Annotated in this window: 52 protein-coding genes and 1 pseudogene (1 of these 53 only partly in view); 40 read left to right on the top strand and 13 right to left on the bottom strand. The window is 65.9% G+C overall.

Translation table 11 applies throughout. The annotated features are described in order from the left end of the window. Positions 1–159 precede the first annotated feature (159 nt). The 3 genes from ABFP37_RS19830 to purU are packed head-to-tail and all read left to right on the top strand — an operon-like array spanning position 160 to position 3,405. A complete protein-coding gene (locus tag ABFP37_RS19830; protein ID WP_347034664.1) occupies positions 160–993 on the top strand; it encodes a methylenetetrahydrofolate reductase in 834 nt (277 codons plus the stop codon). Continuing rightward, positions 983–2,455: a D-serine/D-alanine/glycine transporter gene (cycA, locus tag ABFP37_RS19835; protein WP_347034665.1), complete on the top strand. Its 1,473-nt coding sequence runs from the start codon at positions 983–985 to the stop codon at positions 2,453–2,455. The genes ABFP37_RS19830 and cycA overlap by 11 nt, the downstream gene beginning before the upstream one ends. Continuing rightward, on the top strand, positions 2,452–3,405 hold the full coding sequence (gene purU, locus ABFP37_RS19840; RefSeq protein ID WP_347034666.1) for a formyltetrahydrofolate deformylase: 954 nt from the start codon (positions 2,452–2,454) through the stop codon (positions 3,403–3,405). The genes cycA and purU overlap by 4 nt, the downstream gene beginning before the upstream one ends. Positions 3,406–3,495: 90 nt before the next feature. Here purU and ABFP37_RS19845 read toward each other — a convergent pair whose 3' ends face one another. Next, entirely contained in the window at positions 3,496–3,891 is a 396-nt protein-coding gene (locus ABFP37_RS19845) for a type II toxin-antitoxin system VapC family toxin (RefSeq protein ID WP_347034667.1), read from the bottom strand. 94 nt (positions 3,892–3,985) lie between these two features. After that, a complete protein-coding gene (locus ABFP37_RS19850; RefSeq protein WP_347034668.1) occupies positions 3,986–4,558 on the bottom strand; it encodes an MOSC domain-containing protein in 573 nt (190 codons plus the stop codon). A gap of 268 nt (positions 4,559–4,826) precedes the next feature. Between ABFP37_RS19850 and ABFP37_RS19855 the strand changes: the two genes are divergently transcribed. Further along, positions 4,827–5,744: a DUF817 domain-containing protein gene (locus tag ABFP37_RS19855; RefSeq protein WP_347034669.1), complete on the top strand. Its 918-nt coding sequence runs from the start codon at positions 4,827–4,829 to the stop codon at positions 5,742–5,744. Here ABFP37_RS19855 and ABFP37_RS19860 read toward each other — a convergent pair. After that, entirely contained in the window at positions 5,741–6,634 is an 894-nt protein-coding gene (locus tag ABFP37_RS19860) for a sugar phosphate isomerase/epimerase family protein (RefSeq protein ID WP_347034670.1), read from the bottom strand. The two genes, ABFP37_RS19855 and ABFP37_RS19860, sit on opposite strands and share 4 nt — an antisense overlap. Positions 6,635–6,884: 250 nt before the next feature. On the opposite strand from ABFP37_RS19860, the gene ABFP37_RS19865 reads away from it, so the two are divergent. The 14 genes from ABFP37_RS19865 (at position 6,885) to ABFP37_RS19930 (ending at position 22,726) form a co-directional block, all read left to right on the top strand. Continuing rightward, on the top strand, positions 6,885–7,880 hold the full coding sequence (locus tag ABFP37_RS19865; RefSeq protein ID WP_347034671.1) for a substrate-binding domain-containing protein: 996 nt from the start codon (positions 6,885–6,887) through the stop codon (positions 7,878–7,880). 78 nt (positions 7,881–7,958) lie between these two features. Next, positions 7,959–8,999 carry an ABC transporter permease gene (locus ABFP37_RS19870; RefSeq protein ID WP_347034672.1) on the top strand — a complete coding sequence of 347 codons (1,041 nt, stop codon included), beginning with the start codon at positions 7,959–7,961 and terminating at the stop codon, positions 8,997–8,999. Positions 9,000–9,011: 12 nt separating this feature from the next. Continuing rightward, positions 9,012–9,938, top strand: a complete 927-nt coding sequence (locus ABFP37_RS19875) for an ATP-binding cassette domain-containing protein (RefSeq protein WP_347034673.1) — start codon at positions 9,012–9,014, stop codon at positions 9,936–9,938. A gap of 31 nt (positions 9,939–9,969) precedes the next feature. Then, on the top strand, positions 9,970–11,400 hold the full coding sequence (locus ABFP37_RS19880) for an aldehyde dehydrogenase family protein (RefSeq protein WP_347034674.1): 1,431 nt from the start codon (positions 9,970–9,972) through the stop codon (positions 11,398–11,400). 32 nt (positions 11,401–11,432) lie between these two features. Continuing rightward, a complete protein-coding gene (iolD, locus tag ABFP37_RS19885) occupies positions 11,433–13,382 on the top strand; it encodes a 3D-(3,5/4)-trihydroxycyclohexane-1,2-dione acylhydrolase (decyclizing) (RefSeq protein WP_347034675.1) in 1,950 nt (649 codons plus the stop codon). Further along, positions 13,379–14,152, top strand: coding sequence for an aldolase/citrate lyase family protein (locus tag ABFP37_RS19890; protein WP_347034676.1), 774 nt, complete (start codon positions 13,379–13,381; stop codon positions 14,150–14,152). Before iolD ends, ABFP37_RS19890 begins: the two co-directional genes overlap by 4 nt. Before the next feature lie 25 nt (positions 14,153–14,177). After that, positions 14,178–15,389 (top strand): Gfo/Idh/MocA family oxidoreductase, encoded by a 1,212-nt coding sequence (locus ABFP37_RS19895; RefSeq protein ID WP_347034677.1) that lies wholly within the window; start codon positions 14,178–14,180, stop codon positions 15,387–15,389. Between the two features lie 2 nt (positions 15,390–15,391). Further along, positions 15,392–16,417, top strand: coding sequence for a LacI family DNA-binding transcriptional regulator (locus ABFP37_RS19900; RefSeq protein ID WP_347034678.1), 1,026 nt, complete (start codon positions 15,392–15,394; stop codon positions 16,415–16,417). Positions 16,418–16,496: 79 nt separating this feature from the next. Next, positions 16,497–17,429, top strand: coding sequence for a hydroxyacid dehydrogenase (locus tag ABFP37_RS19905; protein ID WP_347034679.1), 933 nt, complete (start codon positions 16,497–16,499; stop codon positions 17,427–17,429). A gap of 93 nt (positions 17,430–17,522) precedes the next feature. Next, complete coding sequence (gene iolG, locus ABFP37_RS19910; protein WP_347034680.1) at positions 17,523–18,536, top strand: inositol 2-dehydrogenase; 1,014 nt, start codon at positions 17,523–17,525, stop codon at positions 18,534–18,536. Between the two features lie 2 nt (positions 18,537–18,538). Then, positions 18,539–19,324 carry an SDR family oxidoreductase gene (locus tag ABFP37_RS19915; protein ID WP_347034681.1) on the top strand — a complete coding sequence of 262 codons (786 nt, stop codon included), beginning with the start codon at positions 18,539–18,541 and terminating at the stop codon, positions 19,322–19,324. Beyond that, on the top strand, positions 19,321–20,208 hold the full coding sequence (locus ABFP37_RS19920) for a sugar phosphate isomerase/epimerase (RefSeq protein ID WP_347034682.1): 888 nt from the start codon (positions 19,321–19,323) through the stop codon (positions 20,206–20,208). The genes ABFP37_RS19915 and ABFP37_RS19920 overlap by 4 nt, the downstream gene beginning before the upstream one ends. Further along, the gene (locus ABFP37_RS19925; RefSeq protein WP_347034683.1) at positions 20,205–21,230 is read left to right on the top strand and encodes a Gfo/Idh/MocA family oxidoreductase; all 1,026 of its coding nucleotides are present in this window, start codon (positions 20,205–20,207) and stop codon (positions 21,228–21,230) included. The genes ABFP37_RS19920 and ABFP37_RS19925 overlap by 4 nt, the downstream gene beginning before the upstream one ends. Positions 21,231–21,232: 2 nt before the next feature. Next, on the top strand, positions 21,233–22,726 hold the full coding sequence (locus tag ABFP37_RS19930) for a CoA-acylating methylmalonate-semialdehyde dehydrogenase (RefSeq protein ID WP_347034684.1): 1,494 nt from the start codon (positions 21,233–21,235) through the stop codon (positions 22,724–22,726). Between the two features lie 92 nt (positions 22,727–22,818). Here ABFP37_RS19930 and ABFP37_RS19935 read toward each other — a convergent pair whose 3' ends face one another. From ABFP37_RS19935 to ABFP37_RS19945, 3 genes are all read right to left on the bottom strand, one after another. Continuing rightward, positions 22,819–23,043: a hypothetical protein gene (locus tag ABFP37_RS19935; RefSeq protein WP_078026862.1), complete on the bottom strand. Its 225-nt coding sequence runs from the start codon at positions 23,041–23,043 to the stop codon at positions 22,819–22,821. A gap of 287 nt (positions 23,044–23,330) precedes the next feature. Continuing rightward, positions 23,331–24,581, bottom strand: coding sequence for an Nramp family divalent metal transporter (locus ABFP37_RS19940; protein ID WP_347034685.1), 1,251 nt, complete (start codon positions 24,579–24,581; stop codon positions 23,331–23,333). Positions 24,582–24,725: 144 nt separating this feature from the next. Further along, entirely contained in the window at positions 24,726–25,649 is a 924-nt protein-coding gene (locus tag ABFP37_RS19945; RefSeq protein WP_347034686.1) for an AraC family transcriptional regulator, read from the bottom strand. Positions 25,650–25,922: 273 nt separating this feature from the next. Between ABFP37_RS19945 and ABFP37_RS19950 the strand changes: the two genes are divergently transcribed. The 11 genes from ABFP37_RS19950 to ABFP37_RS20000 all read left to right on the top strand — a co-directional run bounded on the left by ABFP37_RS19950 (position 25,923) and on the right by ABFP37_RS20000 (position 38,555). Beyond that, complete coding sequence (locus ABFP37_RS19950) at positions 25,923–27,272, top strand: sugar ABC transporter substrate-binding protein (RefSeq protein WP_078026864.1); 1,350 nt, start codon at positions 25,923–25,925, stop codon at positions 27,270–27,272. Positions 27,273–27,336: 64 nt separating this feature from the next. Further along, positions 27,337–28,305 (top strand): sugar ABC transporter permease, encoded by a 969-nt coding sequence (locus ABFP37_RS19955; RefSeq protein ID WP_347034687.1) that lies wholly within the window; start codon positions 27,337–27,339, stop codon positions 28,303–28,305. Then, positions 28,302–29,237, top strand: coding sequence for a carbohydrate ABC transporter permease (locus tag ABFP37_RS19960; protein ID WP_078026866.1), 936 nt, complete (start codon positions 28,302–28,304; stop codon positions 29,235–29,237). The genes ABFP37_RS19955 and ABFP37_RS19960 overlap by 4 nt, the downstream gene beginning before the upstream one ends. Positions 29,238–29,275: 38 nt before the next feature. Then, positions 29,276–30,337, top strand: a complete 1,062-nt coding sequence (locus ABFP37_RS19965; protein WP_078026867.1) for an NAD(P)-dependent alcohol dehydrogenase — start codon at positions 29,276–29,278, stop codon at positions 30,335–30,337. Between the two features lie 43 nt (positions 30,338–30,380). After that, entirely contained in the window at positions 30,381–31,385 is a 1,005-nt protein-coding gene (locus ABFP37_RS19970; RefSeq protein WP_078026868.1) for a carbohydrate kinase, read from the top strand. A 4-nt stretch (positions 31,386–31,389) separates the two neighbouring features. Next, complete coding sequence (locus ABFP37_RS19975; RefSeq protein WP_347034688.1) at positions 31,390–32,766, top strand: mannitol dehydrogenase family protein; 1,377 nt, start codon at positions 31,390–31,392, stop codon at positions 32,764–32,766. Positions 32,767–33,045: 279 nt separating this feature from the next. Then, positions 33,046–34,494, top strand: a complete 1,449-nt coding sequence (locus tag ABFP37_RS19980) for an SLC13 family permease (RefSeq protein ID WP_347034689.1) — start codon at positions 33,046–33,048, stop codon at positions 34,492–34,494. 53 nt (positions 34,495–34,547) lie between these two features. Continuing rightward, entirely contained in the window at positions 34,548–35,798 is a 1,251-nt protein-coding gene (locus ABFP37_RS19985; protein WP_078026871.1) for a CaiB/BaiF CoA-transferase family protein, read from the top strand. Next, positions 35,795–36,784: a hydroxymethylglutaryl-CoA lyase gene (locus ABFP37_RS19990; protein ID WP_078026872.1), complete on the top strand. Its 990-nt coding sequence runs from the start codon at positions 35,795–35,797 to the stop codon at positions 36,782–36,784. Before ABFP37_RS19985 ends, ABFP37_RS19990 begins: the two co-directional genes overlap by 4 nt. Before the next feature lie 2 nt (positions 36,785–36,786). After that, entirely contained in the window at positions 36,787–37,776 is a 990-nt protein-coding gene (locus ABFP37_RS19995) for a D-glycerate dehydrogenase (RefSeq protein WP_347034690.1), read from the top strand. Beyond that, positions 37,773–38,555 carry a glycerate kinase gene (locus ABFP37_RS20000; protein ID WP_347034691.1) on the top strand — a complete coding sequence of 261 codons (783 nt, stop codon included), beginning with the start codon at positions 37,773–37,775 and terminating at the stop codon, positions 38,553–38,555. Before ABFP37_RS19995 ends, ABFP37_RS20000 begins: the two co-directional genes overlap by 4 nt. Before the next feature lie 24 nt (positions 38,556–38,579). On the opposite strand, the gene ABFP37_RS20005 is transcribed toward ABFP37_RS20000, so the two are convergent. Next, complete coding sequence (locus ABFP37_RS20005; protein ID WP_078026875.1) at positions 38,580–39,371, bottom strand: IclR family transcriptional regulator; 792 nt, start codon at positions 39,369–39,371, stop codon at positions 38,580–38,582. A gap of 190 nt (positions 39,372–39,561) precedes the next feature. On the opposite strand from ABFP37_RS20005, the gene ggt reads away from it, so the two are divergent. Further along, positions 39,562–41,388, top strand: a complete 1,827-nt coding sequence (gene ggt, locus ABFP37_RS20010; protein ID WP_078026876.1) for a gamma-glutamyltransferase — start codon at positions 39,562–39,564, stop codon at positions 41,386–41,388. Positions 41,389–41,399: 11 nt separating this feature from the next. Here ggt and ABFP37_RS20015 read toward each other — a convergent pair whose 3' ends face one another. Then, positions 41,400–41,711, bottom strand: coding sequence for a CapA family protein (locus ABFP37_RS20015; protein WP_260681103.1), 312 nt, complete (start codon positions 41,709–41,711; stop codon positions 41,400–41,402). 325 nt (positions 41,712–42,036) lie between these two features. Here ABFP37_RS20015 and ABFP37_RS20020 point away from each other — a divergent pair. After that, positions 42,037–42,507 (top strand): annotated as a pseudogene (locus ABFP37_RS20020) (phosphoribosyltransferase family protein); the annotation flags it as partial. A 219-nt stretch (positions 42,508–42,726) separates the two neighbouring features. After that, positions 42,727–43,380 carry an alpha/beta hydrolase gene (locus tag ABFP37_RS20025; protein ID WP_347034707.1) on the top strand — a complete coding sequence of 218 codons (654 nt, stop codon included), beginning with the start codon at positions 42,727–42,729 and terminating at the stop codon, positions 43,378–43,380. Between the two features lie 26 nt (positions 43,381–43,406). On the opposite strand, the gene ABFP37_RS20030 is transcribed toward ABFP37_RS20025, so the two are convergent. Both ABFP37_RS20030 and ABFP37_RS20035 read right to left on the bottom strand, forming a co-directional pair. Next, complete coding sequence (locus ABFP37_RS20030) at positions 43,407–43,718, bottom strand: putative quinol monooxygenase (protein ID WP_347034692.1); 312 nt, start codon at positions 43,716–43,718, stop codon at positions 43,407–43,409. 8 nt (positions 43,719–43,726) lie between these two features. Next, on the bottom strand, positions 43,727–44,761 hold the full coding sequence (locus ABFP37_RS20035; protein WP_078026879.1) for a LacI family DNA-binding transcriptional regulator: 1,035 nt from the start codon (positions 44,759–44,761) through the stop codon (positions 43,727–43,729). A gap of 212 nt (positions 44,762–44,973) precedes the next feature. Here ABFP37_RS20035 and ABFP37_RS20040 point away from each other — a divergent pair, with 212 nt between their 5' ends. The 4 genes from ABFP37_RS20040 (at position 44,974) to ABFP37_RS20055 (ending at position 50,389) form a co-directional block, all read left to right on the top strand. Continuing rightward, entirely contained in the window at positions 44,974–46,332 is a 1,359-nt protein-coding gene (locus tag ABFP37_RS20040) for a Gfo/Idh/MocA family oxidoreductase (protein WP_347034693.1), read from the top strand. A 197-nt stretch (positions 46,333–46,529) separates the two neighbouring features. Further along, positions 46,530–47,450 carry a DctP family TRAP transporter solute-binding subunit gene (locus ABFP37_RS20045; RefSeq protein WP_347034694.1) on the top strand — a complete coding sequence of 307 codons (921 nt, stop codon included), beginning with the start codon at positions 46,530–46,532 and terminating at the stop codon, positions 47,448–47,450. 85 nt (positions 47,451–47,535) lie between these two features. After that, a complete protein-coding gene (locus tag ABFP37_RS20050) occupies positions 47,536–49,455 on the top strand; it encodes a TRAP transporter large permease subunit (protein ID WP_347034695.1) in 1,920 nt (639 codons plus the stop codon). Between the two features lie 4 nt (positions 49,456–49,459). Beyond that, positions 49,460–50,389 (top strand): NAD(P)-dependent oxidoreductase, encoded by a 930-nt coding sequence (locus tag ABFP37_RS20055; protein ID WP_347034696.1) that lies wholly within the window; start codon positions 49,460–49,462, stop codon positions 50,387–50,389. 150 nt (positions 50,390–50,539) lie between these two features. On the opposite strand, the gene ABFP37_RS20060 is transcribed toward ABFP37_RS20055, so the two are convergent. Continuing rightward, a complete protein-coding gene (locus tag ABFP37_RS20060) occupies positions 50,540–52,639 on the bottom strand; it encodes a transglycosylase domain-containing protein (protein WP_347034697.1) in 2,100 nt (699 codons plus the stop codon). Between the two features lie 132 nt (positions 52,640–52,771). Then, the gene (locus tag ABFP37_RS20065; RefSeq protein WP_347034698.1) at positions 52,772–53,545 is read right to left on the bottom strand and encodes an EamA family transporter; all 774 of its coding nucleotides are present in this window, start codon (positions 53,543–53,545) and stop codon (positions 52,772–52,774) included. A gap of 243 nt (positions 53,546–53,788) precedes the next feature. On the opposite strand from ABFP37_RS20065, the gene ABFP37_RS20070 reads away from it, so the two are divergent. Next, positions 53,789–54,511 carry a LysR substrate-binding domain-containing protein gene (locus ABFP37_RS20070; protein ID WP_347034699.1) on the top strand — a complete coding sequence of 241 codons (723 nt, stop codon included), beginning with the start codon at positions 53,789–53,791 and terminating at the stop codon, positions 54,509–54,511. Here ABFP37_RS20070 and ABFP37_RS20075 read toward each other — a convergent pair whose 3' ends face one another. After that, complete coding sequence (locus ABFP37_RS20075) at positions 54,512–54,781, bottom strand: hypothetical protein (RefSeq protein ID WP_078026887.1); 270 nt, start codon at positions 54,779–54,781, stop codon at positions 54,512–54,514. Between the two features lie 240 nt (positions 54,782–55,021). Here ABFP37_RS20075 and ABFP37_RS20080 point away from each other — a divergent pair, with 240 nt between their 5' ends. The 3 genes from ABFP37_RS20080 to ABFP37_RS20090 form a co-directional block, all read left to right on the top strand. Continuing rightward, entirely contained in the window at positions 55,022–55,519 is a 498-nt protein-coding gene (locus ABFP37_RS20080; RefSeq protein ID WP_347034700.1) for a hypothetical protein, read from the top strand. Positions 55,520–55,647: 128 nt separating this feature from the next. Continuing rightward, complete coding sequence (locus ABFP37_RS20085; protein ID WP_347034701.1) at positions 55,648–56,079, top strand: hypothetical protein; 432 nt, start codon at positions 55,648–55,650, stop codon at positions 56,077–56,079. Positions 56,080–56,157: 78 nt separating this feature from the next. Next, a protein-coding gene (locus ABFP37_RS20090) for a 5'-3' exonuclease (protein WP_347034702.1) crosses the window boundary here: on the top strand, positions 56,158–57,042 show its 5' portion. 69 nt of this gene lie beyond the right edge of the window; only the first 885 of its 954 coding nucleotides appear in the window; its start codon is at positions 56,158–56,160; its stop codon lies beyond the right edge, outside the window.

Consider the following 57,042-nt stretch of genomic DNA (forward strand, 5'->3'; position numbering starts at 1 on the left):
CCGGCTCTGGGCCACCGCGATGCGCAAGAAGGGCTGGGACATCCCGGCCGAACTCGCCCACATCGAGTCCTCCGGAACCACCCGCCAGGAAGCCAGCTCACTGCTCGCGGCCTCGGCCTGACTTTCCAGACCCACCCTGATGTTCAGAGAGGACCAAAGATGTTCCCCGTCAGAATAGAAATCATCCCCTCGGAAGGAATCGTTGAGCGGGTCACGGCCCTGGTGCCCGTGACCACCACGCTCACCGTGACGTGCCTGCCCCATCACGGCATCGAGCGGACCATGCGCACGGCCGTCCAGCTGAGCGTGCTCGGCTACCAAGTGATCCCGCATCTCGCGGCGCGGAGCCTGCACAGCCGTGCCGACCTCACCGGAATCCTGCGCGACTGCGACGTTGCCGGCATCGGCGAAGTGTTCGTGATCGGCGGAGACCGGAAGCAGCCGGCAGGCCCGTACGTGTCCGCCCTTCCGGTGCTGGAAGACATCGCGCAGTACTCCGGCGGAATGATGCGGGCAGGTGTCGCGGGCTACCCGGAGGGTCACCCTTCCGTTGGCCCCGTGGACGTGCTGGACTCCCTGCTGGCCAAGCAGCACCTGGCGTCGCACGTTGTCACGCAGATGTGTTTCTCCGTGCCGAAAATCCTTGACTACACGGCGCTCCTGCGCCGCGAAGGCGTGCGGCTGCCCGTCTGGGCGGGCGTGGCCGGGTCCGTTCCGCGGACCAAGCTGGTCTCCCTGGCGACGCAGATCGGCGTCGGAAGTTCCCTCAGGTTCCTTAGCCGCAAAGGCCCGCTGGCCCGCAAACTCCTGAGCGGCGACCGCTACTCGCCAGAGGGCCTCGTGTCCGGACTGGAAAGCCAGCCGGGCAGCGTCGCGGGCATCCATCTCTACAGCTTCAACAGCCTTGATTCGGTTCCCGGCGGCCCGGGTCAGGCGGCAACATCATCAGCACTCCAGCAAGCATTGATTCGAGGAGCAGCACGTGACAACTGAAACCGTAACTTCCCAGCAAACGCCGCATCTTGAGCGGCAGCTCAGCAACCGGCACATCCAGCTGATCGCCATTGGCGGCGCCATCGGCACCGGCCTCTTCATGGGCTCGGGCAAAACCATCTCCGCGGCAGGGCCCTCGGTCATCTTCGTCTACATGATCATCGGCTTCATGCTGTTCTTCGTCATGCGGGCCATGGGCGAACTGCTGCTGAGCAACCTGCACTACAAGTCCTTCAGCGATTTCGCGGCGGACCTCCTGGGCCCCTGGGCCGGCTTCTTCACGGGCTGGACCTACTGGTTCTGCTGGGTGATCACGGGCATCGCGGACGTCATCGCCATCGCCGGCTATTCGAAGGAACTCTGGCCGGGGCTTCCGCTCTGGATCCCGGGCCTGGCCACCGTGGCCATCCTGCTGCTCCTGAATCTCACCACGGTGAAGGCGTTCGGCGAGACGGAGTTCTGGTTCGCGCTGATCAAGATCATCGCCATCGCGGCACTGATCGTGGTGGGCCTGTTCATGATTTTCAGCGGGTTCCAGTCCGACGCCGGCCCTGCCACCTTCACGAACTTGTGGAGCCACGGCGGTTTCTTCCCGAACGAGTTCATGGGATTCGTGGCCGGCTTCCAGATTGCAGTCTTCGCCTTTGTGGGCATTGAACTGGTGGGCACCACGGCCGCAGAGGCCAAGGACCCGGAGAAGAACCTGCCCAAGGCCATCAACTCCATCCCCATCCGTGTGCTGCTCTTTTACGTGGGCGCCCTCATCATTCTGATGTCCGTCACGCCCTGGACCCAGTTCCGGGCCGGCCACAGCCCGTTCATCGCCATGTTCTCCTTGGCAGGCCTGGGTGCCGCCGCCACGGTGGTGAACCTGGTGGTGCTCAGCTCGGCCATGTCCTCGGCCAACTCCGGCATCTACTCCACGTCCCGCATGGTGTACGGGCTGGCCCAGGAGGGTGACGCTCCGTCCGTTTTCAGCGCGCTGTCGCGCCGCAAGGTCCCGCAGAATGCCCTGTTCCTGTCCTGCGTCCTCCTGCTCTCCGGCGTGGTGCTGATGTACGCGGGGCAGGACATCGGCAAGGCCTTCGACATGGTGACCACCGTGTCCGCCGTCTGCTTCGTGTTCGTGTGGTCCATCATTCTGGCCAGCTACATTTCCTTCCGCCGGCGCCGCCCGCACCTGCACGAGGCGTCGAAGTACCAGATGCCGGGCGGCGTCCCCATGGTCTGGGTGGTCTTCGCGTTCTTCGCCTTCGTGCTGTGGACGCTGACCACACAGCCGGACACCCTGACGGCGCTGCTGGTCACGCCGGTGTGGTTCATCCTGCTCGGCGCCGCCTGGCTGGTGCTGCGCCGGCGCCCGGCGCACCTGGCCCGCTACGCGACGTTCCAGGCCGAACTCACCGAGGATCTGGCGCATGAGTCAGCCGCCGCGCGGGAATTCGGAAACGTGAAGAAATGAGCACCGCACCGACCCTGCACCATCCGGTCCGGAAAGCGGAGGAACCTCAGGCCGCGGTGGAGCATGTTCTGACCGTCGACTGTGCCGAGTCTCGGGGCATCGTCCACGCGGTCTCGGGATTCCTGCTCAGCCACGGCTGCGACATCATCGACATCAAGCAGTACGGGGACAAAGCGCAGGGGCACTTCTTCATGCGCGTCCATTTCTCCGCGGCGCGGGAGCCCGCGGCGCCGGAGGCGTCAGCACAGGAGTCTTCGGCGCAGGAGTCCTTCGGTACGGAGGAGCTGCGCCGGGACTTCACGCCGGTGGCGGAGAAGTGGCAGATGAACTGGAAGCTGGAGCCGCACGGCCGCAAACGCCGCGTCCTGGTGATGGTGTCCAAAATGGGCCACTGCCTCAATGACCTGCTCTTCCGGGCGCGCACCGGCGACATTCCGGTGGAGATCGTCGCCGTGGTTTCCAACCACCGCGAGCAGGAGGCGTTGGTCCAGTGGCACGGCATCCCGTTCTTCCACCTGCCGGTCACGAAGGACACCAAGCCCGACGCCGAAGCCCGGTTCCTGGAACTCGTCGACGAACTCGACGTGGAACTCGTGGTGCTGGCCCGCTACATGCAGGTCCTCAGTGACGGGCTTTCGGCCAAGCTGGCAGGACGGACCATCAACATCCACCACTCGTTCCTGCCCAGCTTCAAGGGTGCTAAGCCGTACCACCAGGCCTATGAACGCGGCGTAAAGACCGTGGGCGCCACGGCGCACTACGTCAACGCCGAACTAGATGAGGGGCCGATCATTGCGCAGCAGGTCATCGACGTGGACCATACGTACACGGCCGACGACCTGGTCGCCGTCGGCCGCGACGCCGAATGCGCGGCCCTCCGCAACGCCGTCCGCTGGCACTGCGAAGGCAGGATCCTGCTGCTCGGCAACCGCACCGTCATTTTGCGATAGCGCGGTTCCGTCCGGGCCGGCGAGCGCGCGGACCCGGACGGAACCCCATCTCCGAGGCCGACAAGGAGCCGAGGAGTCACAGGAGGCGGATCAGTACAGCGCTTCGATCGGTTCGACCGTGACCAGCCCCCGGGCCGCCAGGGCAAGCTGTCCGTCCAGCGTGACCAGGGCATCGGCCTGCAGCTGGGTCAGGGCGATGTATTCGGCGTCGAGGGTGTCGGGCCAGCCGAGCTGGTCGGCCACCTTCCAGGCGGCGGCCTGCAGAACCCGGTCGCCGAGCAGCCGGATGCGCAGGGCCCGCACATAGTCGAGCTGCCGGGCGGCGTCCGCCTTCGATAACTCGCCACGCTGCACTGCATGGTAGAGGAGCGAAAGGACCTGCGAGCGGAGAAGCGTCGGGGCCACCAGCTGGCATTCGTCGCCGGTGGCAGTCTGGTCCTGGGCGAGCCGCAACGCCGTATCCGGGGTGATCACATACCGAGTCATGGACCCCATTTTCGCCCACGTCGCATTCCCGCGTCTGTCAGTCCGGCGGGATGTGCCGCCGTCGTCCGTTCTCCGTGGCGGCAGTGCCGCCTGACTACGGCAGCCGGGACGGCCGCAGCATGGTGGCCTCGCCTGCGCGCCCGGGGTCAAGCGGCACGGGGCTGATCAGCACGGCCGGCCCGCGGTGCAGAACGCCGTCCGAGAGCGGCTGGCAGCGCACGCCGCCCCGCCCGCGCATGGCCTTGTGCGCGCCCGGAGCCAGCCTCTGGTCCATCCAGGCGCAGGGGTGGGCAGGCCGCCCGGCCTTCAGCCGCACCAGGTCCCCGCCCGATTCCAGCGCGAAGTCCTGGCCAATCAGCGGAGCCAGATGGGCTCCCCTGAGGACCACATTGCGCCGCGTAAGGAGGGGGTCGAAGGGGGCTACGCCCAGCTCCGCGGCCATGGCTTCGAGCGCCTCGATGGCGAACACGGTGACGGCGGCATCCATGTGCGCGGCCTTGCCGAAGAACCGGTCACCGACGATGCCGTTGCCCGCCACCACCTCGACCCGGTCGGCATCGGTCGTGGGGACGTCCGCCGCACCCTCGCGGGCGCGGCCAAAGTAGGCGTGCGCCGGAGAGACCAGAAGATGCAGCATCTCGACGTCGTACCTGTAGGCAGCGGTCATGCTCCAAAACTATCCCCATTGCGGGACCCCGGCACACCGCCGGCGGCACGCCCGGCTGGTCGGGAGGATCGTCACCGATGCCGATGCCGATGCCGATGCCGATGCCGATGCCGAAGTCCGGTCCCTGGCCACCTGTCCGCTGCAGCTAACCATGGCAGGGCTGTGGGATACCGTGGATTGCGCGCCATCGCGCCGGCCGCACCAAACGGCCGCCGGCGGTGGTGCGAGGAAAACACATTGCCACTCGTGGCGGGGGAACGGGGTACCAATGCGCAGCTTCACGTCCGTAGAGCACCGGATCGACGAGCGTGCCCACCGGCTGCTCGACAACGCCCCGGCGAGCGGCATCCGTTCGAGGCTCGTGGAGTTCGCGGTCTTCGGCCTCAAACAGGCCTGGGCGTGCATCTTCGGCACCGCGCTCCTCGCCGTGATCTTCGCGGCGCGGCTCTGGTATCCGGATGACGCCGCACTGGCCAGGAACGATTTCCTGACCCTCGCCGCGATCGTGATCCAGATCCTGATGGTCGCCACGCGGCTGGAAACCGTGCGGGAGCTCAGGGTGATTGTCCTCTTCCACCTGGTGGGGACGGTGATGGAACTGTTCAAGACCGACGTCGGGTCGTGGACGTACGAGGCGGACGGTTTCCTCCGGATCGGGGCGGTGCCGCTCTTCAGTGGCTTCATGTACGCGGCCGTTGGTTCCTACATGGTGCGCGTCTACCGCCTCTTCGACCTGCGTTTCGCGGCGTATCCGCGGCGGTGGGTCACGGCGATCGTGGCCGCGGGCATCTACGCGAACTTCTTCACACACCACTACATCGCCGACGCCCGCTGGGTGCTGCTGGCCGCCGTCGTGGTCCTCTTCGGCCGGTGCGTGATGCATTTCCGCGTGTTCCGCCGGCGGTTCCGGATGCCGCTGGTCCTGGCGTTCCTCCTGGTGGCGCTGTTCATCTGGATTGCCGAGAACATCGCCACCTGGTCCGGGGCGTGGCTCTACCCGAGCCAGGTGAACGGCTGGCACATGGTCTCGCCCGACAAACTGGTCTCGTGGTTCCTGCTGATGATCATCTCGGTGGTGCTGGTGGCGTGGGTCTACAAGCCGGAGCCGCCGGAAGGGCCTGAGCGGGCTGAGGTTTCAGACACCGGCGAGGCGCCGGCCGTCCCGGCGGGCACCGCGGAAAGCTAGAGGACGACGGCGGGACCTCCCGCCGTCGTCCGTTCCGGAAAGCAGGCCAACGCCGTGGTGTAGGCGTGCCGCAGGGCCTCCGGAACGGGAAGTGCACGATGTTCCGCAGACAGGATTTCCACGCCCCAGGGGCCATCGAAGCCAACGGACTGCATTGTGCGGATAAACCCGGTGACATCCTGGTCGCCTTGTCCGCACAGCCGGCGGTTGTCTCGTGTGTCCTCGAAGAGTGAGCCCCGAACTTCGGCATCTGCGTCATTGAGTTCCACCCCGAAAATCTGATCAGCGTCGAGGCTGCCGGACAGCTCTTCCAGGGTGGTTCCTGCGCGGAAAACGTGCCAGTAGTCAATGACCAACCCGCATTCGGGCATGCCGACCTTTCGCATGAGGTCGGCCGCCGCCGGAATCCGTCCGACCATCGAGAACGGCATCGGTTCAAGGGCAATCCGGGTACCCCGCAGCGCGGCCTCAGCCGTCAGGCGCCGGAGGGAATCCACCAGGAAGTCGAGGTCATCCAGGGGCTGGCCAAGGGCAGTTCCGACCTTAATGAACCGGGCGCCGAGCGTCTCGGCGGCATCAAGGAGGAGGTCGAACTGGGGACGCCAACGGTAGGAGAGGTTCTCGTCCCACCAGTCACTGAGGAGTTCAACTTCAACATGGCGGAAGCCGGCGTCGTCCATGAGCCTCCGCAAGGCCGGAAAGCCCAATGTTGAGCGTGCCGCGGCCAGGTCGTCATGGGCGAGTCCAAAGCCTGACCATCCTGTCGAGGCCATCGCGTCCAACCGATCCGTGATTGGCACGGGACTTGTCTCGGGGTTTTGCAGCGGAAGGGCATCGCCGGCACTGGTCCAGCAGGATGCGACGAGTTCCGGGGTGGGGGTCCTGGCCATAGTTCTCCTTTGAAGCAAATTGAGGGCCGCCGCCCGATGCAAATGAATGCGTCTAAGTATGAAACCACAATCCATTGGAACGGTCTATTGACTTCCTTATTCCCAGTGTTTTAGGGTTGGACCGTTCCACTCAGAGAGATGGATCGCATCCGTTCACACATCAGCGGCCTCCGCATTTCGCTCCATGCCTTGGCATGTGACCGAAGCGTTCACGACGGTCGAAAATGGCGCGAATCAAAGGAGATTTCACGTGGCAAAATTCAGTTGGCGCAGGGGCGCTATGGCTCTGGCCGTCGTACCGCTTCTGGCATTGGGGGCATGCTCAAGTGGCGGCGGCAGGACGGAACCGGCAAGCACCGGCGGGGGAGGCGGCCAGGTCGCGGACACCGCGCGCCTCAAGGTCGCGATGATCACGCACGCCGCTGCCGGCGATACGTTCTGGGACATCGTTAGGAAGGGAGCCGAAACCGCTGCCAAGAAGGACAACGTCGAGCTTCTCTACAGCGGTGACGCCGAAGGCGGCCGCCAGGCGCAGCTGGTGCAGCAGGCCATCGACCAGAAGGTGGACGGCATAGTGGTCACGCTCGCCAAGCCCCAGGCGCTCAAGGACGTGGTAAAGAAGGCGGTGGACGCCGGCATTCCTGTCGTCAGCATCAATGCCGGTGAAGACCAGTCCAAAGCCATCGGCGCCTTCACCCACTTCGGGCAGAGCGATAAGCTCGCCGGCGTCACTGTCGGACAGCGACTCGCCTCCGAAGGCATCAAGCACCCGATCTGCGTGATCCAGGAACAGGGCCACGTGGGGCTTGAGAACCGCTGCGCCGGAGTCAAGGAGAACGTCCCCGGAACGGAGATCCTCAACGTCAACGGTGCCGACATGACCTCCGTTTCCTCGACGGTCAGCGCGAAGCTCCAGTCCACCCCGGACGCCGACGCCATCGTCGGCCTCGGCGCCCCCTTCACGCTGACCATCGTCAAGGCCGTCAAGGAAACCGGAAGCAAGGTCAAGGTCGCATCCTTCGACCTGAACGGTGAACTTGCGAAGGCCATCGAAGACGGAAGCGTGGAATTCACGGTCGACCAGCAGCCCTACCTGCAGGGCTACGGCGGCGTTGACGCCATCTGGCTGAGCAAAGTTGGCGGTTTCAAAGTCGGCGGCGGCCAGCAGGTCTACACCGGCCCTGCCGTCATCGACAAGAGCAACGCAGCCGATGTCTCCAAGTTCGCGCAGGCAGGCATCCGCTAACCAGCAAGAAATATCTGTGGGATGCCGGGCGCCCTGGCAGCTGTGCCCGGCACCCCACGACAAAGGAGTCAAACAATCATGGCCAATGCCGTCCTCACCATTGCAACTGACGAGCGCGTCAGCGCCCGAAACCCCCTCCAGAAACTACTTGTCCGGCCCGAAATCGGCGCCCTCGTCGGAGCCCTTGTGCTCTTCGTATTTTTCTCCGCCATCGCCCCCGTTTTTCTGCAGCCCAGTTCACTGGCAACCGTCCTGTACGGCAGCTCGACGATCGGCATCATGGCCGTGGGGGTCGCCCTGCTGATGATCGGTGGCGAGTTTGACCTCTCCACCGGCGTGGCAGTCATCACCTCCGCCCTTTCCGCATCCATGTTTTCCTGGTACTTCAGCACCAACGTCTGGGTCGGAGTCGCCTTTGCTCTCGTGGTATCCCTGGGCATCGGGTTCATCAACGGATGGATCCTCGTCAAAACAAAGCTCCCCAGCTTTATCGTCACCCTGGCCTCCTTCCTCATGCTGGCCGGACTCAATCTCGGCCTGACCCGCATGATCGGCGGAGCCGTGGCGACACCTTCTGTTTCCGATCTCGACGGTTTCGACGCCGCACGCGTGCTCTTCGCCTCGACGGTGAAAATCGCCGGCGTGGATGTCACGATCACGGTGTTCATCTGGATCGCCCTGGTTGCGGTGGCGTCCTGGGTGCTGCTGCGCACCAAGGTGGGCAACTGGATCTTCGCCTCCGGCGGGGACGCCAATGCGGCCCGCGCCGTGGGCGTGCCGGTCACCAAGACCAAGATCGGCCTGTTCATGGCGGTCGGCTTCTGCGGCTGGATCCTGGGCATGCACAACCTGTTCGCCTTCAATACCGTCCAGTCCGGCGAAGGCGTGGGCAACGAATTCCTCTACATCATCGCCGCGGTCATCGGCGGCTGCCTCCTCACCGGCGGCTACGGCTCGGCCGTGGGCGGCGCGATCGGCGCGTTCATCTTCGGCATGGCCAACAAGGGCATCGTCTACGCCCAGTGGAACCCGGACTGGTTCAAGTTCTTCCTGGGCCTGATGCTGCTCCTGGCCACCATCGTGAACCTGATCGTCAAGCGCCGCGCAGAGCTCAAGTAAGGGGCCGGAGAAATGAACGCCAAACAGTTCGACCAGCAGCAGCTCCTCAAGGACGAGAAGGACCCGCTGACCCACACCCCCGTGCACCTCCTCTCGCTGGAGAACGTCGGCAAGCACTACGGCAACATCGTGGCGCTGACCGACGTCACCATGGCCGTGGACAACGGCCGCGTCACCTGCGTGTTGGGTGACAACGGCGCCGGCAAATCCACCCTGATCAAGATCATCGCCGGGCTGCACCAGCACGACGAAGGCGTGCTCCACATCATGGGGGAGGAGCGGAAATTCGGCTCACCCCGCGACGCGTTGGACGCCGGCATCGCCACCGTCTACCAGGACCTCGCCGTCGTCCCGCTGATGCCCATCTGGCGGAACTTCTTCCTCGGCTCGGAACTGACCAGCGGATTTGGTCCGTTCAAGAGCATGGACGTCCAGAAGATGAAGGACATCACCAAGAAGGAACTTGCCGACATGGGCATCGACCTCCGCGACGTCGAACAGCCCATCGGCCAGCTCTCCGGCGGTGAACGCCAGTGCGTCGCGATCGCCCGCGCCGTCTACTTCGGGGCCAAGGTCCTGATCCTGGACGAACCCACCGCGGCCCTCGGCGTCAAGCAGTCCGGCGTGGTGCTGCGCTACATCCTGCAGGCCCGCGACCGCGGCCTCGGAGTCATCTTCATCACCCACAACCCGCACCACGCCTTCCCGGTCGGTGACCGGTTCCTGCTGCTCAAGCGCGGCAAATCGATCGGCTACTACGACAAGAAGGACATCACCCTCGACGAACTCACCGCCCAGATGGCCGGCGGCGCCGAACTCGCGGAACTCGCCCACGAACTCGAACAGCTCGGCGGCCACAGCGAGATCGTCAAGGAAGTCCAGGCCGAAGTGGCCGACGTCGCTGACGCAGCGTACGAAAGCACCACCAGGCGCCACTGAGCGCAAACGTTCACAACCAGATGGAGCAACCATGCACATGCTAATCGCCGGAACTTGGCGCGGTGCCGCCGACGGCAGGACTGAGGAAGTCCGGTCCCCCTTTGACGGCCGGATCATTGACACGGTCCCCATTGCAACGGTCCAGGACGCCCAGGCTGCCCTCGACTGCGCCGAGATCGGCGCCCGCCTGCAGAGGTCCACTCCGGCCCACGTGCGGGTGGATATCCTCCTCCGCGCCGCGGCGTTGGCCGATGAGCGCGCTGAAGACATCGCACAGACCATCAGCGCGGAAACCGGCAAGCCGATCACGGAGGCCCGGGGAGAAGCCAGCAGGTCGGGGAACATCATTCGCCTCGCAGCCCACGAAGGAAGCCAGCTGTACGGCTCGACCCTTCCCCTGGATGCCAACGCCGGCACGGGCCTGGACAAGATCGGCTTTACCCTCCGGCAGCCAGTGGGCATCGTCGTCGCCATCACGCCGTTCAACTACCCCGCGCTGCTGGTGCTGCACAAGATCGCACCGGCGTTGGCTGCCGGCAATGCCGTGGTGCTGAAGCCGGCCCGCGCGACCCCGCTGACCGCGTTGAAGCTGGCTCAGTGCTTCGTCGACGCCGGTCTTCCGCCGGAGGCGCTGTCCGTCCTGACCGGTCCCGGCAGCACCCTGGGCGATGTGCTGGTCACCGATCCGCGGGTGCGGAAAGTCTCCTTCACCGGGTCCACTGCCACCGGCACCCGGATCAGCTCGATCGCCGGCGTCAAGAAGCTGTCCCTGGAGCTTGGAGCCTCATGCCCGGTGATCATCCTCCCGGACGCGGACATTGAGCTTGCCTCCAGCGCCGTGGCGGCAGGCGGTTTCATCAACGCCGGCCAGGTATGCATCTCGGTGCAGCGCGTCATCGTCGACCGCCGCGTCGAAGCGGATTTCCTCGATGCGCTCGTACCCAAGGTCGAGGCAATCGCCGTCGGCAACCCCAAGGAAGATGACACACGGCTTGGGTCGCTGATCTCCGAGGAGGAAGCCTCCCGCGTCCACGCATCGATTGCGGAGGCCCGCCATTCCGGTGCCCGGGTCCTAACCGGCGGTCAACGTGACGGCGCGGTGGTGACTCCCGCCGTCGTCGCTGGAGTCGACCCGAGGTCGAATCTGAGCCGGAACGAACTGTTCGGTCCCGCCGTCGCCGTTACCTCGGCCCACGACATCGAAACCGCCATCGCCCTGGCCAATGACAACGACTACGGGCTCGGCGCGGGAATCTTCACCAGCGACGTAGCGGGAACGGTCCGGGCCATGCGGCAGATCGACGCCGGAAATATCCATATCAACTGGACACCCCTGTGGCGTGCCGACCTCATGCCCTACGGGGGACTCAAGGGAAGCGGCATCGGCAAGGAAGGCGTCCGCTCCGCTGTGCAGGAAATGACCGAAGAAAAAACGGTCGTACTGCACGGACGCCCCTGGTAAACCCCGCCGACTACTGGAATAAGGCAATGACCATGACCACTAACTCGCAGACCATCCGACTGACCACCGCACAGGCGGTCGTTAAATACCTGTCCGTCCAACACTCCGTCACCGACGGCGTCCGCCGCCGCCTCGTCCCCGCGGCACTCGGGATTTTCGGGCACGGCAACGTCGCCGGCCTCGGCCAGGCCTTCGACGAACTGGCCGATGACATGCCCTTCATCCAGGGCCGCCACGAACAGTACATGGCACACATCTCGACCGCGTACGCCAAGGCAAGCCGCCGCCAGTCCGTCCTGGCCGTCACCGCGTCGATCGGTCCCGGCGCCTTGAACCTGGTGACCGCGGCGGGACTGGCCACCGTCAACCGGGTCCCGCTCCTGCTCCTGCCCGGCGACACGTACGCCACCCGCCACCAGGGCCCGGTCCTCCAGCAGCTTGAGCACCCGACCGAAGCTGACGCAACCGTCAACGACGCCTTCCGCCCGGTCTCCCGGTTCTTCGACAGGATCACCCGTCCCGAGCAGCTCCTCACCGCCCTTCCGCAGGCGATGCGCGTCCTCACCAGCCCCACTGACACCGGTGCCGTGGTCATTTCACTTCCCCAGGACGTGCAATCCCACGCGTACGATTTCCCCGCAGACTTCTTTGCCCCCAGGGACTGGAAGATCCGGCGTCCGCTGCCAGACCCGGAAGAGGTCGACGACGTCGCCCGGCTCATCCGCTCGGCTGAGCGTCCGGTGATCATCGCCGGCGGCGGCATCCACTACTCGGATGCCCACGCTGCGCTGGCACGCCTGGCGGGCCAGGTCGGAATCCCGGTAGTGGAAACGTTCGGCGGCAAGGGCGCCGTCGCCAAGGACGAATGGTGGCAGGTGGGCGGTGTTGGACTTGAAGGCAATTTCGCATCCAACACCCTGGTCAAGCAGGCGGACCTCGTACTCAGTGTGGGAACACGCCTTACCGACTTTGCCACCGGCTCGCAGTCCATCTTCGAACACGACAACGTCAAGTTCGCAGCACTGAACGTCGTGGACGCCGATACCCGCAAGCAAGGTGCCACCGGAATCCTCGCGGATGCCCGCCTCGGACTCGAAGCCCTCGCCCTGGCGCTCGAGGGGCACAGCACCAGCGAAGCCTGGCAGGACACGGTCCAGACGGAAAAAGCCCTCTGGGCCCCCATCCGCACCCAGTGGCTGGACGCAAACACCGCCTACAACCCTAAGGATCACCCGCACGCACCCGTCACCGAAGCGGTCCTCACCCAGCCGCAGCTGATCGGACTCATGCAGGAGCACGCACGCTCCGGCGACACGGTCATCGCTGCTGCAGGCGGGCCTCCGGGCGACCTGCAGAAGGTGTGGGACGCGACAGGGAACCGCAACTGCCACCTGGAATTCGGATTCTCCTGCATGGGCTACGAAATCGCCGCAGGCATGGGCGTCCGGCTCGCCGAAGGCAACAACGACAACCGCGTCGTCACCTTCATCGGCGACGGCACCTTCCTCATGGCACCCACGGAGATCCTCACAGCAGCCCAGGAAGGCCTGAACGTCACGGTCATCGTCTCTGAAAACCACGGCTACCAGGTCATCCACCGGCTGCAGATGAACCGCAGCGGGCGTGAGTTCGGCAACGAATTCCGGTACCGCACCACCGGCGGCAGCGTCGCCGCGGAGGACGCCCCGAAGGCACGGCTCGACGGCGATTACCTCAAGGTCGACCTCCGCCAGGTCGCCGAAGGCCTGGGCGCCCTCGCCATCCGAGCCACCACGGCGGCCGAGGTCCGCGAGGCGCTGACCTCGACCAGGGACACCCAGGGCCCGGTAGTCATTGTGGTGCCCACGGTCCCTCACGTCGACCTGCCCGGCGGTGACGTCTGGTGGGACGTTGCCCCCGCGGAGGTGTCCGGCCAGGAATGGGTCAACACCCTCCGCGCCGAATATGAGCAGGCACGCGGCCGCCAGCGGTGGTTCGGATGAGCCACGGACCACTGAATTCAGGGCTCCTGCGCCGGCGCCTCGCCGAAGGCGAAGTCACCGTCGGCACCTTCGTGGGCATGTCGTCGGCCACGGCCGCCGAAGTCTGCGCAGCGGCAGGCGCCGACTGGGTGCTGATCGACCTTGAACACGGCTCCGGAGGCGAAGACGCGGTCAGGGACGGGGTCGTTGCGGCCGGAAGCTACGGCGTCCCGACCATCGTGCGGGTCGAGTCCGGCGACCGGATCCGCATCGGCCGCGTCCTGGACCAGGGAGCCGCCGGGATCATGGTTCCACGGCTGACCACAGTGGACCAGGCCGCCGAATCCGTCCGGCACATGATGTACCCGCCCTACGGCGACCGCGGCGTGGCCACCTACAACCGCGCCTGCCGCTGGGGCATGGACCGCCGCACGCTCACCGAACCGGACCAGGAAACCCTCGGGGTCATCCAGATCGAAACCCTGGAAGCGCTGGAGGCCGTCGAGGAGATCGCCGCGCAGGACGGCGTCGACGTCCTCTTCGTCGGACCCCTGGACCTCTCCTACGCGCTGGGGGTCCCTCTTCAGCTGGACAGCAACGTCTTCCAGGAGGCCCTGCAGCGCGTCGTATCCGCGGCGCAGCTTCACAACAAGGCGGCAGGAATCCTTGCCGTGGACGGCGTGGGAGCTGCCAAGTATGTCCGCCAGGGCTTCCGGTTCGTCGCCATCGGCTCCGACTCCACCATTATGGCGGCGGCGTTCCGTGACGCCTTCGAAACCGCCCGCAACTGACTAACAACGAACGAAAGGCAAGAACGTGAGCCTAGAATCTCGCACCATCGGCGTCGGCCTCATCAGCGTCGGATGGATGGGAAAGCTCCATTCGCGGGCCTACCAGGCAGTACCGTACGTCTACCCCGAACTTGGCCTGAAGACAAAGCTCGTCATCGCCGCTGACACTGAACCCAGCAGGGTCCAGTTCGCCCGTGACGTCCTCGGATATGCCGAGGGAACCGCCGACTACCACGATGTCCTCAACCACCCCGACGTCGACGTCGTGTCCATCTGCGCACCCAACTTCCTCCACGCAGAGATCGGCATCGCGGCCGCCAAAGCAGGAAAGCACTTTTGGATCGAAAAGCCGGTCGGACGCGGCCACGAAGAAACAGCCGCCGTGCAGGAAGCGGCAGTGGAGGCAGGAGTGCTGACCTCCATCGGATACAACTACCGGCACGCCCCCGCCGTGGAGCACGCACGGGAACTCATCGCCGCCGGGCGCTTGGGGCGGGTGACCAACGTCCGTGCGGTGTTCTTCTCGGGTTACGCCTCCGAACCCAACGGTGCACTTTCCTGGCGTTTCGATCGTAAACTCGCCGGCACCGGCGTGCTGGCCGACCTGTTCAGCCACGCCACCGACCTGTGCCAGTATGTAGTCGGACCCATCGCCGAGGTCACTGCGCTCACCAGCACGGTCTACACGCAGCGGCCAAAGCTCGCCATGGGGTCGGCAACACACTTCGCAGTGATCGAAAACGGTGAAATGGGAGAGGTTGAAAATGAGGACTACGCAGCAGCGCTGGTCCGCTTCGGCCCGTCCGCCCGCGGCGCAGGCGCCGTCGGCACCATCGAGTCTTCCCGCGTCGCCGTGGGCCCCGAGTGCGGCTACCAGATCGAGGTCTACGGAACCGAAGGTTCCCTCAAATGGGACTTTGAGCGCATGAACGAGCTCAAGGTCTGCCTGGGACGCAGCAACGAGGAGCAAGGCTACACCACCGTCAACGCCAGCCCCCGTTACGGCGACTACGCCAACTTCCAGCCCGGACCCGGCAACAGCATGGGCTTCGATGACCTCAAGATCATCGAGGCGAAGAAGTTCCTCGTCGCCGTCGCAGGAGGGGCCCAGGAAAACTCCAACATCCATGATGCTGCCTCCGCGGCTGCCATCGTCAGCGCGGCGGAAGCATCCTCGCTCTCGGGACAGTGGCAGAAGATCGAGGAAATCCACGGCACCACGGCAGCGCGGGTGTAGCAATGGCGACTGCATCCGCCCGGCGGCCAACGATCAAGGATGTGGCCGAACGTGCCGGCGTCTCCAAATCCTTGGTCTCGCTCGTCCTGCGCGACTCACCGCGCGTCAGTGACGAGCGCCGCCAGCGGGTGCTCAAGGTTGTTGAGGAGATGGGTTTCGAGCTGAACCTCGCAGCCCGGTCCCTGGCAACACGGGACAGCGGAACCATCGGCGTGCTGGTCAGCGACATGCACAACCCTTGGGCCTTTGACGTAGCCGACGCCGCCCGGACCGTTCTGGAAGAGGCCGGATACACAGTCCTCTTCAGCGCGGTGACGGCTGCCGGCAGGGGAGTGGACCAATCCATCCTCCAGGCGTTCCGGGACCTGCGCGTGGCAGGCCTGCTCGTGGTCGGAACGGTGCCCGACAAGGCACCGTTCAACCGGGCAGTCGCCGGCGGAGCCGTGGTCTTTGCCGGGGGCGGACCGGACTACATCGACACCGCCGATGTGGTCCGCAGTGACGATACCCTTGGCATGAGCATGGTTGTTGAGCACCTGATCGCCCAAGGGCACGAGAACATCGCGCATCTTGGCGGGCTGGGGGGCTCGGTGGGCCGGGCGCGCGTGGACGGATATTCCGCCGCCATGGAAGAACACGGGCTGGCCCGCCACATCCACGTCGTCGACGCCGATTTCTTCCAGGAATCCGGTTACGTCGCTGCCCAAAGGGCCCTGAGCTCGTCCCGTTCCAAGCACCAGCGCCCCACGGCGCTGGCGTGCATCAACGACCTCGCCGCCTTCGGTGCCATGGCCGCAGCCGACGAACGCGGACTTCAGGTCGCGATCACGGGCTACGACAACATCGCGCTCGGTGCCATGCCCCGGCTGGGACTGACCACCGTTGACCCGGACAGTTCGGGCATCGGCGTTGCCGGGGCGAAAACGCTCCTGAAACGCATCCAGGACCGCGACGCCGGCGGAGGCTTCATCCACCAGCCCATCGTCCCCCACCTGGTGATACGCAAGTCCAGCCTGCTCGGCATCTAACCCCCTTCACACCCATATCGTCACCCCGCGGGCTCCCATGCCCTCGCGGGAGTGCACCCTCACATCTTCAAGGATGACGATGGCTTCCCTAACCACACCCCAAATAGTCGTAGCTCTTGGCAGCGTCGAGGCCGGTCTGGTCGAACCGTTACTGGCTCCTCACCAACAAATGATCCATGACCCCACCGATGAGGAACTCGCCCGGGCCGACGCCGCAATAGTCCGCGCCGCCTACAGGGTGGACCGTGAGCTGCTTGACCGCATGCCCGCCCTGAAGGTGATCGCCAGGACCGGGGTCGGGACCGACCTCGTCGACGTCGCAGAGGCGAACCGCCGCGGCATCCCCGTGGTGATCACGCCCGGCAGCAACACAGCGTCCGTCGCTGAAGGCGTCTTCTCCCACCTCCTGGCGCTCGTGAAGAAGCTGTCGACGCTGACGTCGCTGGTCAGGGACGGCCGATGGGAGGAAAGGTCTGCGGTGGCCGTCGGCGACCTGGAGGGATTCGCCCTGGGCATCATCGGATACGGCCGCATCGGACGCCGCGTCGCCCGGATCGCCGAGGCTTTTGACCTCAAAGTCCTGGCCTTTGATCCGTTCGCAGACGTCCCCGCCGGCATCCGCTGCGAAACTGTTGAAGAACTGCTGAGCCGGAGCGATTTCGTCACCCTGCACGTGCCTTTGACGCCGGAAAACCACAACATCATCAACGCCGAACGCATAGCACTGATGCCTCCCGGGGCTATCCTCGTCAACTGCAGCAGGGGCGGGCTCGTGGACCTGGACGCAGCCCACGCGGCTCTTCTCTCAGGGCACATGGCCGGTCTCGGATTGGACGTCTATGATCCCGAACCGCCGGCTCACCACGACGTCTTTGATCACGAGAACGTCGTCCTGACGCCCCACCTGATGGGTTTCACGCGCCAGGGAATGGTACACACGGTCCGTGACGCCGCCAAGGGCGTCGTGGATGTCCTGGCCGGCCGTTCCCCGGCCGCGGTAGCCGCACCGTGACGAACAGCGGGGACGCCGCCGTCATGATCAACCACCCTCAACCAACCGCAGGCGAATCATCCGCCGGCGGGAAACACGAAAGGACCCCCACCCATGTCCGCTAACCGACCACTCAAGGTTGCGCTCTTCGGCTCCGGCCGCATCGGCCAGGTCCACGCCCGGAACATTGCCGCCCACCCTGACCTGGAACTGGCCTGGATCGCCGACCCGTTTATCAAGGGCGCGCAGGCCCTCGCGGCCACGACCGGAGCGCAGGCCGTGGAAACCGCTGATGAGGTTTTCGCCAACGACGACCTGGACGCCATCATCATCGGTTCGCCCACGAACACCCACGTGGAGCTGATCTCCCGGGCAATGGCCGCCGGCGTCGCCGCCCTGTGCGAAAAACCCATCGATCTGGACATTGACCGGGTCCGCGTGTGCCGGGATGAGATCCGCGGCACCAGGACCCCGCTCATGCTCGGGTTCAACCGCCGCTTCGACCCGAATTTCGCCTCGCTCCGCTCACGGGTTGAGTCCGGAGAAATCGGCCGCCTGGAGCAGCTGACCATCATCAGCCGGGACCCCGCGCCCGCGCCCAAGGAGTACATTGCGACATCCGGCGGGATCTTCCGGGACCAGAGCATCCATGACTTGGACATGGCCCGGTTCTTCGTCCCGGACATCATCGAAGTTTCCGCCACCGGCTCGAATCTGTTCTGCGGCTACATCGAAGAGGCCGGAGACTTCGATTCGGTTGTCATCAACCTGCGCGGCCGCGGCGGTGAGCAAATCACGATCATCAATTCCCGCCACAGTGCCTACGGCCACGACCAGCGGCTGGAAGCATTCGGCAGCGACGGGCTGCTGACTGCCGGCAACATGGCTCCCACCACCGTGCGGAAGTACAGCGCCGCGGGCACCGAAGAGTCCGATGCCTACCTGCCGTTTTTCCTGGAGCGCTACGGCCAGGCCTACCGCAATGAGCTGGACTGCTTCGCGCGGTCCATCCGCGAAGGAACCAGCTGCAGCCCCGGCTTCGATGACGGGGTCATGGCCCTCGTCCTCGCCAACGCGGCCGAGGAATCCGCCAGGTCCGGCCGCGTCGTCAAAATCGGGGACGAGTAAGAATGAACGGCCCACTCCTCGAAGGCAAGGTTGTCCTTGTCAGCGGCGGCACCCAGGGCCTGGGTGCGGGCATTGCCCGCCGGGCAGCGGCCGAAGGCGCCGCCGGAGTCGCAGTGACCGGGCGCAACGCCGACACGGGCGAAAAACTGGCCGCCGAACTGACGAAGTCCGGCGTCGCGGCCCGCTTCATCAAAACCGACCTGGCCGACGTCGAACAGGCCAGGAACTCGGTGCTGGAAACCATCTCCGTGTTCGGGCGGCTTGACTGCGCCGTTAATGCCGCCGGCCTGACCACCCGCGGAACCATGCTGGATACAACACCGGAACTGTTCGATGCGCACATCGCCGTCAACCTGAAATCGCCGTTCTTCATCATGGCCGAAACGGTCAAGCACCTCCGTGAGCGCAAAGCTCCCGGCAGCATCCTGAACGTCATCTCCATCGCCGAACTCGGGGGCCAGCCGTATCTGGCACCGTACGTCGCGGCGAAGGCCGGGTTGGCCGGTGTCACCCGGAACGCCGCACACGCCCATCGCTGGGACAGGATCCGGATCAACGGCCTGGACATCGGCTGGACGGCCACGGACGGTGAAGAACAGACCCAACGGAAATTTCACGGCGCAGGCGACGACTGGCTTGAAAAGGCCAACGCCTCCGTGCCGATGGGCAAGCTCGGACAAGTGGACGAGATCGCCGAATTTGTAGTCTTTCTCCTCTCCAGCAGGAGCGGAGTGGTCACCGGCTCGGTCATTGACTGGGACCAGAACGTACTTGGAGGATCAGATTGAGCACCATCACCAGCCGCCTCGCCGCCGCGCCTATTTCCTGGGGCGTGTGCGAAGTCCCCGGGTGGGGGCACCAACTGGAGGCAGACCGCGTCCTGTCAGAGATGACCGCACTGGGCATCACCGCGACCGAATTCGGCCCGGCGGGCTTCCTGCCGGAGGAAGCCACCGCGCGCGCTGAGGTACTCCAGCGGCACAACCTGCAGGCCATCGGAGGATTCTTCCCGATCATCCTGCATGATGCCGCCAAGGACCCGCTCAAAGCGGTCTCGGCAGAACTGGACGCCTACCAGGCAGCAGGGGCCAGCATCATGGTGCTGGCTGCGGAAACCGGCGTGGCCGGCTATGACCAGCGCCACGAGCTCGACGCCGACGGCTGGAACCTGTTCGGCCGCAACCTGGACACCATCGTCAAGGCCGCCGCCGATCAGGGCATCCAGGCAGTGGTGCATCCCCACGTGGGCACCATGATCGAGACGACGTCGGACGTCAACCGCGTCCTGAACGACACCGCCGCCAACCTTTGCCTGGACACCGGCCACCTCCTCATCGGCGGCACGGACCCCGGGCAACTGGCCCGCGACTACGCCTCACGGATCGGCCACACGCACCTCAAGGACGTGCGCAGGGCCGTCGCGGAACGGGTCCAGAACGGTGAAATCTCCTACACCGACGGAGTCAAGACCGGAATGTATGTCCCGCTGGGACAGGGCGACGTCGGAATCGCCGGCATCGTCCGGAACCTCCTTGAAGCGGGGTACGGCGGCTGGTTCACGATGGAACAGGACACCATCCTGGAAACCGAACCTCCCGGCGAAGGCCCGGTGCGGGATGTCCGGCAGTCCGTGGCGTTTCTCCGGCATTTGGAAGCCGGGCTGGTCACATGAGCGCCGTGCGTTGGGGCGTTCTCACCACCGCCCGCATCGCCCAGGACCGGTTCCTGCCCGCGATGCATAAGGCCCGTAACGCCGCCGTTTCGGCCGTCAGCAGCCCCAACGGGCGCGCCGCCGACGTGGCCGCCCGCTTTGGCATCCCGGCCGCCTACGCATCCCACGAAGAACTGCTTGCCGATCCGGCCATCGAGGCCGTCTACCTGCCCTTCCCCAACGGACTCCACGCCGAATGGATTGTCGCGGCAGCCGAGGCAGGCAAGGACATCCTCTGCGAGAAGCCGCTGGTCGGGAGCCTTGAAGACTACGCACGCGTCGTCGAGGCCTGTGAGCGGAACGAGGTGAACCTGATGGAAGCATTCATGTACCGGTTCCATCCGCAGCACCAGAAAGTCCGGGAGTTCCTCGACGCAGGCCGGATCGGCGACATTGTCTCAATGCACGCCCGCTTCCACTTCGTCATGGACCGCAGCCCGGGAGAGGTCCGGCTGCAAACAGGTCTTGAAGGCGGTGCCATCAACGACGTCGGGTGCTACGCCATCGACATCATGAACATGGTCATGGGCAGGGCGCCGGTCAGCGTCTACGCCAAGGGGACAAGTCCGGCGGACCCTGTCGAGACCACCGTCGCCGGGATCCTGGATTACGACGGAGTCATCGGCACCTTTGACTGCGGCTTCGAAGGGCCCCGTACCAATACGTTCCAGATCATCGGCACCAAGGGCCACATCACGCTCGACAAGGCCTTTGACCCGGACCCCGGGGATCCGGCCCGAGTAACCGTTTCGCTCAGGGACGGCAGCACCGAGGTCTTCGATATCACCGAAGACCCGTTCAAAGTGGAAATCGAAAGGTTCAGCGTCTGGGCCCGCAGCTCAGGCCATGAGGTCATCCACCGGGAACTCACCGAGCAAAACCTGGCCGTCCGGCTTGCCATCCACGAATCCCTCGCCACAGGACTCCCGCGGAGCGTCGAACCGGTGCACGCCGTGGAACACCACCTACTACAGGAGCGATAAGCATGACCATCATCAACCACTTCATCAGCGGCGCCGAGGCCGCAGGCACAGGATCCGGCACCAAGCCGGTCTACAACCCCGCGACAGGCGTGGTTAGCGCGGAGCTGCGGCTGGCCAACCGCGAAGACCTTGACACCACTGTTGCCATCGCAAAGACGGCCGCGGAGTCCTGGGGCGACATCTCCCTGGCCAAGCGGACGGCCGTGCTGTTCAAGTTCCGGGAACTCGTCGCTTCCCATGTGGACGAGCTGGCCGAGCTGATCACCGCCGAGCACGGCAAGGTCCTCTCCGACGCGAAGGGCGAGATCGGTCGCGGCCTGGAGGTCATCGAGTTCGCGTGCGGCATTCCGCAGCTGCTCAAAGGGGAATATTCGGACCAGGTGTCCACCGGCATCGACGTGTTCTCCTTCCGTGAGCCGATCGGCGTCGTCGCCGGGATCACGCCGTTCAACTTCCCGGTGATGGTGCCGCTGTGGATGGCTCCGATGGCCATTGCCACCGGCAACGCCTTCATCCTCAAGCCCTCCCACAAGGTGCCCTCGGCAGCAATGCTGCTGGCGAGGCTCTGGAAGCAGTCGGGTCTTCCCGACGGTGTCTTCCAGGTGCTGCACGGCGACCGCGAGGTCGTCTCCGGCCTCCTAAGCCACCCGGACGTGGACGGCATCTCGTTCGTCGGCTCCACGCCGGTCGCCAAACACATCATGGAAACCGCCACGGCGCACGGCAAGCGCGTCCAGGCCCTGGGCGGTGCGAAGAACCACGCCATTGTGATGCCCGACGCCGACCTCGACAACGCGGCCGACCACCTCGCCGCCGCCGCCTTCGGTTCGGCCGGCCAGCGCTGCATGGCCATCTCCGTGGCCGTCGCCGTCGGTGACGCCGCCGACCTGCTGGTCAAGAAAGTCAAGGAGCGCGCCTTGGACGTCAAGGTGGATATCGGCACCGCTCCGGGCGCCGACATGGGCCCCGTCATCAGCCCCGACTCCAGGAACTTCATCGTCAGGACCATCACCGAGGCCGAAGCCGCCGGAGCCGCCATGGTGGTGGACGGCCGCGACCTCGTGGTTCCCGGCCACGAAGAGGGCTTCTGGGTGGGCCCCACGGTCATTGACCACGTCAAGACCGAAATGACCGCCTACCAGGAGGAGATCTTCGGCCCGGTCCTGGTGGTGGTCCGGGTCGAGGACCTGGAGGAGGGCATTAGGCTCATCAACGCCAACCCGTACGGCAACGGCACCGCCATCTTCACCTCGTCCGGTGCCGCGGCCCGCAAGTTCCAGCGCTCCGTCGACGTCGGCATGATCGGCATCAACGTGCCGCTGCCCGTCCCGGTGGCCTACTACTCCTTCGGCGGCTGGAAGGCGTCGCTGTTCGGCGACAAGCACATCTACGGCCCGGAAGGCGTGTCCTTCTACACCCGCGGCAAGGTCATCACGTCACGCTGGCCCGAAGCGGACCACGCCTCCGGCGCCTCGTATAACTTCCCGTCCAGCTGACCGGGGAACGTACAAAACGCAAGCGGACGACGGCGGGAGGTCCCGCCGTCGTCCGTTCCCGCCTGCCGTTCTTACCTGAGTTGCGGTTGTCTTTAGGCCGGCTGCTCGCGCCGTTCGTGTGTCTGTCCGTAGGGGACATCGCGGCTTACAGCGACGGTGTAGCTGGTGTATCCGTGCTGCGTAACGAGGATGCCGTGGCGGGATTCCTTCATGGCTTGTTGGCGGACGATCTCTACGGCGGCGTTCAGGTCGTTTTCGACGGTGTCGGGGTCGTGGGCGGTGATTTCCAGGACGACGTCCGAGTGGCGCTTGATCATCGTGGTCTCTTTCTCGTCGGGATGTGCCGGGCTCTCAGCGGCAGAGGCTTCCGGGGCCGGGCGTACCCGGAGAGGCGGAAAGCGGTGGTTCGAGAGGGGTTGCCCGGCATTCTCTGATGGGGCGGGGGTGGCCGGCCGTGGTGTCTGGCGGGCTGGATCGGCGGAGGGAATCTCCTGCGGATCTGTAGCCAGTGTGGATGATCAGCGGGCCCCGGCGCAATACAAAGTCGGAAAAAGTCGGCCGTGGCAGTGCCGTGCGCCAGCCGGCGCGGTTGCACCGAAAGGGGTCAGGCCTGGCCGGTGAGGGTCAGGGTGATCAGCACGCAGTTCAGTCCGACGATGAGCGTGGCGCTGGTCCAGCCGGCGATCTTCAGCGGCTTGGAGTCGGTGTGGATGCCCATGACTTCGCGCTTTCCGGTGAGCCGGATCAGCGGGATCAGGGCGAAGGGGATGCCGAAGCTGAGCAGGACCTGGCTCAGGACCAGGGCGAGCGTCGGTTCGATGCCGGCGCCCAGGATGATGAGCGCAGGGATCAAGGTGACGACGCGCCGGGTGAGCAGCGGCACGCGGATCTTCAGCAGACCGCCCATGATGGTGGCGCCCGCGTAGCAGCCCACCGATGTGGAGGCCAGCCCCGAGGCCAGCAGCCCGATCGCGAACACGATGCCGATGGCCGGGCCGAGCGCCGACGTGACGGCGGCGTGGGCGCCGGCGATGGTGTCCGTTCCCTCGATGCCGCGCAGGCTGGACGCGGCCAGCAGCAGCATCGAAATGTTGACGACGCCAGCCAGCAGCAGGGCTCCGACGACATCGAAGCGGGTGGCCCGGATCAGCCGCGTCCGCACGGCCGGGTCTTCGGAGAAGCCGTGTCGGTCCCGCGCCAGGGCAGAGTGCAGGTAGATCGCATGTGGCATCACCGTCGCGCCGAGCATGCTGGCGGCCAGCAGGACCGTGTCGGTCCCCTCGAACCGGGGCAGCAGCCCGCCAAGAGCGCTTCCGGCATCGGGCGGGTTGACGAACAAGCCGGACACGAACCCGACGGCGATGACGCCGAGCAGGATCAGGATGGCGTACTCAAACGACCTCTGGCCCCGGGCTGTCTGCAGGATCAGCAGCAGCATGGAGGCCAGCCCGATGATGAACCCGCCCGCCAGCAGGGGGAGCCCGAAGAGCAGGTTCAGGGCCACGGCGCCGCCGATGACTTCGGCCATGTCCGTGGCACCGGCAACGATCTCGGCCTGGGCCCAGTACAGCCGCCGGCGCCGGGTCCCCAGGCGCTTTCCCATGATCTCCGGAAGGCTCAAGCCGGTGGCGAGGCCCAGCTTCGCCGACTGGTACTGCACCAGCACGGCCATGGCGTTCGCCACCGCCAGCACCCAGACCAGCAGGTAGCCGTAGCTGGCTCCGGCGGTGAGGTTGGCGGCGACGTTCCCGGGGTCCACGTAGGCGATGGCGGCGACAAACGCCGGGCCGAGCAGCAGCAGCCGGGACCAGACCCGGGTGGCTGCCGGGCGTACCTGAAGTGTCGTTGTGGCCATCATCGGTCCTCGTCATCGGGGCATGCTGATAGGACGAGGATAACGCGAATTTAGGGATACCGAAAAGTAGCGTTTCGGACGGGCAACATCTCCTAGACGCCGCTCGGCACTGTGCTGAGCGGAACGTCGAGCTGGCCGAGCAGGTCAGCCCTGCAGGCGTTGGCGGTAGTGCCGCGGGGTTTCGCCGGTGTCGTTAAGGAAGTGCCTGTTGAAGTTGGACAGGTTGGAGAAGCCCACTTCGTAGCAAATGTCCGAGATGGCCTTGTCCGTCCGTTCCAGCAGGCGCCGCGCGTGGGCCAGGCGGAGTTTGCGCACCAGGTCGCTGAAGTTTTGCCCGGTGGCGCGTTTGAAGTACTTCGAAAACGTCGGCTCGGGCATGCCCACCAGGGCCGCCGCCTCGGACATTTTGACCGTCCCGGCGTGATTGGTGAACACGTACTCAAGGACGATGTCCACGACGGCGGCCGCCTGCCCGTCCAACTGCGGCCTGAACCATTCGTCGGCCAGATAGCGCCGCTCCTCCTGCGGTGCGCGGGTGAGGATCGCGAACAACTTAAAGAGATGGTGAAGCCGCTCCAGTCCCGTCGATGTGCCCATGGCTTCGATGGAAGCGGCAGCGTTCTCGGCGGAGCGGCCAAGGAACTCGATCCCGCGTGCGGACTGCTCCAGGAGTGGATTGACCTGAGCCAATTCGGGAACAATCGAGGCAGCCTGCAGGACCCACTTGCCGTCGAACTGGATAACGGCATCGCGGCCCTCAAGGACCTCGCCGGGCTCGAGGTCGCTGACCCAGTCGTGGGGAAGCCCCGACCCCACGATGGACACATGCCCGGCCTCGAACGTTCCTATGTGGTCTCCGACGATGAATTTGCCGGTGCCTTTCCGGATCAGGTGGATCTCGTATTCGGGATGGTAGTTCCAGCGCGCCAGCGGACTGGGGTAGTCATGCTCATGCCACCGGACTGACTGGTTCGGATCCGCCGGGATTACCTCCCTGTTGGCGCGCATGCCCAGCAGCCGCTCGGCAAGCCTCGCCGACGCGCCATCGTGCGGATCTGATGTAACCACAGCCGTACTCCTGCATCCCGGGTCATGAAATCTGGACATCACCGATGGTGATTTCTCCCAGAGTACCGCCTGGGCGGACGGCGGGCCGGGAAAATTAGTATCAGAAATTGGCAAGCAGGGCGCTAGTTGTGGGGCAGCGCACAAGCCTAATCTTGAGGAACATCAGCGCGGCACTCGGAAATTCCGATCAAAAGCCCCGCTCCAGTCCGGTACTTCGACACAGCAGTCGACGTGCAGTGGCTGCGCACCCCATGAAGAACGAAGGAGTCCTTAATGCGCCCGAAAATACGTGCAGCCTCACTGGCGGCCGGCGCCCTGTGTATCGCACTTTCTGCCTCTGCCTGCTCCGGTGCCGGCGGCGGCACGGCGGCAGGTGACCAGAACAGCATCAATGTCCTGATGGTGAACAACCCGCAGATGGAAGACCTGCAGAGGCTCACGGCGGACAATTTCACCAAGGACACCGGGATCAAGGTGAACTACACGGTCCTGCCGGAGAACGATGTCCGTGCCAAGATCAGCCAGGAGTTCTCCAGCCAGGCCGGCCAGTACGACGTCGCGTCCCTGTCCAACTACGAGATTCCCTTTTACTCCGCGAACAACTGGCTGGCGCCGCTGGACAATGTGGCCAAGGACCCGGAGTTCAACCAGGCGGACATTCTTCCGGCCTACACGGCGTCGCTGACCGGAAAGGACGGCAAACTCTACGGCGAACCGTTCTACGGAGAGTCCTCCTTCCTCATGTACCGCAAGGACATCTTCGATGCCAAGGGCCTGACCATGCCGGAGAAGCCCACCTGGGACCAGGTGGCCGATCTTGCTGCCAAGGCCGATGGCGCGGCTCCGGGCATGAAGGGCATCTGCCTGCGCGGCCAGCCCGGCTGGGGCCAGGTCTTTGCGCCGCTCACCACCGTGGTCAACACCTTCGGCGGCACCTGGTTCGACAAGGACTGGAACGCGAAGGTCAATGCCCCAGAATTCACCGAGGCGACCGAGTTCTACACCAAGCTGGTGCGGGAGCACGGTGAAGCCGGCGCGGCCCAGGCGGGGTTCACCGAATGCCTGAACAACATGAGCCAGAGCAAGGTCGCCATGTGGTACGACGCCACCTCGGCCGCCGGCGCCCTGGAGGCCGCAAGCTCCCCAGTCAAGGGAAAGATCGGCTACGCCCAGGCTCCGGTGAAGAAGACCGATTCTTCCGGCTGGCTGTGGACCTGGTCCTGGGGCGTGCAGGCAGCATCGAAGAAGCAGGACGCTGCCGGGAAGTTCATTGCCTGGGCCAGCTCGAAGAAGTACGAGGAACTGGTCGCCTCCAAGCTCGGCTGGGCCAAGGTTCCGTCCGGCAAGCGCATCTCCACCTACGAGAACGCCGAGTTCCAGAAGGCCGCGCCGTTCTTCAAGGCCGAACGCTCCGCCATTGAAAACGCCGATCCCAAGAACCCCGGCGTCCAGGAACGCCCGGTGGTGGGCATCCAGTTCGTCGGCATCCCCGAGTTCGCCGACCTTGGCACCACGGTCTCCCAAGGTGTCAGCTCCGCCATCGCAGGGCAGGGCTCTGTAGCCGACGCCTTGGCCAAGGGCCAAGACGCCGCACAAAAAATCGGCGACAAGTACAAGAAGTAACAACCCACACCAACCGGTTCCGTGGCCCGCCCGGGGCGGGCCACGGAACCGCAGGAGACCAAACATGACTACCGCAACAGCGCGCATCTCCCGCCCCGGGACCAGCGCAACCAAACCTTCCAAGAACGCCAGGGCCCGTGAACGTGCTCTGGCCTGGGCCCGGCGTGCGCCGTTGCTGCCGGCCCTGATCTTCCTCATCATCGTCACCCAGCTTCCGTTCGTGGTGACGCTGATCATTTCGTTCCTGAACTGGAACAGCCTCCGCCCCGACCAGACCGGCTTCGCCGGCTTGGAGAACTACATCCAGGTCCTCACCAACGCCGACCTGCGCCAGGCCATCTTCACTACGATCATCCTCACCGTCTCCGTCGTCCTGGCCAGCCTGGTCATCGGCCTCGGACTGGCCCTGCTGCTGGACAAGAAGTTCATCGGCCGTGGCCTGGCCCGGACCCTACTGATCGCGCCGTTCCTCGTGGTCCCCGTGGCCGCGGCACTGATCTGGAAGCACGCCCTCCTGAACCCCACTTACGGCCTGATCAACGGCACCCTGACCTGGATCTGGTCCCTCTTCGGCAGCAACACCCCGCCGCAGCCGGACCTGCTGTCCCAGGCGCCGCTGATGGCGGTCATTGTCTCGCTCGTCTGGCAGTGGACGCCGTTCATGATGCTCATCCTGCTCGCGGGCCTGCAGTCCCGGCCCATGGACACCGTCGAAGCGGCCCAAATGGACGGCGCAACGCCGTGGGACATCTTCCGCCACCTCACACTGCCGCACCTGCGCCAGTACGTGGAACTGGGCGGACTGCTCGGAGCCATCTACATCGTGCAGAACTTCGACGCCGTCTTCACCCTCACCTCAGGTGGGCTGGGCACCGCCAACCTGCCCTACGCCATCTACCAGACGTTCTACTTCGCCAACGAATACGGCCTGGCATCAGCCGCCGGCGTCGTCGTCGTCATCGGCACCATCGTCGTGGCGACCTTCGCCCTCCGCACCGTTTTCTCGCTCTTCAAGAAGGAGGCAGCACGATGAGCACCCTCACCCCTGCCGCACCCCAGAACTCCGTCCCCGGCCCGACCGCCCTCAACAGCGGATCACGGCGCAGTAGATTCGGAAAGTTCGGCGGCAAGTCCCGGATGGACCCCACCCGGAACAACACCGCCGCCGGCATCGCGGCCTGGCTGCTGGCCCTGCTGTTCGCCGCCCCGGTCCTGTGGATGATCCTGACCTCGTTCCACTCCGAAAACGATGCAGCCACCAACCCGCCCTCCCTCGCGGCGAACCTCACCCTGGACGCCTACAAGGAGTTCTTCGGCGCCAGCTCAGGCGTCAGCCCGTGGCCGCCGCTGATCAACTCCGCCACCGCCTCCATCCTCTCCACCGTGCTGGTGCTGGTATTGGCCATCCCGGCCGCTTACGCCCTCTCGATCCGGCCGGTGAAGAAGTGGACCGACGTCATGTTCTTCTTCCTCTCCACCAAGATGATGCCGGTGGTCGCCGCCATCCTGCCCCTCTACCTTTTCGCGAAGACCACCGGCGCCCTGGACAACATCTGGTTCCTGATCCTGATGTACACCTCCATGAACCTGCCCATCGCAGTCTGGATGATGAGGTCCTTCCTTGCCGAAGTGCCGGTGGAAATGCTCGAAGCAGCCCAGATCGACGGCGCAAACCTGCTGCTGACCCTGCGCAAGGTCATTGCCCCGGTGGCGATGCCCGGCATCGCGGCCACCGCGTTGATCTGCTTCATCTTCAGCTGGAACGAACTGCTGCTGGCCCGGGTCCTCACCGGGGTGGTGGCCGGCACCGCTCCGGTCTTCCTGACCGGCTTCGTCTCCAGCCAGGGCCTGTTCCTCGCGAAAGTCTGCGCGGCCGCCGTCGTCATTTCCCTGCCGGTGCTGTTTGCCGGCTTCGCAGCCCAGGACAAGCTCGTCCAAGGCCTCTCCCTCGGCGCCGTCAAGTAACCGGCCATCCCCACTTCGATTCTTAGAGGATTACTTCGATGACAACATCAACCGCACAGTCTCCAGCCCTCGGGCGCCCGGAAGTACCGGCCACGATGCGTGCCTCCGTCCTGAAGAGCCAGGGCGACATGGCCATGGAAACCCTGTCCGTCCCGCAGCTTGAGGCCGACCAGGTCCTGGTGCAGGTCGCCGCCGTCGGCGTCTGCGGCAGCGACGTCCACTACTACGAACACGGCAGGATCGGCGACTATGTCGTGGACCATCCGCTGATCCTCGGCCACGAACTCTCCGGCCGCATCGCCGCCGTCGGAAGCGCCGTTGACCCCGCCCGGATCGGCCAGCGGGTCGCTGTCGAACCCCAGCGTCCCTGCCGCACGTGCAAGCAGTGCAAAGCCGGACGGTACAACCTCTGCCCGGACATCGAGTTCTATGCCACCCCGCCGATCGACGGGGCCTTCGCCGAATACGTGACCATCCAGAGCGACTTCGCCTACGACATCCCGGACAGCGTCAGCGACGAGGCAGCAGCCCTGATCGAACCGCTCTCCGTCGGACTCTGGGCCTGCGAACGCGCCGAAATCAAGCCCGGCAGCCGCGTCCTGATCGCTGGAGCCGGCCCCATCGGGATCATCGCGGCCCAGGCCGCCAGGGCCTTCGGTGCAACGGAAATCTACGTCACGGACATCGCCGAAGACAGGCTGGCCTTCGCGCTCGAGCACGGTGCAACCCACGCGCTCAATGCCAGGACGGACAGCGTCGAAGGGCTCGACGTCGATGCGTTCATCGACGCTTCCGGCGCGCCGCAGGCTGTCCGCTCCGGCATCAAGGCCGTCGGCCCCGCCGGCAGGGTCATCCTGGTAGGGCTCGGGGCGGACGACGTCGAACTCCCCGTCTCCTACATCCAGAACCGGGAGATCTGGCTCTCCGGCGTCTTCCGTTACACCAACACCTGGCCGCTGGCCATCCAGCTGATCGCCGACGGAAAAGTGGACCTGGACATCCTGGTCACCGGCAAGTTCACGTTGGCCGAATCAGAGGCGGCGCTCAACGCCGGCAAACAGCCCGGGCAGCTCAAGGCCGTCGTCTACCCGGGCCGCTAGGCTCCTCGTCCTGACCCACGAAGAACACTGCAAGGAAGCAGCCATGCGCGAAAACGAAACCACAACAGCCTCCTTTTCCGCTTTGGGGGACGCCAGTGTCACCGTCATCGGCGAGTCCCTCGTCGACGTCATCAGCGATCCGCGCCAGATGGCGCGCACCGAGGAACATCCCGGCGGGAGCCCCCTCAACGTGGCCGTGGGGGCGGCACGCCTGGACCTGCCGACGACCCTGGTGACTCACTACGACGACGACCGGCACGGGCTCATGGTCGAAGAGCACCTGCTTTCCAACCGCGTCACCGTGGTCAGGGGCGGCAGCGCGCCCACGTCAACGGCAACCGCCATGCTCAGTCCGGAGGGGGCGGCCACCTACGCCTTCGACATCACCTGGGACATCAACGGGGCATCGCTGCCTGCCCTCGCCGCCGTCGAGGCTTCCACCCACGTCCACACGGGATCGATCGCCGCCGTGTTCCCGCCAGGCGATCAGGCCACCCTTGTCCTCGTCGAGGCCGCCCGGGAGCACGCGACCGTCAGTTACGACCCCAACTGCCGGCCGGGGATCAGCCCCGATGTGGCCGCGGCACGCACACAGTCCGAACTCTTCGTGGCAGCCAGCGACCTTGTCAAAGCCAGCGATGAAGACCTGGCCTGGCTCTACCCGCACCGCACCCCGGAGGAAACTCTGCAAGCCTGGCTGGAAATGGGCCCGGCCATCGTGGCCCTGACGCGGGGAGCGGACGGGCCCGTCATCCTCACCCGCCACAGCCGGGCGGAAATGACCGCCGAACCAGTCACCGTGGCAGATACCGTGGGCGCCGGCGACTCCTTCATGGCCGCCCTCATCTCCGGCCTGGCTCAGCTGGGAGCGCTCGGGGCGGAAGGAAAACCACGGCTGCAAGCCCTGGCCTCGGATGAACTCCACGCCCTCGCTGCCTACGCCAACCGTGCCGCGGGGATCACCTGCTCGCGCCCGGGCGCCAATCCGCCCCACGCGGCGGAACTCGGCCCGCTGCACGTCCCGTCACAGGCTGCCCGGGAGCACTGACGCCATGCCAACCCTCAACAGCACCACCGTTACCGCCGTCCCGGCCTCCCTGGCCACGCCCCGATACGACCGTTCCGCCCTGACCGCCGGCATCGTCCACTTCGGCGTGGGCGGATTCCATCGCGCGCATCAGGCCATGTACCTCGACAGGCTGATGAACACCGGCCGCGCCCTCGACTGGGCCATCTGCGGCGTCGGCGTCCTGCCCTCCGATGCCCGCATGAAGCAGGTGATGGACAACCAGGACTGCCTGTACACCCTCGTGGTGAAAAACCCCGATGGAACCCGGGAAGGGCGGGTCATCGGCTCGATCGTAGAATACCTCTTCGCCCCCGACGACCCCGAAGCCGTCATCGAAAAGATGGCATCGGCGGAAATCCGGATCGTCTCCCTCACCGTCACTGAGGGCGGCTACAACTTCCACCACGTCACCGGCGACTTCAAGGCCGACAACCCCGACATGCTGCATGACCTCCAGCCCGGCGCCGCGCCGCGGACGACCTTCGGTCTCGTCACGGAAGCACTCGCCCGGCGGCGGCAACGCGGGCTTGCGCCCTTCACCGTGATGTCCTGCGACAACATCCAGGGCAACGGAGACGTCGCCCGCACCATGTTCACCGCGTTCGCGAACCTCAAGGACCCTGAGCTGGGCGCCTGGGTGGCAGCAAACGTCCCTTTCCCCAACAGCATGGTGGACCGGATCACCCCGGTCACCACGGACGCCGACCGCGCCGCCATCGCCGGTGAATTTGGGTTCGACGACGGCTGGCCGGTGGTGTGCGAGCCGTTCGAGCAGTGGGTGCTTGAAGACCATTTCAGCCTCGGCCGGCCTCCGTTCGAAGATGCCCGCGTCCAGCTCGTGAAGGACGTCGAACCTTACGAGCTGATGAAGCTGCGGCTGCTCAACGCCAGCCACCAGGGCATGTGCTACTTCGGCTACCTCGCCGGCTACCGCTACGCCCACGAGGTCGCACAGGACGCACTGTTCGCGCAGTTCCTGCTCGACTACATGGACAACGAGGCCACCCCAACGCTTCAGCCCGTCCCCGGTATTGACCTCGAATCCTACAAACGGACCCTGATCGAGCGGTTCTCCAACGAATACGTGCAGGACACCCTGGCGCGGCTGTGCGCCGAAAGCTCCGACCGGATCCCCAAATGGCTACTCCCGGTCATCCGCATCAACCTCGACCAGGGCGGCCCGATTCACCGCTCCGCGGCGATCGTCGCCAGCTGGGCCCGCTATGACGAAGGCACCGACGAACAGGGAAGCCCGATCGACGTCGTCGACCGGCTCAAGGAACCACTGATGGAAGCCGCCGCGCGGCAGCGCGAGGAGCACTGGCGTTCATCGCCAACCGGGAGGTCTTCGGCGACCTGATGGACAACGAACGCTTCGTCGCCGCCTACGCCTTGGCCTTGAAGGACCTTCATGCAAGGGGAGCGCGGGCTGCACTGGAATCCTTGAGGTCCCGTTCCTAGGAATCCAGAGCCGCCCCGGACGGCAGGCGGGAGAACGTCACAGTCAAAAGTCGTATCGTCGAATGTCTTGCATTATGAGTTGAATCCCATAATATGGGTTTAGCGATGTGGCCTTCCTCACGGTGCACATCTGTTCCCAAGCCTTCAATGTGGAAGGCCCAACGATCGGATTCCCCTCATGTCAGACATAGCTGTCCTGATCAATACGGCCGTGGCGGTCATAGCCGCCGTCGTCCTGATCGTCCGTTTCAGAGTCAATCCCGTCATCGCCCTCGTCATCGGTTCGGTCTACCTGGGCCTCGCCGCCGGACTCGGCGTGGAAAAAACAGTCAAGACCATCACGTCCGGTTTCGGCGAGATCATGGTGGACGTGGGCCTGCTCATCGCCTTCGGTGTGCTGATGGGGTCCATCCTCAATCAGAGCGGCGCAATCCGGCGCCTGGTGGAGCATCTGCTCAGTACCTTCGGCCCCAAGCGCCTGCCCTACACCATGGGCCTGGCCCTCGGAACGGTCCTCCAATCCATTTTCCTGGACGTGCTGCTGGTCATCTCGGCCCCGTTGGCCCGCAAGCTGGCACCGAAGATCGGCAAACTTGGCACGGCCCGCATGGCAACCGCCATGGCCATCGCCCTCGAATGCGGCATCGTCTTCACGGTCCCCGGCGTCGCTTCCCTCGCCCTGGCGGGGCTCCTCAATGTGCCGCTTGGAAAAATGCTGCTGTTCGGCCTGCTCCTGGTCACCCCCACCATCATCATCTCCATCGCCATCATGACGTTCCTCTTCCGCCGCGGCTTCTGGAACGAAGCGAAGGACGAGGACCACACCTTCGTCGAGGAGGAGGATCGTGAGGGCGAGGAGGAAGAGTACGACGGCGGGACGCTGCCTTCCGCTTCGGCGGCACCTGGCGGAAACCCCGGCTCCGACGGTTCTGCCGCCCGGCCGGCCGGTGCCGCTGTTGCCGTGGCCGAACACGAACGGAAGCAGGCGCCGCTGATTCTGCTTTTCGCCCCGCTCCTGACCTCGCTGCTCCTCATCGGAGCCGGCGCCATCCTGCAGATCCTGAAGATTGACATGCCCTGGCTGCAGCTCCTCGGCGAGCCCGTCATCGCCCTGCTGATCGGCCTGATCGGCACCTGCCTCGTCGCCCGCTCCGCCATCGGCCAGAAACGCGTCGAGCAGGCCATCACCGTGGGCTTCAAGGAAAGCGGACAGATCCTGATCCTCACCGGCGTGGGCGGGTCCCTCGCCGCAACCGTCGCCGCAGCGGGCCTCGGCAACATCCTGGGCGGATTCTTCTCCGCGAGCACCGTTGCCCCGCTCCTGGTGGTCTGGGCCATCGCGGCCGTGCTGCACATCGCCGTCGGCTCCGTCACCCTGTCCGCCATCACCGCGGCCGGGCTGCTCGCTCCGATTGCTCCGGCCATCGGGCTGGATCCCGTGCTCCTGGCCCTTTCCGCCGGCGCCGGATCCCTGTTCATGGTCCACGTCACCAGCAATACCTTCTGGCTCCTGCAGTCGCTGCTGGGGCAGAGTGTGAGGGGAGCGCTGAAATCGGTGACTGTCGGGGTATCGGTGGCATCCGTCGTCGCGATCCTGCTGATCCTGCCCATGAGCCTGCTGTTCTGACCGGACCGCGAGCATCAAGACCAGGCCCACGCCCACGAAAGAAGAAGAAGGACATGACACAGACACGCATTGCGCCCCTGGAGGGAGTACGCGTCCTTGAACTGGGCAACTATATTGCCGCGCCCACGGCCGGCCGGCTGCTTGCCGACTTCGGTGCCGAAGTGATCAAGGTGGAACGGCCCGGAACCGGTGATGAACTGCGCAACTGGCGCCTGCACAAGGGCGACACCTCCATGCTGTACCGGACGATCAACCGCAACAAGAAGTCCGTGGTGCTGGACCTCAGGACCGCGGCCGGCAAGGACGCGGTGCTCGCACTCGTGGCAAAGTCGGACATCCTGCTGGAAAACTTCCGGCCCGGCACGCTGGAAAAGTGGGGCCTCGGCCCCGACGTTCTCAACGAAGCCAATCCGGACCTCATCATCACCCGCATCTCGGCCTTCGGGCAGACCGGCCCGCTGTCCGCGCGGCCCGGTTTTGCCGCCGTCGCCGAAGCCTATGGAGGGTTCCGAAACCTGGTGGGCGACCCGGACCGCCCGCCGGTCCGCGTGGGTGTCTCCATCGGAGACTCGATCGCCGGACTTTACGCCGCCTTCGGCTCCATGATGAGCCTCTACCAAAGGGAAGCGCGACGCCGGGACGCGGCGGGCGCCGTGCCGCTCACCGAACGCGTCATCGACGTCGCGCTCCACGAGGCGATGTTCTCCATGATGGAATCCCTCATTCCGGACTACCAGGCTTATGGCGTGGACCGGCAGCGCGTGGGCGGCCGGATGGAAGGCATCGCTCCCTCCAACGCCTACATCTGCCGGGACGGCGCAAGCATCGTCGTGGCCGGCAACGGAGACTCGATCTACCAGCGGTACATGCACACCATCGGACGCCCGGACCTGGCCGAGGACCCGTCGCTGCAGACGAACGCGGGCCGCTGGGCGCGGCGCGAAGAGCTCGATCAGGCCATCGGCACGTGGGCAGGCGGGCTGGACGCCGCCGACGCACTCGCGGCACTCGACACCGCCGGGGTACCCGCCGGACCCATCTACACTGCGGCCGACATCAGCACCGACGGCCAGTACGCAGCCCGTAACATGATCCAAAAGTTCGACGTTTCCACGGGGGACGAAGTCCTGCCCGGCGTGGGATTCCCCGGCATTGTCCCCGTCATCGGAGACCAATCACTCGCCATCCGGAACCTCGGCCCTGACCTGGGTGCAAACACCGAAGAAATCCTCGGCGGGCTCCTCAACATGGGCCCCGCGGAGATCAGTGCGGCCTCCGGCCGCGAGGAGGCACTCCAGCCATGAACCGCCCCCAAGACACCCTCGCCGCAACATTGGGCGCCACGATCCTCCGGGACGTGACCCTGCGCGACGGGCTCCAGCTCACCGGGAAACTTCTCCCCACCGAGCAGAAACTCGAAACGGTCCGGGAACTGCTGCGCCTGGGTGTGCCCGCCATCGAACTGGGCTCCATGGCCCGCCCGGACCTCGTCCCCACCATGGCCAACACCCTGGAAGTCGTGCAGGCCCTCACGCCCGAGGAACTGGAAAAGTGCTGGATCTGGGTAGCAACACCCGGCCACGTGGCCAAGGCCTCGGCCGCCGGAGCGCGGAACTTCCAGTACTGCCTGTCGGCGTCGGACTCACACAACAAAGCCAACATTGGCCGCACCACCGAGGAAAGCCTCGCCGCTCTGCCTGAAGCGGTCAAATACGCCCAGGCCGTCGGCGGTCAGATCCAGCTCTGCATCGCCACGTCCTTCACCTGCCCCTTCGAAGGAACGGTGCCGGAGGAGCGTGTGCTGTCCATCGCCAACGATCCCCGCGCCGAGGGCACCACGGACATCGTCCTGTGTGACACCCTGGGGCAGGCCGTCCCGGCTCAGGTCTCGGGGCTGGTTACCCGGGTCCGGGAAGAATCCCCGCTCCGCAGGATCGTCTACCACGGCCACGACACCTGGGGCCTGGGCGTGGCCAACACCCTCGCCGCCATCCAGGCCGGCGCCGCCATGGTGGACGGCGCCCTCGGCGGTCTGGGCGGCTGCCCCTTTGCTCCCGGTGCCAGCGGCAACACCTCCAGCGAGGACATCCTGTTTGCCACCCGGCCCGAATGGCTGACCACGGAGACCTTCGCGGAGCTGGTGGTCCTGTCCGAGAAGCTGCTTGCCGAGCTCGGCGAGCCCAACCGCTCCAAAGCTGCCCAAGGCGCCCGGTCCAACGCGGCAGCCTTCGGCTGGGTGATCCCGTCGGACAGCACCACTCCCGCTCCCAGCACCAAGGGAGGCAACTGAGCGTGGGCAACAGATTCCTGGTCACCACCGCCATTCCGGAGCCCGGACTTCAGCTGCTGTCCGACGCCGGCCGGGTCACCGTGCTGCCCGAACCGCCGGATTACGAGACGCTGGCGGCGCTGTGCGCCTCGGGTGATTTCGACGTCGTCCTCACCCAGCTGCGCGATGTCATCGACGAGCCGCTCCTGGCCGGCGCCCGCCTGCGGGGCGTGTCCAACTTCGCCGTGGGATACAACAACATCGACGTCGGCGCCGCCACCCGGCACGGCATCCTGGTGGGCAACACCCCCGGGGTCCTGACCGACGCGACGGCGGACATCGCCATGCTGCTCATCCTCGGCACGGCCCGGCGCGTGGTCGAGGCGGACCGGCTGGTCCGCGATGGCAAGTTCCTCGGCTGGGAACCGGAGCTCCTGCTGGGCCGGGACGTCTCCGGCGCGGTGCTGGGCCTGGCCGGCTTCGGCAGGATCGCCCGTGCCACCGCCCGGCGCGCACTGGGCTTCGGCATGGCGGTGCTCTTCGCGCCGCGTCCCCCGGGCGACCGCCCCGTCAGCGACGACGAACTCGGCGAGTTCGCCGGCAAGGTCCAGCAGGTCCCCTGGGACGAACTGGTGGAGCGCAGTGACTTCCTGTCCCTGCACGTGCCGCTCAACGACCAGACCCGGCACCTCGTGGATGCCGGCGTGCTGGAGCGGATGAAATCCGATGCCATCCTGATCAACACCGCGCGCGGCCCGGTGGTGGACGAGGCAGCCCTGGTGGACGCTCTCCGCAACGGCGTCATCGCCGGTGCCGGACTGGACGTCTTCGAGGACGAACCGAAGCTCGCACCCGGTCTGGCCGAGCTGCCCAACACCGTCCTGCTGCCGCACGTGGGCAGCGCCACCGTGCCCGTACGCAGCGAAATGGCCCGGCTCAGCGCCCTGAACGCCGTCGCCATCGCGGAGGGCCGCACCCCGCCGCACGCCGTCAACCACCTCGCCACGGCATGACCGTCCTTGTTGCCCCGGACAGCTTCAAGGGGACATACTCGGCGGCGGACGTCGCCGCGGCAATCGGCGCCGGCATCGAAGACGGGGGCGGCACGGCCGTGCGGCTGCCCGTTGCCGACGGGGGCGAGGGGACGTTCGATGTGCTCTGCCGCAGCCTGCGGGCGTCGGCAATGCCGGTGGACGTGCTGAATTCCTGGGGCGAGCCGCTGTCCGCGATCATCGGACTCGCCGCGGCCGGGACCGCCGTCGTCGAGGTTGCCCAGGCCAGCGGCCTCACATCCGCACGGAACAGCCCGCAGGATGCGTTAACCGCCGGCACATACGGAACCGGCATGCTGATCGCGGCCGCCGTGGACCACGGCGCCACGCACATCCTGGTGGCAGCCGGCGGTTCAGCCACCACCGACGGCGGAGCAGGCGCGGTCCGCGCCATCCAGGACCACGGCGGACTCCGGGGTGCCCGGATCACTGTCCTCTCCGATGTGACCACGACGTTCCTGGACGCTCCGCGCGTCTTCGGACCCCAGAAAGGGGCCGACCCGGCCGGCATCAGGCTGCTGGAAGAACGGCTCACGCACCTTACCGGTTCGTATCCGCGGAACCCGGCAGGCGTGCCGCGCACCGGCGCGGCCGGCGGCCTCTCCGGCGGGTTGTGGGCGCACTTCGCGGCGGACCTCGGTACCTACGCGGAAAATTTCACGGAGATCCTCATCGCCATCGACGCGGCCGAGATGCAGGCCGCCGGAAAGTCCGTGGCCGGCTACTCCAAGCGCTGCTAGCCGGCCCGTGTTTCCTGGCGGGTATTACGACTCGCCGGGAAACCGGCCGCCAATCAACCTGGTCATGTGCTCCGCCGTGGCTAGCAGCGGCTCCACCCAGGCTTCACAGGTCTCCAGCGGCATCCTCAGGGTGGGTCCGCTGATGGTCACCGCCCCCACCAGTCCGGCCGCCGAGTCGAACACGGGAGCCGAAAGGCCCGACGCTCCGTCTTCGCGCTCACCCACGGTGATCGCAAACCCGTCCACCCGCGTCTTCTTGACTGCGGCTTCCAGATCCCCGGAGCTGGTGATGGTGGATTCCGTGATGGGCTCCAACGGATCCAGCAGGACGGCGTCCATCAGGTCCGGATCCCAGGCCAAGAGTACCCGCCCGGCCGAGCCGGCGTGGAGCGGAAGGACCTTGCCCAGATGCATCTCGCGGCGCAGCGCATGGCGGGTGTCGGCCATGGCCACGCAGACGCGGTAGTGCTGCTCAGCTTTGAAGAAACACGCAGTCTCGCCCGTGGTGTCCCGCAGCGTCTTGAGGAGCGGGCTCAGGATGTCGATGACTTCCATTCCGCGCGTTGCCGGAGCCGCCCAGTACGCCATCCTCATGCCGATGCGGTACGCATCCTCCTCGCGGTCCAGGAATCCCTGGGAGGTCAGGTTCGTGACAAGCCGCTGGACCGTGGACGTCGGCATTCCCGTGTGCTCGCGGATGTCGCTCAGCGAGAGGACAGGCTTGGAGAGGGAGAAAGCATCCAGGATGGAGGTTATTTTTCCGAGAACAAGCAAGGGGTTGGTGCTGGACTTCGCAAGAGCATCGGACGCCGACATAGAACTCACGCTAGACGCTGGCGGCGGCCTAATCCACTCGCCTCCCCGCACGGGGGCCGGACAGGTTGGAGACGCCGCCGGGCGCGGCCGACGAGGGCCGCCGGTGCTGACCGTGGAGGCGTTGAGTGTCCCGCGCCGGCGGGGTAGCGTGGCAGTACCGTCACTTGCATCGCACCGAGGGGGAGCGACCATGGCACATCTGAGACGTCAATTAGCGGCCGTCACGGCGGCCCTGGCATTGAGCGTGACCGGCGGCGCCGTCGCCAGCCCTGCGTTCGCCGATCCGCGGGCGACGGAAAAAACCGCCACCGCCACCGGGTATGGCGGTGCGGTCAGCACCGTTGACCCGGAGGCCTCCGCCGCGGCGATTGAGATCCTCCGCAAGGGCGGCAACGCGGCGGACGCGGCCGTCGCCGCCGCCGCGACCCTCGGCGTAACCGAGCCCTACAGCGCCGGGATCGGCGGGGGCGGCTACTTCCTGTTCTACAACGCCAAGACCGGCCGGGTGGGCACCATCGACGGCCGCGAGACGGCACCGGCGGCAATGCCCCGTAACGCGTTCATCGACCCCAAGACCGGCAAGCCCTACAATTTCACGCCTGAGCTCGTCACGAGCGGCGTCTCCGTTGGCGTGCCCGGCACGCCGGCCACCTGGGAGCGGGCCCTGGACCGATGGGGCACGCTGGACCTTGACGACGCCCTGAAGCCCGCCATCAAAGTCGCAACCCGCGGCTTCGAGGTAGACCAGACCTTCCGCCAGCAGACCCTCGACAACAAGGTCCGTTTCGCCGCGTTCCCCTCGACCAGCAAGCTGTTCCTCCCCGGCGGCGACGCGCCCGCCGTCGGAAGTGTCTTCAAGAACCCCGACCTCGCCGAAACGTACCGGCTCCTCGCGCAGAAGGGAACGCGCGGCTTCTACCGCGGAGCGCTCGCCGCAGAGATCGCGGCCACCGTCCAGGCTCCGCCGAAGACCAAAACCACCAAGCTGCCCGTCCCGGCGGGCCACCTGACGACGGCGGACCTCGCCGCTTACAGCGCCCTTGACCAGGGTCCCACGCACGTGGAATACCGCGACCTGGACGTCTACGGCATGGCGCCGTCGAGCAGCGGGGGCACCACAGTCGGCGAGGCGCTGAACATCCTGAACACGTTCAACCTTTCGGAGATGTCCGCGCCCGACGCCCTCCACCACTACCTTGAGGCCAGCGCCCTCGCGTTCGCGGACCGCGGCAAGTACGTGGGCGACCCCGCGTTTGTACACGTTCCCACGGACGCCCTGACAGACCCGCTGTTCGGGAAGGAGCGCTCGTGCGCACTTGATCCGAAGCACGCGGCCGTGAAGCCCGTGCCGCCGGGTGACGTGGCCAAGTACGACGGCGCGTGCCCGGCAGCCGCCGCGGCCCCCGCCGCCGAGCGGGACACCGAGAACATCTCCACCACCAACATGACCGTTGCCGACAAGTGGGGCAACGTGGTGGAGTACACGCTCACCATCGAGCAGACCGGCGGGTCCGGCATCGTGGTGCCGGACCGCGGATTCCTGCTCAACAACGAGCTGACCGACTTTTCCACGGTGTATGACCCGGCCGACCCGAACCGGATCCAGCCGGGGAAGCGTCCGCGCTCCTCGATGTCGCCGACCATCATCCTCGAGGACGGCAAGCCGTTCCTCGCGCTGGGCTCGCCCGGCGGATCGACGATCATCACCACCGTCCTGCAGACCATCCTCAACCGCGTGGACCTGGGCATGAGCATCTCCGAGGCGATTGCGGCACCGCGCGCGGCCCAGCGGAACGCAGCCAAGGTCACAGCCGAGCCTGCCTTCATCAAGGCGCATGAAAGCCAGCTCACGCCGTACGGCCACCGGTTCACTCCGTCGGGTGACGCGTTCACATCGGCGGCGGAAATCGGCGCGGCCACCGCCATCGAGTTCGGCCCCAACGGGCGGATGGTCGCCGCGGCCGAGCCGGTCCGGCGAGGGGGAGGCTCGGCCATGGTGGTCAAAGCGTCGCGGTGAGCTGCCCGGCCTTAGGGTGATCCGCCGTCGGGCCGGTCCGTTCGGTCCGGCTCCGGGCAGATCGGGATGTCCAGGGCGTTCTCGCCCCCGATCCAGCTGCTCCGCGTGCCGAGCTGTGTGCTCAGCCGCTGCATCCTGTAGATTTCGACGCCGCGGAAAATGTGGGCCGAATGCCCGAACACGACGTCGGCCCCTGCCTCGATCAGCGACCGGGCCAACCTTCGATGGGCGGCCGGGACTTCCGATCCCCAGTTGCCGCCCCAATGTGCCGACGTGACCAGCAACTGGACCCGGCCCTTCGTCTGACGGACCAGTTCCAGCAAACCCGCGACCCTCCCGCCGCCGGCATCCACAGGGACGTATCATGCTGGGCCGGCTGGTCAACGACCGGCTGAAGATCGCCGATCCCTCCCCCAGGAGCGCGATCTGCATGCCCCACCTCCAACTCGCAAGGCTCTTGCTATCAGGATGCCCCGCTTCCAGACGGGTGCCAATCCAGCGGCGGAGGCGGTATCCGCCGTCGAACCTTCAGCGGTTCCGCGCAAAAAAGGGCCTCGCAGGGTCGGGATTCGTGCGGGATAGTGGGAGGAGGAGCAGTAGGCCGCAGCACGGATCTGCGGCCGCCGTGTTGATGGGAACGTCGCAGTCATGGGCATTTTCGCGGACAGGGCTGATGCGGGGCGGCAGTTGGGGCTGCGGCTGGAGTATTTGCGTGGGGCGGACGCCGTCGTCCTGGGCGTGCCCCGCGGCGGAGTGCCGGTGGCCTTCGAGGTTGCGCGGGCACTCGATGCGCAGCTCGATGTGATCGTCGTGCGCAAGCTGGGGGTACCGTCCCAACCCGAACTCGCGATGGGAGCCATCGGGGAAAAGGGGGCATTCACCCTGGACAAACGCGTCCTCGCACTCGCACGGGTCAAGGATGCAGACCTGCGGGCTGTTGAACACCGGGAGCGCCGCATGCTTGATGGTCGGGTGGCACGCGTCCGTGCTGGCCGGCCGCCCATGGATCTGCGCGGCCGCACCGCCGTGGTCGTCGATGACGGGGTTGCCACCGGATCAACGGCCCGCGTGGCCTGCAGCATCGCGCGCAAGCTGGGGGCGGCGAGAGTGGTCCTGGCCGTTCCTGTTGCCTCCGCCGACATCCTCCGCTCGTTGCCGGAGGCGGACGAGGTGGTGTGCCTCTTCACGCCCCGGCACCTCACCGCTGTCAGCCAGCACTACCGTGACTTTTCGCCGACCAGTGATGACGAGGTGGTGTGGCTGCTGGAAGCGGCCGCCCGGCGTGCGCAGAGGGCGACGTCGGCCCCCGGCAACCCCGGCCCCGATGAAGACGTGCAGATTCTTTCGGACCGAGTGCCACTCCGGGGACACCTGAACCTTCCCCGGCCGGCTGCGGCAGTGGTCGTGTTCGCCCACGGCAGCGGCAGCGGCCGGCACAGTCCGCGGAACCGATTCGTCGCCGCGGTACTCCAGCGGGCGGGCCTGGGCACCTTGCTTCTGGACCTGCTCAGCCCCGGCGAGGAGCTTGAGCGCGCCAACGTGTTCAACATCGAACTGCTTGCGCGCAGGCTGACGGCGGCTACGGACTGGCTTGGCAGCCGGCCGGACACGGCCACGTGCGGCGTGGGCTACTTCGGCGCGAGTACAGGAGCCGGTGCCGCCTTGTGGGCGGCGGCTGAACAAGCCGAAAAGGGGCGTCAGGTCAGCGCGGTCGTCTCAAGGGGAGGCCGTCCGGACCTGGCCGGCCCGTGGCTTGCCCTTGTGCGCGCCCCGACGCTCTTGATTGTCGGCAGCGCAGACCACCGGGTGCTCGAGCTCAACCGCGGGGCGCAGGTCCGGATGCACTGCACCAACCGGCTGGAGCTGGTTCAGGGCGCAACCCACCTCTTCGAAGAACCCGGGACATTGGAGCAGGCAGCCGTCCTGGCCAGGGACTGGTTTGTCCAGTACCTGCCCCGGGAGGTGGAACCTGGGACCGAGCCCGCCCGATGACCAACGCCACCGCCCAGCAGCTGTGGCTAGAGCAGTCCCTGGTGCTGGGTCCCGGCAACGATCGGGGCCAGGCGGGTCACTTCTACAGGCTCCTTCAGGAGTCCCTCGAGCGAGGCATTCAACCGCTGGACGGCTTCGCCCGCGCCGTGGGCGTCGAGCAGCTCCGCGGTTTCCCATTTCTCAATCATGAGGACCTGGCCGTTCGGGTCCTCGTGGATGGCGTAGAGCAGGCAGCCCGGTTCTTCGTGGACTTCGGCGATGGCGGGGGAGAGGGCCGCGACGACGTCGTCGAAGGCGCCCTCTTTCGGCGTGAATACAGCAGTGACGATGACGGTCATGGGATTCCTTAACTTGCAGCGGAGCGGATAAGAGGGGCAGAACTGTTGCGCGGCACGAAGTCCGCCTTGACCTCGATGGTTCGGGCACCGGCCGGCAGCCGGCCCTGCATCCGTCCGAGGACGAGTTCGACGGAGTGCACGGCCAGCATATCGATCGGCTGGCGGATCACGTTGAGCGGCGGGTTGGTCAGTTCGGTCCACGGATTGTCGTCGAACACGATGACGGAGAGTTCGTCAGGTATCCGCACGCCGACCTGAACGAGGCGGCGGACGGAGCTCTGCACCTGGGCGGTGTTCGCGACGATGAGTCCCGTGGGACTGTCCGGAAGCGCGAGCAGGGACCCGACGGCGTCGCCGCCGCCGTCTCCGCGGAACGGTACGTCCCGGATCAGCATGGGATCCACCGTGATGGACGCGTTGTCGTGGGCGGATCGGTAGCCTTCGATCCGTGCCTGGCCGGTGGAGGTGCTCGTGGGGCCTGTGATGAGGCCGATGCGGGTGTGGCCGAGGGCGATGAGGTGCTCGGTGGCGCGGCGGGCTGAATCGGAGTTCTCGATGCTGACGACGTCCACATCCTCGAGCTCCGGGATGGTGCGGTCGACGAAGACAACGTTTACGCCGAGGTCACGCAGCCGTTCCCACTTCTCGATGTTGCCGCCAGTGGGCGTTGCGATGACGCCGCCAACGGAGCGGTCGAGGAGAGTGTCAAGGGAGTCTGCCTCAAGGTGGGGGTCCTCCTGGGTGGTCATGACCACCACCTGTATTCCGTGGCTGCGGGCCTCCCAGACGACGCGGTCTGCAAGGTGGGCGAAGAAGGGGTTGGCCAGATCCGCAACCACGAGCCCGATGGTGAGCGCGTGGCCTGCACTGAGCTCCCGGGCCGCGGCGCGGGGCCGGTAGCCGAGCTCCGCAATCACCCGTAATACTTGTTCGCGCTTTGCCGGCGCGACGGGTCCGGATTCGGGATTCAGGACCCGGGACACCACGGAGACCGATACACCCGCCGCCGCCGCGACATCGCGAATAGTCGGGGCCTTTTTCATGTCTCCTCCTCCTTGAGGTCCTGCCTTGAGCGTGCAATGCCGGTCATGCTCCGATTCACCGGACCTGTTGACACAGCCTAACACCGACTGGTACAAAAGTGGAACCGGTTCCACTCGGTCCCGAAATCAGCTCACACCGCGACGAAGAAGTTGCTCCGCCCCTGAGGTGGAGAGCTCCTCTCCGGCGCGAAACGTCAACCAGAGAGATCCCCATGAACCTCCACAAACTTCTCAGCGATCGCGAGCAGCAGGGCCGCCCGGTTCGAGTCGGACTCATCGGAGCTGGCCGCTACGGCACCATGTACCTGGCCCAGGCAAACAACATTCCCGGTATCCACGTCGTCGCCATCGCCGACATCAACGTCAAGCGCGCTGAAGGCGCTTTCGCGCTGGTTGGGTGGCCCGAGAACCAGATCGCCCCCGACATCGCCACGGCGCTGAAGAACCGTTCGACCACCATCGTTGCGAATGCGGACGAACTGTTCGACGTCGACATCGACATCGACGTCATCGTCGAGGCAACGGGAAACCCCATTGTCGGGGTGAAGCACGCACTGCGCGCCATTGAAACCAAGAAGCACATCATCATGGTCACGGTTGAGGCGGATGCCCTGGCGGGGCCGGCCCTGGCCAAGCGCGCAGAAGAAGCCGGCGTGGTCTACTCAATGGCCTACGGCGACCAGCCGGCCCTCATCATGGAACTTGTCGACTGGGCGCGGACCAGCGGCTTCGACGTCGTCTGTGCCGGCAAGGGCGCAAAGTACCTTGAGCACTACCACGAGATGAACCCGGACAACGTCTGGGAGAACTGGGAGTTCTCCAAGGAGCTCACCGACTCCGGGCAGCTGAACCCCTACATGCACACCTCGTTCCGCGACGGCACCAAGGCCTCCATCGAGATGGCGGCCGTCGCTAACGGCGCAGGCCTGACCCCTTCCGACAACGGGCTGTCCTTCACCCCGGGCGACGTGGAGGAAATCGCCACGATCTGCCGCCCTGCCGACGTCGGCGGCGCCCTGGCCCATGAAGGAAGCGTCGACGTCATGTCCAGCGTCAACCGCGACGGCAGCTGGATCAGCCACAACACCCAGGAAGGCGTGTTCGTCGTCGTCAAGGCCACAAACGCGTATGTTTCCGGCTGCTTCAACGAGTACCCCTGGCACCCGGACCCCACCGGCCAGTACGCGGCGCTCTACCGCCCCTACCACTACGTGGGCCTCGAACTGAATATGTCCATCGCCAACGCAGCCCTTCGTGGCATCGCTACCGGGTCCCCGGTCGGTTTCTTCGGCGACGTCGTGGCCACCGCCAAAAAGGACCTCAAGGCAGGCGAATTCCTCGACGGCGAAGGCGGCTTCACGGTGTGGGGCAAGCTTGTCTCGGCCAAGCACTCCGTAGCCATCGGGGCCCTGCCGGTGGCGCTCGCCCACCACGTGGAACTCCGTGCCGACATCGCCAAGGGCGCGACTGTCCGGTGGGAAGACGTCATCATGGACGATTCACTGTCCCAGGCCCTTGAGCTGCGCCGTGAAACCGAAGCTCTCGTGGCCGAAGCCGCCCTCAGCATCTAACCACTCCGCTCCAACCCCTCCCCGGGCCGGCTGTGAGATGACGACGTCGTTTCACGCCTCCGGAACCAGACTCCTTCCAATGAAGAAAGGCATCACATGAAATCCAAGACCCGCGCCCTCACCGGAGTGCTGACATGCACTCTTGCCGCCTCGCTCCTCGCGGCTGCGCTTCCGGAGCGCCCGGCGGGGGCGGGCCCGTGGCCAAGATCCAGCTGTCCATCCCGGACCCGCTCACGTCCTCCGTCGGCGTTTCGGCCCAGCACTTCGCCGACCAGGTGAAGAAGACATCCAACGGCTCTGTCGCGGTGACGGTCGTCCCCAACGGAACCAGCTTCAGCGGAGACCAGAACGCCGCCGTCACCCGGCTGCAGGGCGGTTCCCTGGACGCGCTCATTCTCTCGACCTCCGTGTACGCGTCGGTGGTGCCGGAAATGAATGCGATCAGCATCCCTTACCTCTTCGACAACACTGCTGAGGAAGCGGCGTTCCTGGAAGGAAAGCCGGGCCAGGTCCTCAAGGACAAGCTCGCCGAGAAAAACACCGTGGTGCTGTCCTTCCTCACCCGCACCGGACGGCAGATCACCAACTCCGAGCGCCCCATTGAAAAGCCGGCCGACCTCAAGGGCCTGAAAATCCGCGTCCCCGGCAACCCGCTGTGGACCGACTTCTTCGGGAAGCTGGGCGCGAGCCCGACGACGATGGCGTTCTCCGAGGTCTTCACCGGCCTGCAGACCGGAACGATCGACGGCCAGGAAAACCCGATCGAGGTGCCCTGGACCAACAAGTTCTCCGAGGTGCAGAAGTACGTCTCCCTGACCCACCACATCAACGACGCCTGGGTCCTGGCGCTGTCCGACAAGAAGTGGGACTCGCTCACCGAAGAGCAGAAAAAAGCCCTCACGGATGCCTCCGCCGAGACCGCGACCTTCAAGACCGGCTACGACAAGGAGCAGTCCGAGAAGCAGCTGGCTGAGCTTACAAGCAAGGGCATGACGGCCAACGAGCCGTCCGCCGCCGGGCTTGAGCAGTTCAAGGAAGTGTCCAAGAGCCTCTACCCGGTGTTCTCCGAGCTGATCGGCAAGGAATTCTTCGATCAGGCGATTGCCGCCGCCAAGTAGCAGCATCTTGAGGTCCGGAGCGCCGTGCCGCGCTCCGGACCTCAGCCGAACATCCCCGCTCTCAACGTTGACAGTCTGGAAGAACATGGAACATACACTCGCACCCAGGGAACTCGAAGAGGTCCTTCCGTCTGACGCGGAAGAGATTCTCCACCACGGTCACGTCGCACCGCGCTGGAGCGGCGCCGTCTGGCTCGACAAAGTCCTGGAAGGAATTGTGGGCGCGGCGATCCTGGCCGAGCTCGTCGTCATCCTCCTGAACATCACGGTCAGGGTGGTCACCGGTGACTCGGTGCTCTGGACCCAGGAAGTCTCTGAAATCGCCCTGCTGTCCATCGCCTTCATCGGCGGCGCCATCGCGTATCCCAAGGGCGCGCACATGTCCGTCCAGGCACTCATCATGCGCCTCCCGGCGAGCTGGAAGCCCTACCTGGCAGCCCTCGTCGACTGCCTTGTGTTCGTCATGAGCGCGGGGGCGTTTGCGCTGTTCGTTCCCACCCTCGTGCAGCAGATCGAGGAGAAAACACCGATCCTCCAGCTGCCCGTCTTCTGGGTCTCGCTGCCCTTCTCCATCGGCATGGTGCTCATCGCCTGGTTCGCGGTCCTCAAGCTCTGGCGGCAGGAACGCCGCACTGTCCTTGTGGCCGTCGGCATCACGGCAGTCCTGGCGGCCGCCGTCCTGGTCTCGCAGCCGCTTTTCTACTATGCCTCACCCAACCTGCTTCTCGCCGTCGTGCTTATCGTTCTGTTCGTCCTGCTGTTCCTCGGCCTGCCGATCGCGTTCGTCCTCGCACTGGCTTCCGGCATCTACCTCTACCTGGGCGGCATTTCCGAGGTCAGCGCCATTCCGATCGGCATGGCCTCGGGGGCAAAGGGCTTCGTGCTCCTGGCCATCCCGTTCTTCATCCTCGCCGGCACAGTCATGAACTCCGCCGGCCTCACCCTCCCGCTGGCCAAACTCGTCGACGCGCTCATCGGGCACCTGCGCGGCGGCCTGCTTCAGGTGGTCGTCGTGACCATGTACATCTTCTCCGGCATCTCCGGCTCCAAGGTCGCGGACGTCGCCGCCGTCGGCACCACCATGCGGGGGATGCTCGAAGAACGCAAATACCCCCGCGGCGAAGTCGTCGCCGTCCTTTCAGCCTCGGCCATCATGGGCGAGACGATCCCGCCCAGCATCGTGCTCCTCATCCTCGGATCCATCACCACCATCTCCACCACCACGCTGTTCCTGGCCGGGTTCGTTCCCGCCGCCTTCCTGGCCCTCGTGGTCATGGGCCTCGTCTTCTTCCGCGCCCGCAAGCAGGGCGGCGTCGCCAGCCCCAAGGCCACCTGGCGCGCACGGGGGTCGGCAACCTTCTTCGCGATTCCCACCCTCCTGCTCCCTGTCGGCATGGTGGTGGGCATCCTGAGCGGCTTCGCCACTCCCACCGAGGTGTCCTCCGTGGCCGTCGCCTACGCCTTCATCCTCGCCGCCGCGTACCGCCGCGGCAGCAGGCGCCTGCTCGGCGACACGCTGCGGGAAACGACGACGACGGCCGGCATGGTTCTGTTCATCATCGCCGCCGCATCCCCGCTCGCCCAGACGCTCGCCCTGGCCGGTGTGTCACAGCAGATCCACGACCTCATGTCCGGGCTGGGCGACTCGCCGGTGCTGTTCATGCTGTTCACCGTCATATTGCTCATCATCATGGGCCAGCTGCTCGAGGGCCTTCCGGCGGTGCTGATCTTCGCACCCCTGCTCCTGCCGATCGCCATCGACTTCGGCGTCAACCCGGTGCAGTACGCCATGGTGCTGATCATTTCCATGGGCATCGGGTCCTTCGCGCCGCCGGCGGGCGTCGGCTTCTACGTTGCCTGTGCAACCGGGCATGAAACCGTGGAGAAGAGCCTCAAGCACTTCTGGCCCTACCTCATCGCCGTCTTCCTCGGGCTGCTTGTCCTTGCCGCCGTCCCGTGGTTCAGCACCTTCCTGCCCGCCGCTGCCGGACTCATCCCCTTCTAGGCTCATGACGACACCGATCAACACCCAAAAGCAGTTGCCCGACTTTGCGCTGACCGTCTCGCTGTGCGGCACCGGGCCGATGGGTGCTCCCATCGCCAGGAACATCCTCAGCGGCGGCCTTCCCCTCACCCTCTGGAACCGCACGGCAGCAAAGGCCCAGGCGATCTCCGGAGGCAGGGTGGCAGGCTCCCCGGCGGAGGCCGCCGCGGAGGTGGTCCTGACGGTGCTGCCCGACCTGCCCCAGGTCGCGGCCCTCCTCCCCGGGGAGGACGGCCTGCTGGCAGGATGGGCGGCTGCCGGAATACGCAACCCGGTCCTGGTCATCCACGGGACCGTCTCGCCGGTGGCCGTCGCGGAATTTGCCGAGGATTGCCTGCGCGACTACGGACTGACCGTCATCGACGCGCCGCTCAGCGGCGGAACCATCGGGGCGGAGGAGGGGCGGCTGAGCACGATGGTCGGAGGCCCCGCCGACGCCGTGGGGCGCCTGACGCCGCTGTTCGGGCTCTACAGTTCGACGGTCGTCTGGTTCGGCAAGACCGGCGCGGGGTCAACCGTGAAGGCGTGCAACCAGATCGTCGTGGCCGCTACGGTCACGGCCTTGTCCGAGGCGATGGCCGTTGCGACCGCCGCCGGACTGGACCTGGGTAAGGTTCAATCCGTGCTGGCCGGCGGCCTGGCCGGCTCGGAGGTGCTGATGCAAAAGGGAGCGCGCTGGATCGGCGGGGACTTCGAAGGCGGCGGGTCCGCGAAAAACCAGCTCAAGGACCTCAACTTCATTGCGGAGATCGCGAAGGACTCCGGGCTGCAACTACCGCTCTCCACAAGCGTCCGTGGCGCGTTCGAAGTGATGATCGCTGCAGGTGACGGCGACCTGGACCACACCGGGATTTACCGGTCCATCCTCGCGGGATCCGAAGCTGCGGCCGCCTGATCACGTTGGTTGAACCGGTACCCGGTCAGCTTTTATGAAATCGATGGATAAAGCTGTTCTGGTACCGCTGACGAAGAGTGTGGTGCCAGTGGCATCCCGTCCTGACCTGGCCGGCGACGCCATCCCGGGTGACCCGGCCGGCGTCGGGCGCTATTTGGCAGGTTTGCCGACGATGGATGCCGGCGGTTTGGGGAAGGCCTTAGCCGGGTACAGCCGGGCTACTTTGAGCATGTAGTTGGCCCACTGCGGGCCGGCGATCATGTAACCGTCAATCCGCGAGTAGAACTTACCGTTGACGGTGAGGTTCTTGCCGGGGCGCTGCTGGCCTTCAAGGGCGTCCCCGAAGAAGGAGGCGGTGGCCAGGCCCGTGGTGTAGCCGAGCACCCACGTGGCGCTGTTGCTGTTGTTGGTGCCGGTCTTGGCGGCCACCGGTACGCGGCTCTGGACCTTGGGGTTGATATAGACCCCGGAGCCCTTGTTGAGCATGTCCTGCAGCGCCTTGTTCACGCCCCGGGCCACGTTCGGGTCCACGGCGTCGCGGCAGTCGGGGTCCTGGTGTGGGAGCGCCCGTCCGGCGAAGTCGGCCACCCGCAGGATCGCAATCGGCGCGCAGTACCGGCCGTCGGCGGCGAAGGTGGCGAAGGCGGCAGCCATGGACATCGGGGACACGCTAGTGCCGCCCAGCAGGTTCCCCAGCTGGTGCATGCTGATGGGAGTGCCGTCCAAACCGCTGCGCAGGCCCACGCTGTTGACCATGTTCTGGATCCCGCAGAAGTCCAGCTGTGCCGCCTCGGCAAACGTTGCCGTGTTGATGGAGTTGTAGAGGCCGTAATCGGCCGGCATCTTCCGGTAGTAGCCGGGGGAGGCGTTCTGCAGGTCATCGGCTACTTCCAGGCCGGCCCTGCGCTGCTTGGTGCTGTAGCCGCCGATCACTTTCCCGCAGGAGGACCGCCAGCGGAATCCCAGCGGGTACTCGCGCCGCGAAGCATCCACCACCTCGGTCATGGCCCGCCCCTGATGCAGCCATTCGGCGAACGTGAACGGTTTCATCGTCGATCCGGGCTGGAATCCGCCGGCGCCGTTGAGGTCATTGCCGTTGGGGTCCTTGGCGTCCACATTGAAGTTCAGCTGCGAGTCGAACTTCCCGCGCTGCGCCAGGAAAACCGTGTTCTGCGCCATCGCCAAGACCCTGCCTGTCAGGGGCTGGACCGTGACCAGCGAGGCGCCCCATTTGTCCGGGTTTGCCCCTGCCGTGGCGTTCACCTGCGCCTGGGCCGCTGCCTGCAGCCGGCTGTCCAAAGTCGTGGTGATGGTCAGCCCGCCGCGGCGCAGCCTCTGTTCCCGTGCTTCCGTGTCTGCGCCGAAAGCCGGGTTGTTGAGGATCAGATGGGAAACGTAGTCGCAGAAATACGGTGCCATGGCTGCCGCGGCGCAGCCCTGCCTCGAGGGCCTGATTTTCACCCCGACACCGGTGGCGACGGCGGCGTCATGCTGCTTCTTGGTGATCTTGCCTTGGCTGAGCATGGCGTCCAAGACCTGGTTGCGCCGTGCCAGGGAGTTCTTGGGGTTGGCCACGGGGTCGTAGAAGCTGGGGCTGTTCACCAGTCCGGCGAGCAGGGCAGCCTGGGGCAGGTTGAGCTTGCTGGCCGGCACGCTGTAAAAGTATTGGGCGGCGGCCTCGATGCCGTACGCAGTGCGGTTGAAGAAAACGATATTGAGGTAGCCCTCCAGGATCTGATCCTTGGTGAATTTCCTCTCCAGGGCAATCGCCAGCCGCATCTCACGCAGCTTGTCACCGATGTTCTTCTGCCCGCTGAGGATCACCTCATCCTCACGGCCGGAGGAGATTCTGGCTTCATTGGCCACGTTGGTGACGTACTGCTGGGTCAGGGTAGACGCACCCTGCCTCTCTCCTTGGGTGAGGTTGCTGGTTAGTGCCCTGAGAACGCCCTGCGCATCCACGCCGCCGTGCTCGTAGAAGCGGCTGTCCTCGATCGCGACGATCGCATCCTTGACGTAGGGGGACATGTCCTTGAGCGGGATCCGCACCCGGTTTTCCTCATAGAACGTTGCGATGACCTTCCCGTCCGCCGTCAGCATCCTCGTGGTCTGCGCCGGCGGCTGCACCGCAAGCTCGGTGGGCAGGCCGTTGAAGAAGCTGATCGACCCGCTCACGGCGGTGCCGGCAGCGGCAATCTGCGGAACCAGGAACGCGGCCACCAAGACGCCGCAGATCCCGCTGAGGAGCACGAATCCGAGCATCCTTGCCAGAAACGTGCGAAACCGGGATAACAGGCTTCTCCGTGCCATCACTGCAGCTCACACCCCGTCCGATGTGACACCAGAATACTCGCCGAAAAGCACGCGATCCAGAGAGCAAATTCAGAGGTGCCGCCCCGCAGGCGGCGCCTCGCTGGCCGCCCTCACCACGGGCGATGGACGAGGTCCCGCCAGCAGAATGGCTGCCGCGTTGGTGGCGACGATCAGCACGATTCCCAGCCATTCATGCAAGGCGAGAATCTGCCCCAGCACGATCATTCCTGAGAGGGCTGCGAGGAGGGGGTTGATGCTGATATACACGCCGAAGAATGCCTGCCGCACGTGACGGAGCGCACTGAGGTCCGCGGCGTAGGGGATGACAGAGCAGAGCACTCCGGCGAGGACGGACAACAACAGCGCCGGACCCGTCAACGACCCCGCCGAGAGGAGATATGCGGCCACCGGCAGGTAGAACACCAGGGAGACCATGGTTGCAACTGCCGGGCCCTGTAGGCCTGGCAGCCGCTGGCCAACCACCCCGTTCAGGATGATGTAGGCCGCCCAGCAGGCGGCCCCGGCCACCGCGATGCCAATGCCGGGAAAGTCGCTGGAAGGTCCTGGCAGTACAAGAACGTAAACCCCGACGCCGGCACTCACCGCACACAGCACGTCCAGTTTGGACTTGGACCGCGTGAGGGCGATTGCCAGCGGGCCGAGGAACTCCAGGGTGACGGCCAGGCCCAGCCCGATGCGCTGAATCGCGACGTAGAGGCAGATGTTCATGAGCGCGATCGTTCCGCCCAGCAGGAGCGCCGGCCACCACTGTTTCCACGTCAGGCGGTGCAGGGGTGGCCGGGCCGCCGGCAGGAGCACGGCAGCGGCGACGAGTTGCCGCACGGCGACCACCCCCGCCGGCCCAAGCGCTGGGAAAGCATGCGCTCCGATCCCGCACCGATCTGATTGCTGATGCCGCTGCCCGTCATGGTCAGCAGGCCGCCGAGAATTCGGGACCGGGATTGGGTTGCCTGACGGCCGTCCGGGCCGAAGCTGTCCTCTGCGTAAGTCTCCATATCCCCAAAGTGTGGGGGAAAATTTTCAAACCAATAAATGCCTCCGCTACTTGTTCTATACGATGACCGTATGAATCTTGAGCTGCGCCATCTTCGGTCTCTCGTGGCCGTCGACGAGGCCCGGACCTTCACCGACGCAGCCATCAGCCTGGGAACTTCCCAAGCCAGCGAGCTGCGGGTCGGGTACGCCTGGTCCGCGCTGGGCGGCCGGACCATAGCCCTGCAGCGCCGCTGGGAGGAGGCAAACCCCGGAGTTCAACTCATGTGGGTCCAGTCGGGCTCCCCGACGGCCGGCCTGGGCGGGGGATCAGTCGATCTGGCGGTGGTCCGGCGGCAGCTCAATGACCCGCGCTTCACTGAAACCCTGGTTGGAACGGAGCGCCGCTATGCCGCGGTGGCCGCCACGGATCCGCTGGCCCGCAGGCGGTTCCTGCGCATGGCCGACTTTGCAGAGCGGACGATCGCCGTCGACAGCCGCACCGGCACCACCGCGGAAAATCTTTGGGGTCCGGAGGCCCAGCCTTCATCCGTCCGCTATGTCGAGGGTGTTGACGATTGGCTCACGCTCATCGCCACGGGAAAGGCCATGGGCATGTCCTCCGAGGCGACCGCGGCACAGTACCCACGGCCGGGAGTGGTCTACAAGGTGGTCCGTGATGCGCCGCCGATATCGGTACTCCTTGCCTCGTGGAAGGATGACCCGTCAGTCCTCATTGCCGACTTTGCGCGCCTGGCCCGGCAAGCTTTTGCCGAAACCCCACCCGCCGAAAACCGCGGCGGGCACCGTGCCTGATTACCGGGTCTCCCTGAGGCCCGGGTCGCGAAGGTGATCCAGCAACGCCCTTTCCGGGTTCCCGGGATTTTCCGCGAGGTGCTTCAGGAGACCGGCGCGTACCTCGGGCCGCACCGGTGCGGATTCGGAGAGAACGTCCAGGATGATGTCGATAATCTGCTCGCGAAGGATAGTCCCGCCGGTAGCCTCATGCGTACCGGAGCCTGACTCGGCAAGATCCTGTGCGCGGTCACCGGCAGCGTTCTCGCGGGACTGAAATTTGGTAAGCATCTCCGACTCCTTTCCTGAGCCTCACGCATTAGTCCTGCCAACTGCTTCCATCATGAGCGCCCAGTCTGAGTCGCACGTGAGACTTGTCTGAGAGTCTTCTCATCGTCTCGCGGAGCGATGCCGAGCCGTGGATCCCCGCGGGGCCCGCAAACTAGCTCACGATGTTTGCCGCACCAAGCTTGGATGACTCTTGGATTTGTTCTGGACCTACCTTTTCCAACAAATTCCTACGGTTGAACCATGAAAACAAAAGCAGCCCTCGCACTGTCCCTCACCGGCATCCTCCTCACCGGGTCCGCCGCCCTCGCGGCCAATTCCCAGACGCCCAGCTCAGGCACTGGTGTCAGCGACGACGCCGGGAACGTCCGCCTCACGGACGATTCCGTCACCAAAAACCCTGCCGTAGCGCCGGCCAAGGCCAGCCCCAGCGCAACGCTGAAGGCAGCCACCAAGGCCAGCGACGACAAGCAGGCCAACGACAAGAAAGCAGCAGCAGCCAAACAGGCCTCCCGTCCTGCCGAACCAGGGGACGACAATGGCGGTCTCCGCACCACAGCAGAGCCGGGCGACGACAAAGGGGGTCTTCGCGCCACGGCGGAATCCGGCGACGACAAAGGCGGCCTCCGGTCGGCTCCGGCATCCAGTGCGGAGCCCCGCGACGACAACGGCGGCCTTGTGAAGGCGCCCGAACCGGGAGACGACAGCGGCGGCCACGGCGGCCACGGCAGCGACGACTAATCCCAGCCTGACGCACCAAGAGCCAGCCCACGAACGGTCCTCCCGGCAACTCGGGTGGACCGTTCTCTTGGACGTATCTTGGATGTCCTTTTCATCTATCTCCGCCATCGCTGCCCTACAGTTGAACCATGAAATCCAAGGCAGCCCTGGCACTGTCAATTGCCGGGATCCTTATTACCGGCTCTGCCGCCCTGGCCGCGAACACGTACACGCTCAACAGTTCGAGCACGTCGACCCTCGGCAACGCCAGCAATATCCTGCTGCCAAACGATTCCGCCACCAAGACTCCTGCCCCGGCCGACACTCCTGCCAGGCCCAACGCGACACCGAAGCCGGCCGGCCAGGCAAGTAGTGGCACACCCGCCGTCGCAAAACCAGCACCATCCAGGACAGCTCCCCCCTCGCCCGCACAGGGGAGCGGCGGCGCCGTGACCTCCCAACCCGGCAGCGGCGGGACCATCGCAACCCCGGCTCCCGGCGGTGGCGTCGTCAGCACGCCCGGCGACGACAAGGGCGGCCTCCGGAACGGCGGCAGCGGCGGCCACGGAAGCGACGACTGAACAGGCACCAGCCTCCCTCCAGTGCTGCCCGGTGACGAAGCGCGGGACCGTGCCGCTCCAGAGAAATCGCGCGATTCCGTGTCAGGATCGGTTATGCCCCACCGCCTGATGCTGCTGGACACTGCGTCGCTGTACTTTCGCGCCTTCTACGGCGTACCCGACACGATCCGCCGCGCCGACGGCACCCCGGTGAACGCCGTCCGCGGTCTGCTGGACATGATCGCGCGGCTGACCACCGACTACGGCGCCACGCATCTCGTTGCGTGCTGGGACGACGATTGGCGGCCGCAGTGGCGGGTGGACCTCATCCCTACCTACAAGTCGCACCGGGTCGCGGAGGTGGTGGCCGGCGCCCCCGATGTGGAGGTGGTGCCGGACGCACTTGAGGCGCAGATTCCGATGATCCGCCGTGTGCTCGACCTCGCCGGCGTCGCCGTCGTGGGAGCTGCCGACCATGAAGCCGACGACGTCGTCGGCACCTACGCCAGCCACGCCGACCTTCCGGTCGACGTGGTGACCGGCGACCGCGATCTCTTCCAGGTTGTCGACGACGACCGTCAGGTGCGGGTGATCTACACGGCGCGTGGCATGAAGAACCTCGAAGTCATCACCGACGCGGTCGTCGTCGGCAAGTACCGCGTGCTGCCCCAGCAGTACGCCGACTACGCGACGCTCCGCGGCGACGCCTCCGACGGGCTCCCAGGCGTTGCCGGCATCGGCGAGAAGACCGCCGCGTCACTGCTGTTGGAGTACGGCACACTCGACGGGCTGCTCGAGGCCGCGACGGATGCCGCAAGCGGGCTGTCCGCATCCGTGCGGTCCAAGCTGGCTGCGGCCGCCGACTACCTCGAGGTCGCGCCCACCGTCGTGAAGATCGTGCGTGACCTCGAACTGCCGACGCTCGAGGAATCCGGCGCGCAGTTGCACCCCGTGGAGGGGGATTCGCGCGCCGAACTCGAGCGC

The sequence above is a fragment of the Burkholderia sp. RS01 genome (assembly GCF_039748055.1).
Classification (GTDB): domain Bacteria; phylum Actinomycetota; class Actinomycetes; order Actinomycetales; family Micrococcaceae; genus Arthrobacter.

What these genes read in the sequence shown, in the direction of transcription:
- ABFP37_RS19830 (WP_347034664.1), top strand. Translation starts at nt 160, where the DNA reads ATGTTCCCCGTCAGAATAGAAATCATCCCCTCGGAAGGAATCGTTGAG.
- purU (WP_347034666.1), top strand. Translation starts at nt 2,452, where the DNA reads ATGAGCACCGCACCGACCCTGCACCATCCGGTCCGGAAAGCGGAGGAA.
- ABFP37_RS19845 (WP_347034667.1), bottom strand. Translation starts at nt 3,891, where the DNA reads ATGACTCGGTATGTGATCACCCCGGATACGGCGTTGCGGCTCGCCCAG.
- ABFP37_RS19850 (WP_347034668.1), bottom strand. Translation starts at nt 4,558, where the DNA reads ATGACCGCTGCCTACAGGTACGACGTCGAGATGCTGCATCTTCTGGTC.
- ABFP37_RS19855 (WP_347034669.1), top strand. Translation starts at nt 4,827, where the DNA reads ATGCGCAGCTTCACGTCCGTAGAGCACCGGATCGACGAGCGTGCCCAC.
- ABFP37_RS19860 (WP_347034670.1), bottom strand. Translation starts at nt 6,634, where the DNA reads ATGGCCAGGACCCCCACCCCGGAACTCGTCGCATCCTGCTGGACCAGT.
- ABFP37_RS19870 (WP_347034672.1), top strand. Translation starts at nt 7,959, where the DNA reads ATGGCCAATGCCGTCCTCACCATTGCAACTGACGAGCGCGTCAGCGCC.
- ABFP37_RS19875 (WP_347034673.1), top strand. Translation starts at nt 9,012, where the DNA reads ATGAACGCCAAACAGTTCGACCAGCAGCAGCTCCTCAAGGACGAGAAG.
- ABFP37_RS19880 (WP_347034674.1), top strand. Translation starts at nt 9,970, where the DNA reads ATGCACATGCTAATCGCCGGAACTTGGCGCGGTGCCGCCGACGGCAGG.
- iolD (WP_347034675.1), top strand. Translation starts at nt 11,433, where the DNA reads ATGACCACTAACTCGCAGACCATCCGACTGACCACCGCACAGGCGGTC.
- ABFP37_RS19890 (WP_347034676.1), top strand. Translation starts at nt 13,379, where the DNA reads ATGAGCCACGGACCACTGAATTCAGGGCTCCTGCGCCGGCGCCTCGCC.
- ABFP37_RS19900 (WP_347034678.1), top strand. Translation starts at nt 15,392, where the DNA reads ATGGCGACTGCATCCGCCCGGCGGCCAACGATCAAGGATGTGGCCGAA.
- ABFP37_RS19905 (WP_347034679.1), top strand. Translation starts at nt 16,497, where the DNA reads ATGGCTTCCCTAACCACACCCCAAATAGTCGTAGCTCTTGGCAGCGTC.
- iolG (WP_347034680.1), top strand. Translation starts at nt 17,523, where the DNA reads ATGTCCGCTAACCGACCACTCAAGGTTGCGCTCTTCGGCTCCGGCCGC.
- ABFP37_RS19915 (WP_347034681.1), top strand. Translation starts at nt 18,539, where the DNA reads ATGAACGGCCCACTCCTCGAAGGCAAGGTTGTCCTTGTCAGCGGCGGC.
- ABFP37_RS19925 (WP_347034683.1), top strand. Translation starts at nt 20,205, where the DNA reads ATGAGCGCCGTGCGTTGGGGCGTTCTCACCACCGCCCGCATCGCCCAG.
- ABFP37_RS19930 (WP_347034684.1), top strand. Translation starts at nt 21,233, where the DNA reads ATGACCATCATCAACCACTTCATCAGCGGCGCCGAGGCCGCAGGCACA.
- ABFP37_RS19935 (WP_078026862.1), bottom strand. Translation starts at nt 23,043, where the DNA reads ATGATCAAGCGCCACTCGGACGTCGTCCTGGAAATCACCGCCCACGAC.
- ABFP37_RS19940 (WP_347034685.1), bottom strand. Translation starts at nt 24,581, where the DNA reads ATGGCCACAACGACACTTCAGGTACGCCCGGCAGCCACCCGGGTCTGG.
- ABFP37_RS19950 (WP_078026864.1), top strand. Translation starts at nt 25,923, where the DNA reads ATGCGCCCGAAAATACGTGCAGCCTCACTGGCGGCCGGCGCCCTGTGT.
- ABFP37_RS19955 (WP_347034687.1), top strand. Translation starts at nt 27,337, where the DNA reads ATGACTACCGCAACAGCGCGCATCTCCCGCCCCGGGACCAGCGCAACC.
- ABFP37_RS19960 (WP_078026866.1), top strand. Translation starts at nt 28,302, where the DNA reads ATGAGCACCCTCACCCCTGCCGCACCCCAGAACTCCGTCCCCGGCCCG.
- ABFP37_RS19965 (WP_078026867.1), top strand. Translation starts at nt 29,276, where the DNA reads ATGACAACATCAACCGCACAGTCTCCAGCCCTCGGGCGCCCGGAAGTA.
- ABFP37_RS19970 (WP_078026868.1), top strand. Translation starts at nt 30,381, where the DNA reads ATGCGCGAAAACGAAACCACAACAGCCTCCTTTTCCGCTTTGGGGGAC.
- ABFP37_RS19975 (WP_347034688.1), top strand. Translation starts at nt 31,390, where the DNA reads ATGCCAACCCTCAACAGCACCACCGTTACCGCCGTCCCGGCCTCCCTG.
- ABFP37_RS19980 (WP_347034689.1), top strand. Translation starts at nt 33,046, where the DNA reads ATGTCAGACATAGCTGTCCTGATCAATACGGCCGTGGCGGTCATAGCC.
- ABFP37_RS19985 (WP_078026871.1), top strand. Translation starts at nt 34,548, where the DNA reads ATGACACAGACACGCATTGCGCCCCTGGAGGGAGTACGCGTCCTTGAA.
- ABFP37_RS19990 (WP_078026872.1), top strand. Translation starts at nt 35,795, where the DNA reads ATGAACCGCCCCCAAGACACCCTCGCCGCAACATTGGGCGCCACGATC.
- ABFP37_RS20000 (WP_347034691.1), top strand. Translation starts at nt 37,773, where the DNA reads ATGACCGTCCTTGTTGCCCCGGACAGCTTCAAGGGGACATACTCGGCG.
- ABFP37_RS20005 (WP_078026875.1), bottom strand. Translation starts at nt 39,371, where the DNA reads ATGTCGGCGTCCGATGCTCTTGCGAAGTCCAGCACCAACCCCTTGCTT.
- ggt (WP_078026876.1), top strand. Translation starts at nt 39,562, where the DNA reads ATGGCACATCTGAGACGTCAATTAGCGGCCGTCACGGCGGCCCTGGCA.
- ABFP37_RS20030 (WP_347034692.1), bottom strand. Translation starts at nt 43,718, where the DNA reads ATGACCGTCATCGTCACTGCTGTATTCACGCCGAAAGAGGGCGCCTTC.
- ABFP37_RS20035 (WP_078026879.1), bottom strand. Translation starts at nt 44,761, where the DNA reads ATGAAAAAGGCCCCGACTATTCGCGATGTCGCGGCGGCGGCGGGTGTA.
- ABFP37_RS20040 (WP_347034693.1), top strand. Translation starts at nt 44,974, where the DNA reads ATGAACCTCCACAAACTTCTCAGCGATCGCGAGCAGCAGGGCCGCCCG.
- ABFP37_RS20050 (WP_347034695.1), top strand. Translation starts at nt 47,536, where the DNA reads ATGGAACATACACTCGCACCCAGGGAACTCGAAGAGGTCCTTCCGTCT.
- ABFP37_RS20055 (WP_347034696.1), top strand. Translation starts at nt 49,460, where the DNA reads ATGACGACACCGATCAACACCCAAAAGCAGTTGCCCGACTTTGCGCTG.
- ABFP37_RS20070 (WP_347034699.1), top strand. Translation starts at nt 53,789, where the DNA reads ATGAATCTTGAGCTGCGCCATCTTCGGTCTCTCGTGGCCGTCGACGAG.
- ABFP37_RS20075 (WP_078026887.1), bottom strand. Translation starts at nt 54,781, where the DNA reads ATGCTTACCAAATTTCAGTCCCGCGAGAACGCTGCCGGTGACCGCGCA.
- ABFP37_RS20080 (WP_347034700.1), top strand. Translation starts at nt 55,022, where the DNA reads ATGAAAACAAAAGCAGCCCTCGCACTGTCCCTCACCGGCATCCTCCTC.
- ABFP37_RS20085 (WP_347034701.1), top strand. Translation starts at nt 55,648, where the DNA reads ATGAAATCCAAGGCAGCCCTGGCACTGTCAATTGCCGGGATCCTTATT.